The following is a 57,671-nucleotide window of genomic DNA, read 5'->3' as shown; positions in this document are numbered from 1 at the left end:
CACGTGCCATGAAAGCGCAAGGCCATCAGGTCACTTATGTCTGCGCAGACGATGCACACGGTACGGCAATCATGCTCAAAGCAGAAGCCAATGGCGTCACACCGGAGGAACAAATTGCCGCGGTGAAAGCGTCGCATGAAGCAGATTTTGCCAAATTTTTGATTAACTTTGACAATTATCACTCCACGCACTCAGAAGAAAACAAGCATTTTTCTGAGCTGATTTATCGTCGCTTGAATGATGCTGGGCATATCAGTACAAAAGATGTCGAACAATTATTTGACCCTGAAAAACAGCTATTTTTAGCCGATCGTTTTGTCAAGGGTACTTGCCCTGAATGCGCAGCGGCAGACCAATACGGCGATAACTGTGAAGTTTGCGGTACGACCTATGATGCAACGGATCTTAAAGACCCGCATTCAACGTTATCAGATGCCACGCCTATTCTAAAAACCTCCAAGCACTACTTCTTTAATTTGCCTGAATTTGAGCAATTCTTAAAAGATTGGACGCGTAGTGACAATCGCTTGCAAACATCGGTCGCCAATAAACTACAAGAATGGTTTGAAGCAGGTCTGGCAACGTGGGACATTTCCCGTGATGCGCCCTACTTTGGTTTTCAGATTCCAAATACCCCAAGCGATGAGCCAGACAAATATTTTTATGTATGGCTAGATGCGCCAGTCGGTTACATGGCGAGTTTCAAAAACCTATGCGATAAGCGCGCAGGTACAGACGAGGCGCTTGATTTCGACCGTTATTGGATGCAAGAAAACGAGCATAAAACCGAGGTGTATCACTTCATCGGTAAAGACATCGTTTATTTCCATGCGCTATTTTGGCCTGCTATGCTTGCTGGTAGTGAGTTCCGTACACCAACGGGTGTTTTTGCTCATGGCTTCTTGATGGTCAATGGCGAAAAAATGAGTAAGTCACGCGGTACTTTTATTAAAGCCGAAACGTATGCTGATCACTTACATCCTGAATACCTGCGTTATTATTTTGCTAGTAAATTGTCTGATAAAGTCGAAGATATCAACCTTGATTTAGAAGATTTCATGCAAAAGGTTAACTCTGACTTGGTTGGTAAAGTGGTCAATATCGCTAGCCGCAGTGCTGGATTCTTGGTCAAAAAGTACGACGGCATGCTCACAGAAGTCTGCGCTGAGCCAAGTTTATTAGAAGATATTACCAAAACGGGCGATGAGATTGCTGCCGCTTACGAGAACCGTGAGTTTTCGCGTGCCATGCGTTTGATTATGCAATGTGCTGATAAAGCCAATGAATATATCGATGAGAAAAAACCATGGGCACTTGCTAAGGTTGAAGGCGCAGAGCAAGAAGTTCAAGATGTTTGCTCGGTCGCGATTAATATCTTCCGTCAATTGATGGTCTACCTTGCGCCAGTATTGCCTGAGCTAACCGCCAATGCCAAAGCGTTTTTGAACATTGACGACTTAAGCTTTGCCAGCCGTAATGAGTGGCTACTGGGGCACAAGATCAATAAGTTCAAGCCTTTGATGCAGCGTATAGAAGAAAAAGACGTTGCCGCGATGGTTGAGGCCTCAAAAGAATCTTTGGCTCAAGCTGCTGCTCCTGTGGCTAGCAAAGCCGTTGCTAAAAAAGATAATAAGCCAGCAAAAGAAGCTGCTACTGATATAGATGCTGAGACAAATACTGAGCAAACTGACTATATCGGCATCGAAGACTTTGCCAAAGTTGAGATGAAAGTCGCTCACGTTCTAGCCTGCAATCATGTCGAAGGCGCAGATAAGCTTTTACAATTTACCTTGGACGTTGGCGAAGACAAACCGCGCAATGTGTTTAGCGGCATCCGTAAGTTCTATGAGCCTGAGCAATTGCTAGATAAAAAGGTCATTTGCGTGACCAATCTTGCCCCGCGTAAGATGAAGTTTGGTGTCTCAGAAGGTATGGTGCTATCAACTGGCAATCCAAAAACTCAGCTGACAGTGGTTACTTTACCTGACAACTGCGTGATTGGCGATGTGCTTGCTTAATAGTTAGGCTTACTCAACAAACAAAAAAGATGTCCAGCTGGGCATCTTTTTTATTGTCCCAAAACTATCGCTGGTCAATCGCCAAAATCAGTGCTTATATAGAAGATAATATCGATGAATATTGATTCAGTACGTTCTTTACAGAGGTAATGACAAACGCGTTTTAATTTCTTATTGCCATAAGTTACATTACTGTCATAATATGGACGTAATGATCAATGGATTGATTACTTTGATGTTAGCCCGTTATCTCAGCATGCACATAACATTGACTCGGGTAACCTGCACTCTCTAACCTATGAGCCCCAATAAAATGACCTTTGCTACTACTTTACGCTTCAGCCTATTCGGTGCTGCTATGAGCGCCGCGCTTGGATTAATTGGCTGCTCAAACACGACCGACACTGCTGCAACGACAGATACAAGTGCCGCCGCAGATTCTGACAAGCCTGCCAAGACATTAGCCATCACTCAAATCGTCGAACATCCTTCGTTAGATGCGATGCGTCGCGGCATTATTGATGAGTTGGCAGATAATGGCTATGTTGAAGGCCAAAATCTAACCATTAATTTTCAAAGTGCTCAAGGCAATACAGCGACAGCAGGTCAGATTGCGAAGCAGTTTGCAGGAGACAATCCAGATGCCATCGTGGCAATCTCGACGCCATCAGCTCAGTCTATCGTTGCGTCAACTAAGACGATTCCGGTTATTTATACGGCTATTTCAGACCCTGTCGCGGCAAAGCTCATTAATGAGAACAATACGCCTATCCAATCTAATGTGACAGGACTGTCTAGTGAGCTACCTATCGAGCCGCAACTGGACAATATTCAAAAAATTGCGCCTAATGCAAAAACCATTGGCTATGTTTATAGTCCAGGTGAGGTCAATTCGGTGGTGGTACTCAATCAACTAAAAAAAGCTGCGCCTGCGCGTGGGCTTAAGATATTAGACGTAACCGCCAATCGCCCAACGGATGTGGCGATGGCGACTCGTAGCCTTGCTGGTCGTGTTGATGTGATTTATACCTCACTAGATAATAATGTGGTATCCGCCTTTGAAGCGATGGCAGGTGCTGCCAATGAGCTTGATATTCCTGTCATTGCCTCAGACGAGTTCAGTGTGCGACGTGGTGCAACTGCGGCACTTGGTGTCAATGATTATGACTTTGGTCGTACCACAGGCAAAATGGTGTATCGTGTTTTAAATGGCGAAGCAGTTAGTAGCGTTAAGCCTGAAGTGATGAATACTTTAACCTTATATGCAAGCCCGAAACATGCGGCTGAGCAAGGCTTCAGCCTGACTGATGAGCTGCTAAAAAATGCCATTAATATCGACAAACAAGCGCAGAGTGCGGATAAATAATACGGATAAATAATACGGATAAATAATACGGATAAATAGTTTTGACAAGTAGCACTGAAAAATAACATTTAGCCTTCTATATAGATGGCTCGCTTTACCCTTTATCCATCTATACCTTTTATCTATAAATTAAATAATGTACGGACACATTATTATTTTCAGGAGTGAGACCCATGTTGTATCAAAATCGTTTTGGTCATTTTAACTTTAGTAAAGCACTATTATTAGGTGGCGTTTGTACTGCCATCTTGACTGGCTGTAATCAATCAGCACAAGATACCAGCACCACTGATACAGCTGCGACTGGCGATGCAGCCACGGCTATGAAGACTGTCGCAATCACAGCTATCGTCGAACATCCAGCGCTTGATGACGTCCGTAAGGGCGTTATCGACGAGCTTAATGAAGCAGGCTTTAAGGATGGTGAAAATTTAAAGGTTAATTTCCAAAGCGCACAGGGTAACACTGCCACTGCTGGACAGATTGCTAAGCAATTCGTCGCAGACAATTCAGACGTTATCGTTGCGATTGGTACTCCATCAGCGCAGTCAGTAGCTGCTGCTACTAGCAGTATCCCTTTAGTATTCTCAGCAGTCACTGACCCAGTTGCCGCCAAACTAGTGACCAAACTAGATGGCTCTGGCACCAATGTCACTGGCGGCTCTGATGCCCTGCCTTATGAGCCACAAATTGAATTGATGCGTCAAATCATCCCGAGCCTGAAGAATGTCGGCTATGTTTATAGCCCAGGCGAAGTCAACTCAACGATTATCTTGAAAAACTTAAAAGAAAAACTGACACCACTAGGTATCAATGTACTCGAAGCGCCTGCCCAGCGTAGTACTGATATTGCGATGGCAGCACGTAGCCTCGAAGGTAAGGTCGATATGATCTATACCTCAACCGATAATAACGTCGTATCGGCTTACGAATCACTATATCAAGTCGCTAAAGAGAGCAAAATCCCACTGATTGCGTCTGACACTAGCTCAGTTGAGCGTGGTGCCGTTGCTGCATTGGGCGTGAATTACTACGAGCTTGGTCGCGAAACAGGCAAAATCGTGGTACGTATTTTAAATGGTGAAAAAGCAGGCGCTATTCCTGTCTACACCCCGCAAATGTTGGATCTATACGTTAGTCCAAAGCATGCCAAAGAAGAAGGCATTACTTTGTCACAAGCGGTTATCGATAAAGCAAAAGAAGTGGTAGAATAACGCACTTTTATAGCTAGCTCATTACAGCTATCATAAGGTAGATATCGAGTTTGATGGATTTGGTGTCAGCCGTCATCTACCTTTATGCGATGAGGCTAAATGTTTAACATCAGAAACCCAGCTATGAATCAGTAGGCTGGGCTTCTTATTTAAACCACATTGATTAAATATAAAGTATTTGCGTCATTTCTAAATTTGCCCTTTTTTTAATCAAAGCTTTGAACCTAGGTAGCTTATGATAGCTGTTGATCGTGACATGTTTTGGTTTACCCTAACCGCAGATTGTTTAATCTGTTAAATTCACCGCTTAGTCGTTTAGCTAAAATTGACGTATAGATGAGACAGCGCTGATCTATATCACGCACTCATTCTATGAATCGATATTAGAACGTTAGTTGCTAAACGCTTGGTTATGACTTACTGATCTCTTATGTCTTTAATTGCTTTTTTTGGTGCACTTGAAAGCGGTCTGATTTATGGCCTAGTAGCACTTGGTGTGCTGATCTCATTTCGCACCCTCGACTTCCCCGACTTGACCGCTGACGGTAGTTTTCCACTAGGTGGCGCTGTCGCTGGTATTTCTATCATCGCTGGTGTCAACCCATGGCTTGCCTGTGCTTTTGGTATGTTGGCAGGTTCAGTCGCTGGTATTGTTACGGCATGGCTACACGTCAAACTTGGCATCCTGCAACTACTTGCCAGTATCTTGGTGATGGTCGCACTATATTCTATCAATTTACGGATTATGGGTGCGCCGAACTTGCCATTATTGGGTGAAACCACGGTCTTTAGCACCTTGGTCACTGATGGCAACGGTTATTGGATGCGCTGTCTAATTATTGGTGTCGTGGTGATAGCTGCCATGTTATTTTTAAACTGGTTCTATAGTACCGAAACGGGTCTTTCGATGCGGGCGACGGGTTCCAACCTCCGCATGGCACAGGCGCAAGGCATCAATACCTCATGGATGACCATCATTGGTATGGCGATTTCTAATGGTTTGATTGCTCTAGCAGGTGCATTGTTTGTGCAGACTCAAGGTGGCGCAGATATCTCGATCGGTATTGGTACCATTGTCATCGGTTTGGCAGCGGTCATCATCGGTGAAACCATCATTCCTGCCAAGCGAATTTGGCTGATTACCTTTGCCGTGGTCGTCGGTGCGGTGCTGTACAAGCTATTTATTCAGGTGGCGCTATCGAGCGATACGCTCCGTAGTATTGGTTTTGGTCCGCAAGATTTAAACTTGATTACAGCGCTACTCGTCGTATTTGCCTTGGTATTGCCAAAAGCTAAAAATAAATTTTTAAGTCGTAAAGTTCGGGCTTAATGTCAATGTGCAACCATAAGGAATAATTATTATGATGCAAGCTACAGATTTGCGGTTGACCTTTAATCCTGGAACGCCCATTGAAAACCCTGCCCTACGCGGTATCAATCTCAACATCGCTGATGGTGAATTTGTCACTGTCATCGGTACCAATGGCGCGGGTAAATCAACCTTTTTAAATGCGGTCAGTGGTACCACGCGCGTCGATAGCGGTTCAATCTTATTAAATGGTATCGATGTCACCAAAAAGACCGCGCACCAACGCGCCCATTGGGTGGCTCGTGTCTTCCAAGACCCGATGGCGGGGACTTGTGAAGCATTAACCATCGAAGAAAACATGGCGCTGGCTTATAAGCGCGGCGGCAAACGTGGTTTGAGCTTTGCACTCAACCAAAATAACCGTGATTTATTTCGCGAAAAATTATCAGTATTAAAATTGGGGCTAGAAAATCGTCTGACCGACCGTATGGGTCTGTTATCCGGTGGTCAACGTCAAGCTGTTAGCCTATTGATGGCTTCATTGCAACCTTCCAAAATTTTATTGCTTGATGAGCATACTGCTGCCCTCGACCCTAAGACTGCTGCTTTCGTTTTAGAATTGACCGATAAAATTGTAACGGACAATCAGCTTACAACGATGATGGTTACCCACTCGATGCAGCAGGCATTGGCGCATGGCACCAGAACAGTGATGTTACATCAAGGACAAGTGGTATTAGATGTGGCTGGCGATAAACGTCAAGGCATGACTGTACATGACTTACTTGATATGTTTGAGCAAACTCGCGGCGAAAAAGTCGAAGATGATAGCTTGATATTGAGTTAAATAACTTAGCAAAATTCTTCAACTCTTGAAAAAATAGAACGTCTGTTTAATATCAGGCGTTTTTTTATGACTGCTTTAATTGATACGACTGTCTTAATTTTTAAGCATCAAGCAATACTAACTTTTGAATCAACTCACTGACATGTTGTGACTGCATTTTTTTCATCACTTGTGAGCGATGCACCTCTACCGTGCGGACCGATATATCTAAATGGTTGGCGATATTTTTATTCAGATTGCCTTGCAGTAACTCATTGGCGACCTGCTTTTCTTTATCGGTCAGCTGCGCATAAAGATTTTTAATATCATAAAGCGTGGCGCGTTTTAGAGTGAGGTCTTGCGCACGCGCAAGCGCTTCTTGTAGCCGGCGGCTATTAATCGGTTTTTCCAGATAGTCAGCCGCACCTTGCTTCAGCATATTGACAGCATCAGCAATCTCGCCATTTCCCGTTAGCGCTATCAATGCCATAGGGCTGTCCTGTTGACTAAGGTGCACTTGTAGCGCTTGACCACTCATCTCTGGCATCATCAAATCACTCACAATCACTGCTGGACGATAGATATTGACTTGCTGTAAAAATATCAGAGCACTTGCCCACACTTGGGTCGATAGCCCTAAGCTGCTAATCAAAAAATCACAGGACATGCGCACACTTTCTTCGTCGTCAATGATATGAATGATAAGCGATTCTGGCGTAATGCCTGATAAATCGTCAGACAGATGACTGCTTTCATCTTGCCAGCACGTAGGCTCATTTGAGAGTTGATTAGACGTCATATGTGACCTTATGGCTAAATACATTATTGATATTCATTAGAGTTTTTCGTCATTATTCGCTAAAGATAATGACAGATAAAAAGATATTTGTGCGCCCACCGTGTTTGACAGCTGATAGTTAGCATTGGTTTGTAGCAGTTGGATTTTACCGTTTAAGCTACGTTTAAAGCGGTGCTGCTCGCTGCTCATTACTTGGTAAACTTGCTCAATTTCATGCTCGACATCAATATTGTTTAGCTGCATCATACCGCCCAGCGACTTGCATAAGCGCTGACATATCATCAGTCCTAATCCTAGACCGTCTGTTTTCGTAGACTGGGTAGCATATTGACTGGGTAGGCTCTCTGGTAGGTGCTGCCTATTCAGCTGAGTTTGATCAAAGCCGCCAGCGTCATCGCTTAGATGCAATACCAACCATTGCTTATTATTATACCTCTCTGCCTGACAGCGTAGCATGATATTGGTCGCCCCTTGCTGTGCAGCATTGGTCATGCTATTTATCAGTAACTGATCTAATAATAAATTTGGCAAGGTTAAATGCTGATAATCACTTGCCAGCCAAAAATTGACACCTACTGCTTGCTCACCCAATAATAAGATGCACTGTTGATAGATAGCTGCGATATCGACACGAGTTTCATTCGCTTGCGACCGTCCAGCCCAGCGGCGGATATTAGTCACCACAGCAGCGACGCGTTCTGTTTCATTGACAATCTGCTGTAGAGCATTCTCTGTTGCCGCATTGTCAAGTGGCGTTATGTCGATAGCATTTTTAGACAACCTTGCATGTTGACTGCGTATCAATAATCCTTGCGCATAATTTTGAATGGTTGCCAGCGGCTGATTGATTTCATGAGCGATAGCACCGCTCATCTCACCGATGACCGCAAAGCGCTCTGATTGGTGTAACTGCTGATCATAATCACGGATTAGTCTATTTTGCCGCACTATCTTTTTTTGCCGCCGCCATGCCAGCCAGCTCATCCAAGCATAATTTACTGTCGATATCAGGACAACCAAAATAATCACAGCCATCCATAATCGATGCGCCTTTATCCAGTCGATCATATGCGCGCTCAGCTGCTTTTGGGCGGGATGGCGATTCATCTCATAAAGGATGCGCTCAGCATCGCTACTTGATTCTGCTGGTAACCAGCGCTGCTCTAATTGACGCTTGCCAAATAGATGTTGATTGATCTGGCGCACCAAAGCATCTGGCGCTTGCTCGGTCGCTGCCAGTGTCCAATTTGGATATATTTTCGTTGAAGAGTGGCAGCTGGATACAGTGGCGACTGGATGAATGAGACGGTATTGCTTGTCATTGATTTGACCGCGCCTTGCCATATCCTCCATCAAACAAAGCGGCGTAATGGCAGCGTCTACTTTGCCACTAGCCAAGGCATGCAAAGTGCGCTCTATCGGATAACCGACAAACTGTGTTTGATAGTGATTTGGCGTAATACCATTTTTCTGTAATAAATGTGCGCCCAATAAATAACCGCCAAATGCGTCAGTGTCGACGGCAGCAATATGACGTTGCTCCAAATCCTGCAAACGATAAATATCACTGTCGGCAGCGACCCATAAAGCACTGGCGACCTCTTCCATCGCACTCGGCTGTTTTAATGGCGTATATTCATTTAGCTTATTAAATTCATTGGCGAGGGTGACTGTCGTCGATAGCTGATTTTGCGATTGTTGCCCATTAATACCCTCAGCATCAAATCCTTGATTGCTAAAAATTTTATCACGAGAACTTTTATCACGAGCGTTTTGCGCATTGCTATTTAATTGAGCCGTCTCTGTTTGTAAGGTAGCCAGCCAGCGCCATCTGATAGTATTCATTTTTATAAACTGCACTTGCGGGCCAAGCACTAGCGCAAACTGCTGTGCTTCTATTTGCTGTTGCCAATTTTCCAGCGCCAAAGGTACCAATATCACGGTGTCATCTGATAACTGATCATTAAGCTCGTCAAGCCACGGCTGCCAGCGATTTTGTGCGGCTGTCTCGCCTTGCGGTGCCAGCACACCCAAATAGTAAGTCTGGGCGGTGGCATTAGATAGCGGCAACCAAGCAGCCCATGCTACCACGGTAATAAAACAAGCCTTTAAGATAGTCCAAATTTTAGACTTTTTATGCATACACCTAGCCTTATATTTGACCTACCAAACGTACATTATAATTAAAAACCTTAATCATAATGTGGTTTTCCACAATATCACAATATTACCCGCTACCCTATACTAGATGACAGTCGTGTAACTTTTAATTCGCTGAGCTTAAGTCACAAATATTCGATTTCAATTTTGATTTCAATAAGAATGATTAATACACCTCATGAAATATGGGTGATGAATTATAAGCTTGGTAAAAATATCTTATGGAGGGCGGGCTTATGAAAAAATGGCCACTGATTATAATAATAGCAGCCATCATCGGGCTGGTGGTTGCCTTTATTATTGGGAAATTACTGCCAAATATGCGCACCAGCAGTAACGATATCGAGGTCAATATCACTGATCCTGCTCTCATCAAGCAGGGCGAATATATCGCTCGCACTGCTGACTGTATTGCGTGTCATACCACGCTCGATGGCGAGACTTATGCAGGCGGTCTGCCTATGCTAACGCCACTTGGGGCAATTTACTCGACCAATATCACACCCGATCAAGAAACTGGCATCGGCAACTACAGTTTCGCCGACTTTAAAAATGCCGTTAAGCATGGGGTACGCAGTGATAATAAAGCCTTATATCCTGCTATGCCGTATCCCTCTTACCAGCTCATGCCAGAAGAAGACTTAGCCGCGATGTACGCCTTCTTTATGTCCGATGTCACAGCCGTCAAGCAAGCCAATCTAAAAAGCGAGCTACCTCCGATAGCAAACTGGCGCTGGCCCTTGGCATACTGGCAGGTCTTATTTGATCGCAAGCGTGACTTTGTCCCTGAGACAGACGACGCACTATTGACTCGTGGTCAATACTTAGTCGAAGGTCCTGGGCACTGCGGCTCTTGTCATACTGGGCGCGGTATTGGCTTTCAAGAAATCGCTCTAAGTAATGCAGATTCTAACAAGTATTTGAGCGGTGCCATCATCGATGGTTGGCGCGCCAAAAGTATCCGCGGTGAGCATCGCGGACTTGGCACTTGGACGGTTGCAGAATTAAATGACTTCTTCAAAACTGGTCGTACTGATACCACTGCTGCCTTTGGTGCCATGGCCGAAGTGGTTGAGCATAGCACCCAGTATATGACCGACTACGACATCAACGCCATGTCATCTTATCTAAAAACATTAACGCCAGCACCAAACAAAGAAGCCACACTGCCTGCGAAAAAAGACATCACTACGCAAAAATTACTAGATGGTGACTATGATTCGCGCGGTTCGATTTTGTACGCCGAATATTGCCAAATTTGTCACCGTGTCGATGGTAAAGGAGTCGCGCGTATTTTCCCAGCGCTTGATGGCAATAGTGCGGTTTATTCTAACAATGCCGATTCGGTCTTACAGATTACCTTGAGCGGTGGTCGTATGCCTGAAACTCCACATGACCGTATGGCATTTACTATGCCTGAATTCAGCAATCTTAGCGATGCAGATGTGGCAGAAGTGGTCAATTATGTCCGCAATAGCTGGACCAACCAAGCGCCTGAAATCGATGTCAATGACGTGGTAAAAATGCGGGCTTTCCTCGCCAAAAAACCAAAAACCAGTACGGATATTGCTCCAGACTTAAGTATTGACGCGCAAACAAAAGGAGCAAAATAATGAAAAAATCTCCACTCAACTTGCCTACTATTGCTCGCGTTATCTCTCAAAAAATGACCATAGGCAACTTAACCACCGCTATCCTTACTGCTTCAGCGCTTAGTATCGCCGCTATCAGTAGTGGTTGCTCGCAGCCCGAGCCTATCGAGCAGAATGCACCTGAGTACGGCTTAGTCACCACTGATGATGCCAACGAAGATATCGGCACTTATGTGCTGCCGCAAGATACGGCTATCTTGGATGAACCAAATGCTGATGAGATATTTTATGGTAAACGCTTATTAAACGAAACTAAGCGCTTACTGCCAGAGCATGTGGGCGCGCAAATGAACTGTAACAGCTGCCATATTTCACAAGGTAAAATTCCACTGGGTGATCCGTACATCAATAGTTATAACTTCTATCCGCGCGTGATGCCACGATCTGGTAAGGAAGTTGATTTAACCAAACGTATTAATGGCTGCTTCCAGCGCTCAATGAATGGCAAACCGTTGAAACCTGAATCCCCTGAAATGCTGGCAATGTTGGCTTATATGAAGTGGCTATCGCAAAACACCCCAAAAGAGCAAAAAGTCGATATCCAAAATACGGGTAAAGTGGATGAATCATTAACCCCAGACCCTGTCCGCGGCGAACAAATTTATAAAGCTCAATGTGCAACTTGTCATGGTGATAATGGCGAAGGCATCAAAGACAGTCGCGGCGATATCGTGTTCCCGCCACTGTGGGGCGATGAATCCTTTAATATCGGTGCTGGTATGGCACGTACTTACAAGGCGGCAGCCTTTGTAAAATACAACATGCCCATGGGTATTCAGACCAAAGGCTTATGGGGTCACGGAAATGTGCTGAGCGATCAAGATGCCGTCGATGTGGCGCACTTCTTTACTCATCAGCCGCGCCCTGACTTTGCTGGTAAGGTCAATGATTGGCCAAATGGTAAAAAACCTAAAGACGCGCGTTACTGATATCTTAAGAAGACGGTATTTATAAAGACTTTACTTAAGAGGACTTCACTTAGCAGACATCATTCTATGCTCGCTTGTGAGTGAGCATTGACACGATAAACCTTTAAGAAAATGCATTTTTCTTAAAGGTTTTTTTGTTATCTATCAAACCCGCGAAAGAGGACGCCATCCGACATTAGGGTGGCGGTGAATTTCGCATCATTTTCAATGTTTAAATTACATAATATGCGCCTGAATCCAGTATAATAATTAATTATTGTAATACTTATAACTCACCACGAGCATTTATGAAAATCAACAAAGCGTATAAATTTAGGCTTGAGCCTAATACGGAGCAAGAGGTTATTTTAAATAATCTTGTCGGCTCTGCACGTTTTGTTTGGAATCAAATGCTGGCAATCTCATTTGAGATGTTTGCTAAAGATGAGTTTATTAATGCCACCAATCTGGTTAATAAAATTATAGATTTAAAAAGTAATCCTGATTTTAACTTCCTAAAAAGCAGCTCAAACGCTGTGTCTTTACAACAAAAAGTACGCGATCTGGCATCGGCTTGGTCGCGGTTCTTTGATCCTAAAGTACATGCCAGATTAAAAGACAATAAAAAGAAACCTCGCAAACCCAAGTTCTTTAAACTGGCTGACGGCACAGAAATCCAGCTACGCTCGTTGATGCCAAGATTTAAGCGCAAATCCGATGGCTGCGACTCAATTCGCTTGGTTCAGTTTGATAAATATTGCCGTGTTGAAGGTAATCGAGTAAAACTGCCTAATGGCATTGGCCTGGTGAAGTTTAGGAAGTCGCAAGACATCATTGGTACAATTAAAAATGTCACCATCAGCAAGAAATCAGGGCACTGGTACGTGTCTTTTGGTACGGAGCGAGAACTGGATGAGAACCCTCGTCACCCTGCCACAAGCGCCATTGGCTTGGACATGGGTATCAGCAAACTACTCACCACTTCAAACGGTCAGTACATCAAACCGAAAAACAGTTTTAAAACCAATCAACTCAAACTTGCCAAATTGCAACGAGGGTTAGCAAAGAAAGTAAAATTCAGTGAAAACTGGAAAAAGCAAAACCGCAAGATTCAAAAGCTACACAGCCACATTGCTAATATTCGCCATGACTACTTGCATAAAGTCACCACCCGCATCAGCAAAAACCACGCCATGATTGCTTGTGAGGATTTAAAGGTCGCTAATATGTCGAAATCAGCCAGCGGGTCGGTGGAGAACAAAGGTCGTCATGTTAAAGCCAAGTCGGGATTAAACAAATCAATCCTAGATCAAGGCTGGGGCATGATGGTTAATATGCTTGAGTACAAACAGCAATGGCGCGGTGGGTTACTGATCAAGGTAAACCCACACTACACCAGTCAAACCTGTTCTCAATGTCAGCATATTGCTAAAGAGAATAGACAAACTCAGTCTAAATTTGAGTGCGTCAAATGTAGGTATGTTGCGAACGCTGATTTTAATGCGGCTCGTAATATATTAGCGGCAGGACATGCCGTTTTGTCTGCGGAGGGAGGATGCAGTAAGGGTCGCCCGTTGAAACAGAAAACAAGCGACCTTCGTGAGAAAGTCGCCTAAGAGCATCTGCTTTTAGAATCCCCCACTTGAGCTTGGCGAAAGTGGTGGGAGTATGTCAAAGTTAATGCTTCTACAAACTTCTCGCTCGTCACTATATAGTTGCTGTATATCAAAGTTCGCTACCGCCATTTACTATGAGGTCTGTCATGCGCAAAATTCCTGTCTACTCCCACCCTGCTGCCGGTTGGCCTGCGCTGATTTCCTCTACTCGTAAGCTGATGGATTATCAGACTTTTTTACGGGGTAGCGTAAGTGTGCTAAAAAGCAACCAACCTAAAGGCGGATTCGACTGTCCGGGCTGCGCTTGGCCTGACCACAAATCACATAAAGCCATCGACGTCTGTGAAAATGGTATCAAAGTCATTGCTAGTGAGACCATGACAAAAAAAGCCGATGCGCAGTTTTTTGCGCGACATAGCGTCACTGAATTACAAGGCTGGTCGGGCTATGAGCTTGAGCATAGTGGTCGTTTATCAGAGCCTGTATATTATGATGCCGCGCAAGACCGCTACTTACCAATCTCTTGGGAAGCTGCTTATCAATGTATCGCTGAGCAGTTAGGACAGCTTGATTCGCCAGATGAGGCGCTATTTTATACCTCAGGCCGTGTGACCAACGAGCCCGCCTTTATGTATCAGCTGTTTGTGCGCTGTTTTGGCACCAATAATTTACCAGATTGCTCCAATATGTGTCACGAACCAACGTCGGTAATGCTCGGTAGACAGTTGGGTATTGGCAAAGCGACCGTGAAATTGGAAGACTTTGAGCAAGCCAAACTGATATTGATGTTTGGACAAAATCCTGCGACCAATCATCCACGCATGCTTGAAATGCTTGCTCATGCTCACGAGCAAGGCTGTCGAATCCTCTCAATCAACCCTATGCGCGAACAAGGCTTACGTAAATTTAGAAATCCGCAAAAGCCCACGCATATGGCAGCTGGTCAAAGTGATGAGATGGTCGATGAGGTCATTCAAATTCAGATCGGCGGCGATGCAGCACTCTTGACCGGTATCGCTAAGTGGCTGACTAAAAACAATAAAATCGATCAAAGCTTTATCGATGAGCATACGTCAGGATATGAGGCACTCGACGCATGGCTCCGCCAACAATCATGGCCGGATGTGGAACGTGGGTCTGGTATCAGTAAAGAGGAAATCATTAATATAGCAAAACTGGTAGCGGCGAGTCCTGCGACCATTTGCACGTGGGGTATGGGCATCACTCAGCACGTCCAAGGCGATGATAATGTAGCGATGATTACCAACCTATTATTATTGATGGGGATGATTGGTATTGATGGCGCAGGCGCGTCTCCCGTTCGTGGTCACTCTAACGTACAGGGCGACCGTACCATGGGCATCCATGAGCGCCCTGCACAAAAGCTACTAGACAGCCTTGAGCGTGTGTTTGAACGTCCGATGCCGCAAGAAAATGGCTTTGATGTGGTCTCTGGTGCGAAAGCATTGATTACCGGTAAGCTAAAAGTATTTATGAGTATGGGCGGTAATTATGCCGTGGCAGCACCTGATACTAGTGCGATTCAACAAGCTTTAACCACCACTCAGCTCAATATTTTTGTCGGTACTAAACTTAATGAAACTATGCTGTATCCGGGCGCGAATAATCTTATTCTGCCTTGCTTAGGTCGTACCGAACGTATTATTACTGCCAAAGGTGAGCAATTTGCCACTATCGAAGATTCCATGTGTCAGATTGTACCCACTCGAGGCAACCTGAAACCTGTCAGCGATACGTTGAAGTCTGAAGCACAAATTGTGGCAGATATCGCCACTCATGTGCTTGGTGCTGATTCGTCCATTCCTTGGCAAGCAATGAGTGAAGACTTTGACATCGTTCGTGATTATATCGCCCAAGCGATTGACGGTTTTGAAGACTTTAATCAGCGTATTCGCGAAACCGAGCGTGGCTTTCATTTGTACCATTCTGCGCGGCATCGTGTGTGGAATACTGACAGTGGCAAAGCGCAATTTGAAGTACCACAATACCCTATCACCTACGTCGCAGCACAAATGGCAGAGACCTCTTTAGCCTTTCACCATGACAAAAAACCCAATGATAATACTAATAGTGCGCCAAACAATGAACAAAAAATTTGGCAATTGACCAGTGTCCGTAGCCATGACCAATTTAATACCATGATTTTCGGATTTGAAGATCGCTATCGCCAAACCACTCGCCGTGATGTGTTGTTTATGCACCCAGATGAAATGACTCGTTTGGGTTGGCAAGCAGGTGACCGAGTAATGGTATCTCGCCATGCCAGCTCAAATGGTTCAAATAACACAGACGGTACCGCTCAGCCACGCACGCTAGGGCCGTTAGTATTGACTGAGATGGATATCGCCGCTAACGCTGTCGCAACTTATTATCCTGAATGTAATGATTTATTTGATTTAGACACGCATGCACCAGACTCTCACATACCAGCGTATAAATCGACGACCGTTGTTTTGCAACGCGTTGAGGCAAATGCTGTTACGACCGATCATGCATAGTCAGCAACGGGCGAATCATTGAATGATGCATATATTTAAAGGAGATGATAATTTTGGTAATGACCATACGATATAACGAGGTATTATGATTGCCCAAAGTGATACTGAAACTGACGCAAAATATAGCGATAATTTTTCGGTAAACACCCTAACAGATAAGACGTCAGAAACTATAGAGTCATCTGCAACGCCGCTTGCACGTAATCATTGGGCGCAAAAGCATCATTATCCGACAGATAAGTATAACTCTAACAACATTATTGAGACCCGTGTTGCTAAGACTAATATTGCACAGACCCATATGCAGCAAATCAGTATCGACTGCCAATCAGCGAGCTTAGCAGTGGAAGCTGCGGTTGCTATCGTTATCAATGGTATTCACTATGCGGTACTGATGGCAAGCCCTCACCAGCTAGAGTATTTAGCCGTCGGCTTTTTGTCTAGCGAAGGCTTAATTCAGCATAGTCATGAGCTGCTTGATTGGGAAGTTACCCAACTGAATGATATTGCAGATTATCAAAATCTCACGCAAGATTCATTTATAAAGGAACGATTTATAAGAGATGCTACGGATGAAATTTTTGAATCTGCAGCATTTGAACAAAGCTTATCGTCACTGCAAGATTATGACATTTATGTGGTGGAGCTAGTACTAAACCAGCGTTGCCATCAGCGTATCCAAGCGCAAAAACGTCAGCTAGCAGGGCGTACAGGTTGTGGTATATGCGGCATCACAGGGCTAACACAAGCACTGCCTGACTTGAGTATCTATCGTCAAAACAGACAAAAGGCAGATACACCAAGTCTTGACTGTCTATTAGCAATACGCCAGCAAGTCGATGCGATGCAGCATACTCACCAATTGACTGGTGCCGTACACGCCGCTGCGACGATGTATAATCAGCAGCTATACCTATTCGAAGATGTAGGACGCCATAATGCGCTTGATAAGCTGATCGGTTGGCAACTGCGCAATAAAATAGAGATTAGCTGCGTCCTTATGACCTCGCGCCTATCGATTGAACTGATACAAAAATCGATTCGTGGGCGCATCCCTTGGCTAGTCGGTATGTCTGCACCTACCAGTACCGCAGTGCGTGTCGCTGAGCGTTATGGCTTAGGATTAGCGGGTTTTTTGCGTGATAACAGAGTCACTTACTATTCAAATTATTCAGACCTATAAAGTTTTATGCTCGACTCTCTCATTAAGCGCACTTATTCATAAACTCTCATTTGCAGCGCTTTAATGACAGACATATAACGCTGATTTTTCGATAATAAACGGTCTCCTTTTTAGCTCAAACAAGACCTTTTTAAAACACTATCTATTCCCTATCTCGTTTTATCAAACACACAACGAAATAATAAAGATATTATTTCGTTGTGTGTTTGATAATTATGATGTTTTTTGACGAACCATTCCTAATTTTAAGCTTGATAATAGCTTAATTTGACCTCTTAATACTTTGAATAGCCATTAATTTATGGTCAAATAAGGAGAATTGAGTAGATAATTCGCATTTAGCTAAAAAATAACTTGTAATTTAAATTATATTTGCTAATATAGGCGTCCTTGATTGGCTGGGTGGCAGAGTGGTCATGCAGCGGACTGCAACTCCGTTAACGCCGGTTCGATTCCGACCTCAGCCTCCAATTATTTAGGTTAAAATTTTATTCATATTATATTAATTTTAGCTTGCTTTATTAATATAAATGCTTATAATAGCGACCACTATCTAACAAGTAGAAAGCTTACTTTTAGATAATACAAGTTTTGCCCGGGTGGTGAAATTGGTAGACACAAGGGATTTAAAATCCCTCGCTAGTAATAGCGTGCCGGTTCAAGTCCGGCTCCGGGTACCATTATATTAAAAGGCTTCCAAGCAATTGGAAGCCTTTTTCTTATTGTGCATTTTCTCTTATTAAACTAATTTTTTTCCACTATTTAGACAATTTACTAGTAATGAACTGCTAGCTTTACTGTTAAACGTCCTTCTCACGTTTAGGGTAATAAGCTATATCAATTGTATATAATCAATAGTTAGCCACATCCTATTATCCCATTCTGAAAAGGCAAACCTTGTGTCGTAATAAAAAATAGATAGAACGATCCTAACATGATAAAAAAAGCAGCCACTTTCATAGTACTTAACGGCCTATTGGTGACACTAGCCAGCGCAAGCATTAATTTGGAATCCGTGAGCATAAATAAACACAGTGCCTGCATAAAGATAGCCTTTAATAATTGCTCATAGATTAAAGGACCGCGAGTTTGTTCAACAAACAGCAGAATCGATATATCTACGATGATCATAGTGAAAAAGGCATGTTTAACAGAGCTATTTAAATACGCATTTCCATTGTGTCGTTGGTAAACTTTGAGTCGCCTGGCTCTTTTCCTTTTTATATAACTCGTGGTAGGTTGAATAGTCATCGGGTTGGTTGCGTTAAAATACCAAATGGTTTCCCACCTTCCTTTAGTCATGTCTGGCATGATGTCTTCTGCTTGAAAATGTTGCAACTCCTGACTGGCAGGTGACCACCAATATCCTGTCTGCGGACAAGGCTGATTTGCCTCACAACGTGAAGATTCCAGTACTACACTACTGCCACCACCACTATCCGCGATACGCTCAACGAGCATCCAAGTAACAGGAGCTCTACCGACAGCGTGTGTCGTATCAGGGTCATAACCGACATTAGCTTCATTTGCTAACATGCCATCCAATAGCACTTGAGCACTGGCATCTGCTCGATTTGGTACATAAATGCCAGCGACAGGGACGACTTCATCTACCTTAACGCTATATTGTTGGTTGAGACTATAGATAGGCCATGATTCAGGCGCATTGAGCGCTCCTCTTGATTCAATGCTATAATTTTCTATTAAGTCGTATAAACACCAACCAAAATAACTGGTTATTCCCATGTTAAAAGCGCATAAGCTTGCCTCTCTTTCCCATTTTTCATAATCAAGTTGTTGCTGCTCAGGCATCCAATCGATATCATAATCCATACTGATAGCCCGAAAATCACTCTCAACATTACCGCCATATCTTATTGCCGCTAGATCCCCTTTTAACAGCTCTTGATAACCAACATTTAAGCTGTCTAGAGTATCACGCAGGTTTGGCAATACCCGTTCGCCCCAGACGATATCAGGCTGTCTATTGATAGGACGTGTACGGTAATCAAACGGTAAATCATTGACAAACAGCTCAAGCGCCTGCTCAGCAGCGTCTAGCATATTCGCAAAAGCATCGCGCATCTCTTTAAAATAAGCGGGTGAGCTGTAGCGTTCTAATAAGTAAATCTCTTGCGGTCTGATGATGTAGTTGTTCATTTTTAGCGGTTCTCATACTGCTTAATAGAGGTTGGCTGATAAGTTTTTATCTAAGCAATCACCAGCATCACATACAGTATCGAGCTAATAAACCATGTCGCATTCACAGCAATACCTGAATACCATTTCCGCTTAACGGTTTGATTTTGGTTTGCAAAAGCTGCTTGGCGCTCTGCTGTGACAGGCAAGATGTTATATGGGTTGTTTTGACCATCCCACATAAGCCGACGCTGAACTTCCGGATGTAGTGCAGGATTAGCGCTCGACTGGTATATATTACCCTCGGCTAAATCTAAGTAGCTAACCGTACAAGCGCGCAACCAACCCATAAAAGTCACCTCGTGGCGTAGTCCTGTTAAGCCTTTGTTTTTCTTCTCTTGAGCAATATCAGCACAGGCAAAGAGTGAGGTACTGATGTCTGTCGGACAGGCATGAGCATATCGTGGGTCAAGCGGTAACTCGTCAGCGGGACGTTCCATATAGGTACGGATAAACGTCCATTGGTCATAAGGGTTAAGCTGCATGTCTTCAAAGTTAATAGATAAGCTTGGTTCTCCTGTTGATTCATCGATGACATGCAGATTCAGTACTTCATACACCAAACCTTCATTACGCCTTATGGAGGCTGTGATATCTTTATAATTAATCAGATGAAAGATAGGGGCTTGCTTACCGTTATGTTCGTAGTAAGCAATCTGCTGGGTATTTTTTAGTAGTAGAATTTTATGGTATCGAGATTGCTTTCTTTTTAGTTGCTTTAGAGTTAAATATGGTGAAAAGCCAAGCATTGTTAGGAATATTATAAGCATAATAATTGGAAATAAAACTATTAGCTCAAACTCTTCAATAAAAAAATATTTAAGAACTACATATAAAAATAAAAATAAAAACTGTCCAAACAACCATGCACCACAATATGACGCTAAAAGCCATACATTTTGAATAGAGTTAATGATAGGATGAAATAGCAGATAGTCTGGATTCACATCATGAATAAGTGTACTTATTCTATCAATACTGGCTTTTTTTTCTTGGAAATTACCAATCTCTCCTTCATAAGGGCGACTGAGTATTTTACCGACAGGAGGTATAGGAGGAACAGGTAAGATCATAGTTATACAATATGTAGTTAGCAATTTTTGCTAGCTATTATAAGCCACCACTGCCCATACAAATAAGCCAACGTTGATGAGTATGATACATACCCATCTGACATTAACCTCCCAATTTCTACCTTCAAACGCTAGTTTGGCTTCATAAGTTATGGGCTGTATTGGATACGGGTTATCTTGACCGTCCCATGTGAGTAGCTTTTGCACGTCGGGATGCAAGATGGCGCGTTTGGTACATTGGTAATGATTAGCCTGAAATAGATTACCTAAGGCTATTATTGAGCCTATTATAAAGACCATGATTTGACCACCGCCAGAATGATCACTAGGCAGTATGCTGTTTTTACGATAGATAATATCAGCACAAGCAAACAGTGATTTACTAGTGTCAGCTGGGTAAGCTTCGCAGAACTCAGGATTTATCGGTAAGTCATCGGCTTCATTTTCCATATAGGTACGGATAAATGCCCATTGTACACGCGGGTTGACTCTATAATCTTCTAGCTTTAGATGATGGGTGATATCGCCTGTCTCAGGATCAGCGACATACAGATTAAGCGGTGTGTAGGCTCGATTATATGGGTCTTGATGTAAGTCTGGATGCACATCTTTATAGTCGACTATCTTAAGCGCATAAGGCTGTCTAAAATTCCATAATGGACGGTAATAATAAGCTATTTTCTGTTCTTTTTTTAAAAAGTAGTACTGGGTACGAATGAAGCGCTTTCTGATGAGTTGATAGAGAAATAAAATTAGTGGCGTACCAAATACAACAATCCATAAGAAGCTGAATACTATATCAAAAATACTAAATTCACCATCTATAAAGACAACCTCTCCAATATCTTGAAGAAAATAATTACCTAACCAAAATGAAGAAAAATAAACCCAGCCAACAGCAAAATAAAACACCCAGAAGTATGCGGGTAGGAAGGTTAAGTAATCAGGATTAACATCATGAATTTCTTTGTTAAGATGTTCAATCTCTTCAGTGCTCTTTAATAAGCTTTTGTCTATACTGGCGGTATAAGGACGGTCAATAGGATTGTGAAGCTTACTAAGGTGGGTAGCGAAATCATCGCGTAGTTGCATGTTATTATCCCTAATTACTTTTATCTAAGCAATCACATACAGTAATAAAAAGGTAGCCAATGATTTATTAAGACAACCACCCCAAACCAATCACATACCAGAGTTTATCGACCATGCTCGGATAGTCACCATGTGGTCTTGCCGCGCCTATCATGTCTATAATAAATGCACCGATAAACAGCATGATAATAGTAGCAATAATAATACCTACACTGTAAACAATGGTCTTCCAAATAGGCTGGTTATTCTGTTCAAGGTTGCCCTCTGGTAAATGTTTGTTTAAATCATAAGGGTCATTGGGATCAATCTGACATTCCGCTTCAATAGCTTTGCTAAACTGATGGCGGTAGCTGGTCAGCATTGAGATCACACGGCCAACATAACGCAGAGCTAATAAAGGTAGAATAACTATTGTCACTGGGTAAAACCTAAAAGTTCGTTCAGGGTACTCCATGTTTTCGTGAGAGTAATGTACTACGTTCAATATCAAACGCTTAAATGACATCAGCGGGGTTTCACGTTTCTTATGTATGGGATAGATGTAACGTATGGCCTCTTTGACTTCTTTTAGTTGCTGATCGTCACCTTCCATATAACGACGGATAAACTCAAAATAACTGATTAAACTTTTATCAAAGACATTGTTTTGAAAGGCAAGTGCAAACATACCCGTAATGGTTTCGCCGTTTTTATCAAAGGTCACGGCTCTGATGTCTCTATCTTCATTGATATAGGCAATAAAAAAAGTTAAGTCATCCCAGTTATATACTTCTACTTTACGATTGTATTGACGGACATAGACCTTACGGGTTTTACGATTAAAACGGATGGGATAATGCCATGTGGTAAATAGTTCGGTTGAGAGCACATTGATTAATGGAGCGAAGAATAGAATCATAGAAAAAGCGAGAATAAGACCAATACTAAGAAATACGATGTCAAAATCTATTGTGGATTTTACAATCAGATAGAGGATACCATTACTCACAGATAGCCCCACAAACCCTAAACATAATCCCCATCCTACCGCATCACCACGTCGTCTTTCATTGCGCCCTGTAGTCTCAAGATAAGTCGAGTTAAACTGTACCACCGTTTGTTGAGGGTGCAATGGCACATCATAGTTTTTATATTTATCCAAAGGCACTGTCTCATGGATGCCTTTAACGTCTACAAGCTTCTGCCCTACCGCTTGATAACCTGGGGTCAAAAATGGCGGTTTCTTTGTCAGTCGAAACCGCCCTTCCATGTCTACAACGAATCCACTCATTTTTAGTTGTCCTTAATGTCGTGGCAGTTTGAGCAGACTCTTATCAAGTACAAACCTCATTCCTGATCATTAATTGTGCTAAGCATCTTAAAAAGATTATGAGTGGCGTTAGCTTTTAAATTATTGTAATTCACAAGAACCAATTCATCCAAGTCCTCTGTCGTTGGCTCACTATCTACATTTATCAAACCTTGTATGCCAACATTAACTGACACATCGCTATGCTCTGATACAAACTGTATAAGTTGCTGTCTAAGCTGTTCTTGACGCTCGTTTCTGGTGATAATAAGTAGCTCACCACCTGAAATTTCTAATATAAGCTCATCACCTTCAACTCTTAAATCGCCAAAGTATCGATCTGTCCCTCCTTCATACTCACTGATCGGAATGTCATCAGGATTGGTTGCAAAGTTTTCAAAATATAGCTTGTTCTGCTCTTCTTCAAGCGCTTCGAGATACTCTAATCTCAACTCTTCTGCGGTCTTGGACGTATTATCAGCATAAGAAGTGTCAGCTGCCATAGCAAGTTGCGACTGACTAACTCCTATCGTAAATAGTAGGGACACACACAGCCACATTTTAAATAAGGTCTTTGGAATTGAATGATTTACCATATGTAAAACTCATTTATTATAAGTTGATTGATAAAATATTGATTAACTTAATCGTCTAACTGATTGGTCTCGTTGAAATACCAGATAGTTTGCCATTCAAGTCGCTTCATCTTTGGCATGATGTCGCCTGCTTTGAAGTGTTTGACATCTTTACTTGATGGTGACCACCAGTAGCCTGTGAATGGACAAGGTTTACCCGACTCACAACGTAAACGTTTTGGCTCGACATTATGGTTACCGCCGCCAGTATCCGCGATACGCTCAACCAACATCCAAGTGACTGGTGCATCACCAACCGCTTGCATGGTTTCAGGATCATAACCGACGTAAGCTTCATTTGCTAACATGCCATCCAATAACACTTGAGCACTGGCATCTGCTCTACTAGGTACATAAATACCTGCGACAGGGACGACTTCATCTAACTCAACGCTATATTTTGGATTAAGACGATAAATAGGCCACGATTCGGGTGGGTTAAGTGGTCCTCGCGATTCAGTAGTATAGCGTTCAATTAAACTACCAATTTTCCAGCCAAAATAACTGGTTATTTCTAAGTTAAAAGCGCGCGTGCTTGCCTCTCTCCGCCATTTTTCATAATCAAGTTGTTGCTGCTCAGGCATCCAATCGATATCATAATCCATACTGATAGCCCGAAAATCACTCTCAACATTACCGCCATATCTTATTGCCGCTAGATCCCCTTTTAACAGCTCTTGATAACCAACATTTAAGCTGTCTAGAGTATCACGCAGGTTTGGCAATACCCGTTCGCCCCAGACGATATCAGGCTGTCTATTGATAGGACGTGTACGGTAATCAAACGGTAAATCATTGACAAACAGCTCAAGCGCCTGCTCAGCAGCTTCTAACATAGTTGCAAAGGCATCGCGCATCTCTTTAAAATAAGCGGGTGAGCTGTAGCGTTCTAATAAATAGATTTCTTGAGGTCTTATTATATAGTTTTCCATTGTTTGCTCACTTATACCAGTTTTGTTTGAGGGTTGGCACGCCAACCATATCTGTATTTTCTAAACCCTTTAGATCACTACCATAGCCCCATCCTGTTTTTCTGCGTGGTTTTACTCTGCTTTTAATTAATTGTGCTGGATCAAGTACAATTTGTTTGCCACCACCCTCTAACACATACATAGCACCGCGTCCATTAGCCGTTTGGATTTGACCTTTACTATTTTCAAGTATTTGACTGGCGGCTTTACCTTCCCAAACTTTCATACCACCTTTAGGAACAATGTAATGGACGACTTCTCCATTACTATTCCAGCTTGCCCATACTGCAAAACGTCTGCGCCAATCTTCTCGTTTTTTAAGTTTCAAATACTCCGAAGCTCGCATCCAACATATACTATTATCATTACTAGTAGGGTCAACAACGCGATATAAACTCGTCCCCTGTTTTAGTTCTACTGCCTTCATATCATGAAATGTGTTAAACTTTTTCCATAATGGTCCTTTACCTTTATCAGAAATATTGGGATAACCTTTAGGTATTTTGGGACATTCTTCTACTTTAGGATATTTAATTCTTCTGGTCACATCTACCCATTTAGGCGAACTGATTTTTATAAGTTGCACCTCACCATCAGTATGGACTTTTCTAAAATTCGCAACGTTTGTCAAGTTGGTTACTGCTTTATAGCCTCCTTCAGCATCTAAACGTATTGCTAGCCGCTCTAAAAAGTCTTGCACAGGCGCTAAAAATTCACCAAGACGTCTGTTAGCACGATTTCGTATGTCTACTACTACTTTAAGTATATCAGCTGCTTTTTTACCTATACCTGAGCTGCCATACTTTTGTACAAATTCAACAGTCTCCTTTAGATAGCCAATATGCTCGTCAAATACTGTTAAAATCTGCGTCTTATTGACTTTAGCTTTTAAACTCCTTAGTTGCTTAGCTGACCACCTGTATACGTTCCCAGAGGCTTCTTTGCGTATTAGCTTTTTTACGGCAGGACGTCCTAAAAACTTATTAAGCTCTTTTATACCTTGCTCAATAGCTGGTTCAACTGCTTTATATATCAGGCTACCTGAAAATTTGCCAGCTTTAGATAAAGGTCTCATCATGAAGCGTCTAATAGGGGCAAGTAGTACTTTAAATATTCCTTTAAATAGCGATCCTAAAACTGGAAACAGACCGATCAAGGTCAAAATTAGACCCACCCATGCCCAAGGATTACTGTCATCTTCATTTATTTTTTTACAGTTAGCGCAGATATCTCGAACATCACAAATCTGGTCTACCAACGGAATCATAGAAACGACAGTACCAGTAACGACTTGAGCAGTAGATGGTTCCGTTGCAAAATCACCTTGTATGACTACCCAAAGCCAATCGGCAATATCATTTGCTGTTTCTTTACCCTTTTGCACAGCGCCATTAACAGGTACCATAAACCATGCAAGCGCATTTGAAAGTTCTTCTTTTTTCGGTAAAAAGCTCATAGTTGCACCTTCTATTATTTAATAAAGCTTTTAGCAGCTTCTAAAACTTTAAGAAATGAATCAGGAGTAGCGTCTTCAAAATCTTTTTCTTCATATTCAACACGGTTAGCCTGCTCAGGCACATTTTCATGATGTGCTTCACCTTTTCTATCGAGTCTTCCTTTAATAACTTGTCCGCTATCAAAAAATATCTTGTAGCCAACATCAGGTATACCTTCACCATCAACTCCTAAAAGCTTAAGACCAATCCAATTTTTCATTTCTGCCGACGGCAAGAAGGGTAATTCAGTTTTAACTCCACCCCCACTGCCCCAATCCACCTTACTTGCCTTATAGCCCACCTGACTTGGCGTGATAAACGTCACATTACCACCCGATATCTCAATGCCACTACCTGCGGCTTTCAGCGTTAGCGTATCAGGCGCGATAATCTCAATACTATCTCGGCTATGGAGTCGCAGTACTTGCTCGCTATCTAAACGCATCTCGTTCTGATGTGCTTGTATGGTCACATCGCCATGAGCAGCGGTATGGGTTTGGGCTTTATTACTGTAGTAATGGATATCGCCCGCTACTAGCTGATTCATTTGCGTTTGACTGTGATGATGAGTATTGTCTGTCGCGTGGCTATGCGTGCTTTGGGTACTGGTATGCTGGCTGTGTTGTCCACTTAGCATCGCGAGATGACGCTGAGAGTCGATCAGTAGATTAGGTTGTTGCCATTGTCCTGACTCGCTTAAACTTGAGTCATTGGTATCTTCGCTAAATTGGGCAAAAGGTGTTTGCGCATCTTCTTTACTACTGCTTTGCTTGTTATTGCTGCTGCTTTCTAATCCCACGGGCTGATGGATGTCAGCTAGCTGAGCGTAAGCTTGTTGATGTTGGTCAGCAGTTTGCAGTTTGCTATGACTGTCATGACTCATGTGGCTATTCGATGCACTGTTAATATTGTGGCTACTGATATGAATACCTGTACTGCCTTGCACATTGGCGGCGGCTTGGGTCTCGATGCTGATGCCTTTGCCCCGTGCTTGACCGCGAGTATGGTCGGTATGCTGGTATAGATGACCAATGGTTAGGCTAGACTGGAAGCTGCTGCTATAAACATTAATCTGTGGGCTGTCAGGATGGGCGTCAAACATTAGCTGGTTATAGCCGTTGATAAGGCTGTCTTTGGTCGCCTCGCCTGTTCGACTGCTATCGATACTTTGAGTCTTGATACCGTCTATGGGATAAGCATGGCTTTGGTTGATAAACCAAGCTGGACTGGTGGCATCAATGCTACCTGAGTCACTGACGATACTGTTGTGCTGAGCATCAGAATTGCCTTGGCCATTATGGGTGCTACCAATGATGATGGGATGAGTGATGTCGCCACCGATAAAGTCGATAAGTACGTGTTGCCCATGGCGTAGCGGATGGGTTTGTCCCATGTGATCAGCGACTAAGTGGCTGGCAATGGGTATCCAATGCGCGCTGTCGCCGCCTTCGCTTTGCCAGTGGTATCTAATATGGGCACGGTGGTTACGGTCATGAGTGATAGCGCTGCTGTCTGTGTCTATGATGCTGGCGCTCATAAGTCCTGTTAGACTCGGATGCGGTTGCCCAAGTGTAGCAAGCTGCTCTCCATAAGGAATATGGTGATGGTGCGGAAATGGCAGGTAGCAGGCGCTGATGTGATGCACGTTATTGTCGTTGATCTCCCAATATGGTTTGATAGCTATTTGAAATCAACACTGATATAGCAGTTGCTGTATCTTGAGATAACTTATTGCCGCTTAATTGGCCAAACAACTTGCCGTATTTACTTTCGTTCTTTCCAATGAACTCTGATAGCACAGTGAACGAAGCTTGTATATCTCCTTTCAATGAGTCATAAAGTCTGTCAGTGTTGACGCTCTTTTGTTCTTGTTGTTTGATTAAAGAGATTAGGTCAGGCTGCAAATTACATAGGGTATTAATAATCCAGTCACCCACCTGTATATCAGTATTGGTACTGTTATTACCCATTCCACAAGCTCAATACTATTCTATCGATACATCTCAAATAAAGAAGAAACTACTGAATAATAAAATAGTTATCAATAATTGAATAGTTAGAATAATGAGTAAAATCCTTTTCCTATCTATAATTTCATTGACTAGCTCTATGTGTCTTATATCTGTTTTTCTATATTCTTTTTTTAAAATTTTTTTTCTCATCTGAATACCAGCGTAAGCTCCCAAATTATAGAGAAGCAGAAAAGATATGCGCAGATAATCGTTCATTTTAAAAACTTTAGTAGTGCTACTTGTAAAGTTGTTGAAAAACTCCTTATCTTTAATAACTTCGTATTGTAAAGCTAGGCTTAGTAAAGGAGCTACTGCGAACATTAGATATACAACCGGTACTGCATAAATCTCACTATCTGATTTGCTATCAATAAAAAATAACCAGTAAACAAATAGAAATGTGAAGAATACAAATGATAATAAGTGTAGGATTGATTTTTTTTTCACAATTTAATTCCTAGTATTTTCATAAACAATATTACCTGCTATCTCTCCTAAACTGCCCCCAAGTAACCCACCCCCAAAACCCCCAATCACTGCACTGAGACCTACAATGACGACACCTCCTATACCTCCTGTTCCTACAGTAAAACCTACAATTATAGCGCCAACTACCGCACCTTGTGCAGCTCCATATTCAGCGCCTATTACAGATCCTGATAGCTTTAATGGCTCAATGGCTACAGCTTTATGAAGTTTATCTGAGTTTTTAGATTTGTATGCGTCATGAATCTCTTTACTACCTTTAAATGCGTTGTATCCAACAACTAGATTACCACCAAGTTTCAAAGTCTTTGTTACTTTTCCATTTTTCTCCATATTATTTACGTAAGCATCCAAGCCTCCATTAAATGATGTCGATCTTTTCATTTCGGACTTGATCGACTTACTCAATTTATCAGTTCTTACCCCTTGATCCCATTTTAAAAACCGTAATGATAATTTATTGTTCAAAGCTTTATATATTTTTGCGTTGTCCGTTCTAAATTGAGAGAAATGTTTTGAATTACCAGATTTCGTACCTTGTGCTTCATTATAGTTACTCACTAGTGTTCCAAAATTCTTTAATGTATCTTTATTAGTTTGACTTGAGAATGTTATTACAGCACTAGAACCATCTGCAAAATAGTCAAGAAGGGTTTTATCACTATCCTTATTATCATTTGTTATTTCAGTTGGCACAGGGTTTGAAGATACGCCAACAAAATCAGCATCAGATAAAGTACTTGTGGTCAAATCTGACAAATAAACAAAAAGCTCTGGATTAAAACCTTTCTCTCTCTTCATTTTTTCAATTTTATTTTTGGCATCTTTTGCATATTTTTTCATCTTTTGAAGTTCAGTATTACTGCTATGAGATGAGTTGGATAAAATCACAACGTCACCAGGTTGTAAAGTAAGAACAGGCGTACCGATTAAATGTGGATTATTAGCTCGAAAGATGTTCTCTTCTAATTTGGTTGGTGTGTATTTATAAGCTCTTGTTAAAAAACTTTCAATAGATTCTTGTTTTTTAACTAAATACCAAGCAACTTCAGTATTATCTACACCTACTATTTTATTATTCTTCGGGTCTCTTTTGAGTGATGCTGGCGTTGTTTTGAGCTTATATCTACTAGCTCGCCCTTCCTTAGATAGTGGATTTGCCGTAATATCTTTTATAGGCTTACCTTTTATATCTTTGATGTAATATCTGACTTCTTCGACACCACGGTTAGAGAGATTATGTTTTTCAGATAGACCATTGTTACTGAACCTTCTATTTTTACCTAATGAATGTGGCTTACTACTTGTGGGTTTTGCCGAAAGACTCTTATAAGTGACTGTAACATCATATCTAATTAAGCTAATATCGACCATGTCTGATACTTCTAATTTAAGTTTTGTATAATATTTAGCCATATCTAGTCTTCTCCCTCTACATCCACTTCATCATCCTCTACTGCTTCCTCCACTTCATGAACAATCACATGCAACTCATAGTCCTTCGATTCTTCATCAACTAATAGTTTTAACTTACCTTCATAGTCAGTAATATGAATTTCTGTCGAACCATCAGGTTTAATAAGCATACATTTGGTAAAAGCAAGCGGGTTATCATCTTGGTCATGTACTATATAGCGTAGATAATAGTCTAAGTTTTCAGGTAGTTTGGCTGTCGGTAAGTGTACAGCAGGAGATCCTGCTCCACCCCCACTACCCCAATCCACTTTACTGGCCTTATAGCCCACCTGACTTGGTGTGATAAACGTCACATTACCACCCGATATCTCGATGCCACTGCCCGCCGCTTTTAGGGTTAGCGTATCAGGCGCGATAATCTCAATACTGTCTCGACTATGAATACGTAGGACTTGCTCACTATCAAGTCGCATTTGCGCTTGGTGCGCTTGTATAGTCACATCACCATGAGCGGCGGTATGGGTTTGGGCTTTGTTTGAATAGTAGTGAATGTCTCCTGCCACCAGCTGATTCATTTGCGTCTGGCTGTGATGATGAGTATTGTCTGTCGCGTGGCTATGTGTATTCTTGGTGCTGGTATGCTGACTGTGTTGTCCGCTTAGCATCGCGAGATGACGCTGAGAGTCGATCAGTAGATTAGGTTGTTGCCATTGTCCTGACTCGCTTAAACTTGAGTCATTGGTATCTTCGCTAAATTGGGCAAAAGGTGTTTGCGCATCTTCTTTACTACTGCTTTGCTTGTTATTGCTGCTGCTTTCTAATCCCACGGGCTGATGGATGTCAGCTAGCTGAGCGTAAGCTTTTTGGTGCTGGTCAGCAGTTTGCAGTTTGCTATGACTGTCATGACCCATGTGGCTATTCGATGCATTATTCATATTGTGACTGCTAATATGAATACCGCTGCTGCCTTGTATAGTACTAGCTGCTTGGGTTTCGATGCTAATACCGCGTCCTCTAGCTTTACCACGTGTATGGTCGGTTTGCTGATACAGATGTCCAATGGTCAGGCTAGACTGGAAGCTGCTGCTATAGACATTAATTTGCGGACTGTCAGGATGGGCATCAAACATTAGCTGATTGTAGCCATTAATGAGGCTGTCTTTGGTCGCCTCTCCGCTGCGACTGCTATCGATGCTTTGAGTTTTGATACCGTCTATAGGATGAGCATGGCTTTGATTGATAAACCATGCGGGGCTAGTGGCGTCTATGTGGTCAGAATCGCTAGTCAGACTATTGTGCTGAGCATCAGAATTACCCTGGCCGTTATGGGTGCTACCGATGATGATAGGATGAGTAATGTCGCCACCGATGAAGTCGATAAGGACGTGCTGTCCATGACGCAAAGGATGGGTCTGTCCCATGTGGTCAGCGACGAGGTGACTGGCGATGGGTATCCAATGCGCGCTGTCACTATTGTTATCCTGCCCATCTTCTTCTTGCTGCCAGTGATATCTAATATGGGCACGATGGTTACGGTCATGAGTAATGGCGCTGCTGTCTGTATCAATAATACTGGCACTCATCAGACCTGTCAGGCTCGGATGCGGTTGTCCAAGTTTGTCCAGCTGTTCCCCATAGGGAATATGGTGATGGTGCGGAAATGGCAGGTAGCAGGCGCTGATATGATGGACGTTATTATCATTGTCGTCATCATTATCATGGTTCGTATTGGACTGCAAGGTAATAGGATCAAAGGGTGCTGCCCCCAACCAATCCGTAGGAATATGATTATTAATGTGCTGATGAATAGACACTAAACTGATGGGATCGGTTAAATAAGGGTTGCCATCGATATAGTGGCTACTTGGCAAACTCAGATGACGGATATTACCAGTGAGGCTGCCTAGATTGGCACGCTGCTGCTGGTTCTGCTGGTAGCGGGTGGCGAGCTTATCGAGACTGTCATCATCAAAACGGCTATGACTGTGCATAAAGCGCTGATGCGTGCTGTTTGATGAGTCGATAGGTTGCTCGCTACTGCTACTGCCAGTATAGATACTCATCAAGCGACTGTCATAACGATGTAAGTCGCTTTGCTGAGTATGCTGCGCAATACGGGGACGAATGGCAGTGATGCGGTCTTGTCTATCAGCAAGGTTGGCAGGGTTTTGACTGAGGATGCTTTGGATATCATTGACATCAGGACGCAATTCTTCTCCATCACTAGGTAGTAAGATTAGAGTGTGCTTGTCGATGTCGTGACGGTAATAGCCTGTGATGCCATAGAGAGCAAGGTATTGGGTTAGATAAGCAAGATCGGTTTGGTTGTATTGGACGCTGTGCTGAATATGATAGTTGCTGTCATCACTGAGGCGCTCGTCAATCTCAACGTTCATATCGTATGGACTGATAATATCGGTAATTAGCTCACTGAGACTGAGATGATGATGACGGCGATTATGACTGTTCAGGCGTAATTGACCTAAGTTAGGTTCACAGATGATGCGGTAGGCGGCCATACCACTGTTACTACCGAGAGCAACGACTTCGGTGATGATACCGTGACGGGTTTGGCTTGGCAGTAGCGTGTCGCCCGTATGCCAATGTATCGAGAGACTTTGCCCTAGCCATTGCTTTATATCCAGTCCTGCCCGTGGATGCAGTAGAGTAATGCTAATACGGTAGCCGCAATAGAGGGCGAGCTGGCGCTGCTGATAAGACTGCTGTCGTTGATCTTGATGATAAGGGCTTGGGTAGGAAGTAGGCACTGGCATAAGCGCGGGCTTACTCCAAACGCTGTCGGGCAAAGGCATGCCAAGTAAGCTTTCAATCAAGTCAGCCTGTTGAATGAGACTGGTAGCAATATCAAGATGGGCACTACTCAGTTGCACATGCCGCTTTGTTTGAGTCCATACCATGGTAAGCCCTTTTTTATCAGTCCAAAGGTGGAAAGTTTAATATTGCAAGATTATAATTTGTGCACAGATTGCCCGTTAACTAAGTATTCATTTGTCGTTGATTCAATTAATAGCCATCGTCAGATGAATCACGTTTGGGTTTGATTCCAATCATGTCAGAGAGTATCGCTAACTGATCTTCGTTTTTGATGATATGAGTGAGCCATTGGTCGAGCGGCATATCCGCCCAATCAATCGCCCGACCGAGTAAAAACGTCACCGGGCTGTGCGGCTCATTGGTCGAAAAATAATCTTGAATTTGACCTAATAGTTTAAGCGCTTGCTGACGATTGCTTTGATGATCTCGGTTACTAGGATTAAAACTGGTTGAGCTAATATTTTTTGTGCTAGCAGCTTGTCCACTACTATCAGACATTGCACTTTCACCAATACTGTCCATAGTATCGGCTACGCTTTCTTGAGCAGAAACACTACTAGTATCAGAATATTCTGGTATCAACGGTCGCAAATGTTGGGTCAGGGCAACCAATAAATCCGTGACTGGTGCGAAGACTGGCGCATCCATGCCCATCAAATCATTTAACTGATCAGTCAGGGCCTGCCACTGCTCAGTAACTTTTTTAAGATTACTCATCAGTGCTTGTTGCCAAGTCTCACTACTGGTCTTGATGGCGTGGTTATAGTCACTTAGCGTTAATTGATTGGACGTTTCGCTATCGGGATTTTGCTGACGCTGCTTATCATGATCACGCGCGGTTAGATAGTAATTGTAGTTATATTTTTCTGTCTTTGTATCAGAAAGTGATAGCTGCTTAATATCATCGGATAGCGCTTTGACGAACCATGACAACAGCCCTGCTCTGATGTCCATACTGTCTTCTTCACCATCTAGCGGCGGATACATAGTGAGCCAATACTCGTCATTGAGTGTCTGTAGCAGACTTAACCCCTGACTAATACCTGCTAAATGGTCGGTGTGACTCAACGCATCGACATACCAAAGTGCCAGCTTCATATCTTTACTAGTATGGCTGAGCAAATCGGCACATTGGTTTTTGACAAAATCCCAGTCAGCCACTTTTAGTTCAGTGACCCAATTGCCTTGTGCCAGTAATGGGTCATCTTCTTGACGAGCAGCAACGATGGCATTAATACGTGGATCGAATATTAAGTCTTCACCGACCCCATGACGACTGCCTTCAATCGGCGCAATAAGAGTGTCAATATTATTTACTAAAGAGTTATCGTTACTCATTATAATGACTCCTCTTTAATAGCCTTTTTAGTAGGTTTTTTGCTGGCGACTTTTTTCACTGTCGGCTTTTTAGCTGAAAGGGGTTTTCTTGGTGGTTCTTTAACTTGATCCTCAACTTGATATTCAGTTTCATCTTCGCTGTGTTGCGCCATTTGATTGAGCGCCACAACGGCATCAGTATCCAGACGGTAGGCAAAATTATCGTCCGCATCGACGAATACGGTAATTTTCTTTAACACACTTTGACTGTCATCATGAGCCAGTAGCTGACCCGCCATCTGCGGCAGCAAGGTATGACTGATAATCGCATCGGCGTTACGTGCACCAGAATCGACCTCATGACAACGCGATAAAATCAGCTCAATCACCTCATCATCAATGACACAAGGCACATCATAATTGTTATGAATACGGCCAGTGATTTTGTCCAGCTTAAGGCGAATAATTTCTGCGAGCGCATCATCCGTTAATGGATAATAAGGAATGACCGTTAAACGACCCAAAAACGCGGGCTTAAAGGCTTTATACAAATGCGGATTAATGACTTGTTTTAGGCTATCACTGTCTGGCAGGCTAAAGTCAGTAACACTCGGATCTGTATTGATACATGCCTGCATAATCGCAGACGAACCAACATTACTTGTCAATAAAATAAGCGTGTTTTTGAAATCAATTAAACGCCCTTCGCTGTCTTCCATCACCCCTTTATCAAAGACCTGATAAAACAAATCCAATACGTCTGGATGGGCTTTTTCTACTTCATCAAGTAAGAGTACGCTATAAGGACGACGGCGAATCGCTTCGGTTAATACACCACCTTCACCATAGCCAACATAACCTGGAGGCGAGCCTTTTAACGAAGCAACGCTATGGGCTTCTTGATACTCTGACAGGTTAATCGTAATAAGGTTACGCTCACCGCCGTACAGCACCTCTGATAGCGCCAGCGCGGTTTCGGTCTTGCCTACACCACTTGGCCCGACGAGCATAAACACACCTTGCGGACGATTGGGATCATCTAAGCGGGCTTTTGCGGTATGAATCCGCTTGACGATAGCGGCCACCGAATGATCTTGGCCGATGACCCGGGCTTGCAAGGTATCAGCCAAACCCAAGATATGGTCTTTTTCATTACCTGCCATATCATTCAGCGGTATTCCAGTCCAATCTGAGATGATCTGCTTGATGACCTGACGATCCAATACGGGATGAATAAGGCGCTGCGTCTCTTGTACTTGTTTTAACGATTGCTCGATACTTTGATATTCAGCTTGTTTGTCTAAGCGCTCTTTTGCACTAAGCGCATCAGAACCATCTGTCTTGTCATTCAACTGCTGATTCAAGGAATCAAGCTGATCATTAAGCTCGCGCTGTTCGTGCCAACGACTGGTCATATCAGCAATGCTTTGCTGATTGGTTTGGCGCTGCTCATCTAATACGGCAATTTTTTGGCTGACTTTTTCTTTTTCGTCCACACCGCCGATACGCTCGAGCTGCTGACTGAGATTATTGATATGCTGCTCTAACTGCACCCCTTTGGCGTTTAATCTGTCAAGTTGATTGGGTATGGCGGTCTTGGATAAGCTCACCCGTGCCGCCGCCGTGTCTAATACACTGACCGCTTTATCAGGCAGCTGCCTATCGCTGATATAACGTGCGGATAACTCAACCGCCGCTTGTAGCGCATCGTCATCGATTAATATACCAAAATGATTCTGCATCTTGGCACTTAGACCACGAATCATCGCTACTGCTGTCTCTATATCAGGCTCATCGACTTTGACGACTTGGAAGCGACGTGACAATGCTGCGTCTTTTTCGAAGTACTTTTTATATTCTGACCATGTCGTCGCCGCAATGGTTCTGAGCTCACCACGAGCCAGCGCAGGCTTCAGTAAGTTCGCCGCGTCATTTTGACCCGCTTGCCCACCAGCACCAATCAAAGTATGCGCTTCATCAATGAATAATATAATAGGCTGTAGCGAGGCTTGTACTTCTTCAATGACTTGCTTGAGACGGTTCTCAAACTCCCCTTTGACGCTTGCCCCTGCTTGCAGCAAGCCCATGTCAAGACTACGTATCGTCACATCTTTGAGCTGATCAGGCACTTGACCGGCGACTATCTTTTGCGCCAATCCTTCTACCACTGCTGTTTTACCTACCCCTGCCTCACCCGTCAAAATAGGGTTATTTTGGCGGCGACGAATCAAAATATCGATCAACTGATGAATTTCAAACTCACGGCCAATGACAGGGTCTATTTGCTCTGAACTGGCTTTAGCAGTCAAGTCATAAGTATATTTATCCAACGCAGGGGTTGGCTTAGCTTCAGTTTTCTTAGTGTCTAAAGATTCTTGATTGTTAGCATCATTGTCTGCACTATTCGCACCATCATCAGCACCCTTATTGACGCCTTTACTATTGGTAATTTTATTACTGCTTGATCCACTGCCCTCAGTACTACCGAGACATTGACGCTCATAATCATCTTTTAGGGTAAAGCGGTCGATATACTGTAGTGGCTCAGGAAGAGTTTTGAGTAGCGACTGATAACGCTCATACGCCAATAGCACGAGCAATATATGACCAGAGCGAATTTCTAGCGGGCTATTTTTATCAGCACTTTGATTATATTGGCTACTGGCTAGCTCCCACGCATCTTCTAGTAACGCCATCAAACCTTGACTAAATACTGGCGTTGAGCCTGTTGCCTGACCAAAGGTGTTTAGCAAATCAGTTATATCTGCTAGTAATGACTGCTGATGAATCTTATTAAATTTAAGTATTTGAGCCACATCATTGTGCGGCGTGGCAATCAGTTCATGCAATAGATGGACAGTATCGACTTCACGATGCCCATTATTAATACAAAGCCTAGCTGCCTGCTGCAAACACTGTCGACAGCTTGGGCTTAAGCGGGTAATCACAGCTTTTAACTGGCTCATAATCTTTTCCTTTAACATTCTTATTAGACTTAATACCAAACCCAAAAAGTAAGATTAGCTGTGTCAAACTCGCTTAGCCTACAAGACGTAGTACTTTCACTCGTTTTCCTTGCCACTCTAATTTCTGTGAATGGTATAAAATTATTTTTATTAAACAGCAATATAAAATTGATGCATGGCTCTTCATAATAGGTAAAATCTGTCTATTAACCATGAAATACTTACTGAATCGGCAGCGCATAGCGAGTGTCATCATGATGCTGCGTCGCAGGCTGCGATATCAAAAACCCACCCTGACCCAAACCACCAAAACTGCTCTCTGATAATGACAACGGGGTGATGTATTGCTTGTCTAACTCGAGTTGCATCTCGACCGCCAAGCAAACACCGCACCATTTACGGATAAAATCAATAATGACTTGATACATATCCCCTGCTGGTAACAGTCTTAAATAGCGTTTGGCATCCAACTGATGAAACACAATTCTAATCTTGCTATCAAACTGTACGACGCGCGCACCGCAAAATGCGGACAACCCAAGGGCAGCATGCTGACCACCAAGTGCTGTCTGTTCACTGGCTGGTAGATCAAACCACTCCGGTACGAATTGCTCGACACTGACGGTGCTATCTAAAAAATGCGACAGTACATGTGACAACTGATCGGCTGTCAGGCGTCCTGGGGCGATCATGCCAGCATAAGCAATCAAGCTATCGATGGCGGTTAGCTTCTTCGGCTGACGCGCCAATGCCCGCAAGCTCAGTAGATAGTTGTCTTTTTTATTATTTATCTCATACTGTAATGGCAAGTTATAAAACCAACTCGCTTGCACGTACAAATCCGTCAATCGATGGTTAAATAAATCTAAAAATGCTGGTGCCGCTTTATCTTTTGCATGATTGACTCGCGAGGCTAGATGGTCGGTATACATCGCTGGCAAGGCTGACAACGGGCCAGTTAATCCAATAATTGCGGGGCAAACCTCTATCCGTCTGATTTTTAATGAACTAGCCTTTACTTGACCATCCTTTAATGAGCTGCCACTGTCTTCCATATTATCCTGAGCAATGAGCGCCATCGACTCAATTTCAGCTTGCGGATAGGCCAATGACAACGAGGCACGGTAACGTACCTCAATAGGTGTATACCCCATACTGACTTCATGCCGAACCAAACGTAGTGCTTGTAATAACTCATAAGATTGCGGCGCCGCCATTAAAGCCGTTAAATAAGAGGACTGAGACCGCTGCGTGGCTGACATCTGTATATCTCCTCTTTGGTTACGGCATCACTGATGGCCAACTCGACGAAGCTATTTAAGCTAGCGTGATAGCCAAACACATGCGCCAATAAATGGGCAAACTGGCGGATACTCACTCCAGCAAAATTCTTTTGGTTGATTTGAATATTGATCAGTGTACCGCGCACAAAACCAGGCTGTGGCAAGCGCTGAATACGTCGAGCTTCGATACTGGTTTCGACAGACACAATACCTTCGACCAACAGTTTGTTAGAAGCAGACTGGGTAATGTCGTATAGCGATAAATACTCTTTCATCAGCTCCGCATCTTGGGCGGCAAGCGATAAAAAATTCAGACTAATCAGCGATATCAAGCGCCAACGTTCCTCACCTGTATAGTCGAAGCGTGCCGTTCTGGTCGGCTGCTTTAGCAACGATAAGCTGCTAAAGCCAGTCATCCCTTCGCTAAACAAATCGCCACGGCTTTGACCGAATACCACTTGAGCCGGCAAATCTCTATTGGTACACAATAAAGACGCACTCATGCTCACCGCACCTGATAAATCTTCGCGATTTTTTTCTACAAACATAATCTGATATTCAAAACCCTGTTTGAACTCAGCCATATCCTTATCACGTTTGATATGGTAATAACGACCATCATCTTGCTGCTCATAATGATTGAGCGCATAAAATGGATGATATTCACGTTGTATCAAACGATTGTCACTTTGCTTGGACTCTATGACTTTATTAACCTCATAGATTTCATGTTGAAACAGCGCACGAGTATCGGGCACTAAATCGTAATAGATCGAACGATGGGTCACTTGAATAGGCTTGGCAGCCGCCTTGAATAAATTGACAACGGGCGTACAAAACAGCTTGATACTGCTGGCACTGAGCTGCTGCAAGTTTTTTAGGCGGATGGTATTTTTTTTATCAAATCTAAAGTAACAGCGAATCTCAAAGCCATTGCTATCGATCTTTAAATTTGGACAAACCTTACCAAGATTAAGGCGCAAGAAATTGAATTTTTCAGGGAAATAGAAGTATTCCTTTAATAAGGCAGAGGCAGCATTACTCACTCGATGACTCGGAAGAATTTGCTGCTCAGGATCGAAGCCTATAATCTCAAACGGACTACCCGTAATCTTATTGACCTGCCTACCATGCAGATGCGTTTGCTTGACATCACACCCTAGTAAATCCCATAGACTAGTACCCTGACTGGCGTCCTCGTCTATATACAAATCTAACGAGTGGTTTAATAAGGCTTGATAGTCAAAGCTTGAATTAAGCCCCTTAAATTTGATACTGATACAGCCATTCAGCAGTCCATGCTGATTGTCATACACCTCTTGACGAGTTTCAAAGTCGACGCTATCTATCTGTAGCGGCAGCAAGGTCACATCTTGGGTTGACTGAAACTGGCAAGGCGTGCCATTTATTTTTTGGCTGGCGAAAGGGCTGTTTTTAGGGACTAAGACTGCCTCGCTCATCGCATTGCCCTGTACGCCTAGATTAAACTGTGCAATAGAGACCGATGGAAAAGGTTTGAGATAATCGGGATAAACGACTTCTAATAGAGATTCGGTAAAATCAGCGTATGAATCGTCCAATTTTTTATTGATGCGCGCACTGATGAGCGAAAAAGCCTGTATCAACCGCTCTATATGCGGATCATCGACGGTATCGTGCCCCATCAACAACCGATTGGCTATTTTGGGATATTTTTTGGCAAATTCTTTTGACTGTTTATTAAACAGGCTAAGCTCATGCTCAAAGTAAGGAAGTAAACTGTCCATGACGCCTCAATATATTGATCGCTGCTAACTGTATAAATTGAGCGGTAGTAGTAGTTATTTCATTAATGGGATAATGATTATTTTATTAAGTAACGCTGAGAGCTTGGCTCAAAGAACGCATCGAAGCTGACCAGCTCTTGTGCTGGATAAACCTTTAATAATGCTTCAATAGAAAAACACAGTTGATTGACATCAACAGCGCCAATATCTAGCGATACGCGAACGTTTTTTAGCCGGGTATCTTGTTGCTCGACTGTTTGGGCTATTTGGCGACAGATATAATCACAGTCAGTAGGATTGGCACTGCTGAGTCCCACAAAATCTAATATGCCAAAATTCAATATCGATGAGCGCACGTGTTGATAGGCCTGAAGCTTACTTGACACCACACAACGCGTATTTAATAAAGCTTCAAGGTCTCGTGCGACCGAAGACTTTAGCTCATCGATATTAAGACGACGAACCACGAGCTCATGCGACAAATGACGGGGCTGATCATCAAATAACTGCTCGAACAAATTTGGACGAAAGCCAATTTCTTTGTTAGAGGCGTTAGTGGCGTAATTCATTGATATAATCATTCCTATTTAACAAACAAAAAAGAAAGGCCTAGATATAAACCTTTCTTTTTCGGTACGACACAATAGATGACACCTGATACAACCTAAATTAGGCGGTATAAGTAGCAGTGTTGTTGGCTAGTGACCATTTTTTAGTCACAGCGCCTTTAGCAGTACCATCGATATCTTGCTGGGTGTAAGTCCACTCAACAGCAGCATATTTGATACCGACTTTTTCGATTGGTACGCCTTCAGAACGTACCGTTGGCTCGACACTTGCGATCAGCGCATGCTTAAGTTTTACTTCAAGATATTTAACGCGTTTGTCACCGTTGGCACGATAAAAATCAATTTGAATCTCATCAAAAGTATAACCAGCAGAACACGCTTCCCATAGTTTAGGACTGGTTGAGTCCAAATCTTTCATAAACGTCATGTCAGCATGCTCACAACGCTCAGAAGTATGGCCACCAACGCTACTTGCTGTCGCTGATTTTGGCTGACGGATCAAGTGATCCCAAGTATTTACTTCAAGCCAACCTTTATGCTCGCTATCACGAGACTCGCCATCAATTTTATATTTACCGCGGAACTGAATATAAATATCTTTCATATCACATACCTTTTTTTAAAATTTAAATTTCACGTTAGTTTTTAATAAACGATCAGCTGTTGCTAGATTGCGGCAGTTGAGTGACCAGACGCAGAGAAACAGACAGTTCGTCAAGTTGAAAGTGTGGTCTCAAAAAGACCACGGACTTGTAGACACCAGGCTTACCCGGCACTTCTACAACTTGTACAGAAGCTTCGCGCAGCGGGTACTGGGCTTTTGCTTCTTGTGAGGCGCCGTCATCTAGCAAGACATAACGAGAAATCCAGTCATTTAAAAACGACTCAACATTACCAGGTGCTAAGAAGCTACCTACCTTATCGCGCATCATTGCTTTTAGGTAATGGGCAATACGTGACACCGCCATAATGTATTGGATCTGCGTCGATAGCGCAGCATTGGCGTTGGCATCATCGTTTTGATAAGTTTTGGCTTTTTGCACCGACTGCGCCCCAAAAAAGGCAGCGTAATTGGTATTTTTGCAATGGACTAACGGGATAAAACCTAAGTCGCTTAACTCTTTTTCTCGGCGATCGGTGATAGAGATTTCCGTTGGACACTTAAGTGCCAAATCCCCTTCGTCAGTCTTAAAGGTATGAACAGGTAACCCTTCAACCAAGCCACCACCCTCAACGCCGCGAATGGCAGCACACCAGCGATAGTCAGAGAAAGCAGCCGTCAAGCGTGAAGCGAACGCATAAGCCGCGTTCACCCATAGATAATCGTCATGATTATTACCAGAGACTTCTTCCGTAAAATTAAATCCTTCAACCACCGTGCCATCTTTAGGATCGTAAGGCAGACGACCTAAAAAGCTAGGCACGGTTAACGCAACATATCGCGCATCTTCTGACTGTCTGAACGCGCGCCAGCGGATATATTCAGCGGTTTCAAATATCTTTGACAAATCTCGCGGGCGACCAATGTCGGTAAAGGAGTCGAGACCAAACATTTCAGCGGAAGCCGCCGACACAAAAGGTGCATGAGAAGCGGCCGCAACATGAGACAATTGCTCAAGCAGATACATGTCTGAGTTTTGGCGAGTAAATTCAAAGTCACCAACGATAGCGGCATAAGGTTCACCACCGAAGCTACCGAACTCTTCTTCGTATATTTTCTTAAACAGCGTGCTTTGATCAAAATCAATTGACGATTGAAAATCTTTAGTCAGTTCGCGCTTCGTAGTATTCATCATACGAATCTTTAGCATGGATTCCGACGGAGTCTGGCTACATAAATAATGCAAGCCACGCCAGCTGGACTCTAGCTTTTGAAACTCGGGCGCGTGCATGACAGTGGTCAGCTGCTTGGAGATCAACGCGTCAATTTGGGCAATACGCGCGTCAATCGATGCGGCCAAATTATCTGACAACGTTACGGTTCCTTGCATGACTTCATTGGCAAGCTCTGCAATTTGCGACTTGGCACGATTTTTTTCGTCATCAGACTTGGCAACGTTACTTTTATTGACGATTTCTTCGAGTAAGTCGTAACTGTCATTATTTAACGCATCAGGTGCTAGATTTTGCTGGGCTTGGGCACTCATCGTTTAATCCTCACCATCGGTTTGATTTTGTTCCGCCATTTTTTTGACTTGCTCAGTGTTCTTAAGCACGTCATCTAATAGGTCTTCAAGTTTTTCGTTGGCCGATATTTTATTGCGTAAATCTGCTAAGCGATCTCGTGCTTGTACCAATTGCTTTAGTGGCTCAATTTGATCAGCAACCGCTTCAGGACGAAAATCGTTGATACTATTGAATGCCAAATCAACTGCGAATTCGCCGCCTTTATCACTTAAGTCATTGCTTACTCGAAAGGTCGCACGCGGTGCTAGACCTGACATCACCTCATCAAAGGTATCTAAATCTACTTCGACAAATTTTTTGTCTTTAAAGCGTGGTTGTTCAAGGGTTGAATCTCCTGAAAACTCTCCCAAAACGCCGACCACAAAAGGAATTTCCTTGGTTTCGATCGCATCGCCTACTTCAACGTCATAAGTCAGATGCACCCGAGGCGCACGTACTTTTGCGAGTTTCTTTTGTACACTGTCTTGCTTTGCCATAATAAGTTACCTCAGCAATGTCTAGTTTGAACGCAATATACTGAATGGATCAGTCGATTTGGCGTTACTTTTTTTGGTAGGTGAAGGTTTAGTAACAGGCTTAACTTTTGGTGGTCGTGGCGGTTTTTTTACGGCTGGTTTTTTCATAGGCTTCGATGCTTTTTTTACAGACACGTGGGGCTGAGGTTTTGATTTAGTACCTGATCTACCGCTTCTAGGCTTGACGACTGGCGCTGGTGGTTTCGGCAAAGACTCATCGTAATTGAAACCATAGATATCACCATATATTTTACTTAAAGCGTACTGATACTCCTTCAAAAACGCTGCGTCCACTTCATCAGTGAGATAATCTGATTGCAGTTGGCTTTGGGAGACGATAGCGCTGCTATTTAGTAGTATTTTTTTTAGCTTAGCAGTGCTTTGACCCAAATCAATGGCTTCACTGGCTGCGTAAACAGCATAAGCATGATAGCCATTGTTAGAATAAATCTGCGCCAAAATCTCCCATGCTAGCGAGTCATTAGGATTACGAGATACTCTTTGATTCAAATCCGCGACCAGTTGATGCAGTTGCGGTGATTTTGCATCAGCATTTTTGAGTGCCGAAAATTGATTTATGATGCTAGAACCGGGGTCTTTTTCTTGTATGACAAGTTCACTATGGGCGGTAGTCATTGCTGAACCCATGATGAACAGACCTGTCAAAAACGCTTTGGATAGCGTAAAACTGACTCTAATATTGCTTCTGATACTGGTCATTGTAAGTCGGTGCTCGCCATTATTGGTGTGAGATAAATACATGTGCCTGCTCAAAATTATTTTAATTAGACGCGTTAACTAAAGTGGTGATATTGGTGAGCGTTTCATTCAGTGTTGCCTTATCACTACTATTCATCAAACTATTATCGTGATAAGCATCAATATTACTTTCCATCACTTTAACTGCTGAAAGCATGGCAAGCTGACGTGCATCAAGTCTTTCATTATCAACGCTTAGAGCCTCATTAGCCGCTCTCAATGCCCGTGCATAGCGTTTTGCGTCGTAGTTATTTTTGGCAATAGTCATCCACGCTTCACTGCTAAGTTGATTGCCGTTTGACAAATAGGCAAGCGAAGGCTCACTCAACTGCTTCACTATCGGTTTGCTGACCGTGGTTTGTACATTTTTCTGAGCAGTGGTGCCACAACCCGCTGTCAATAAAGACGCGCTAAGTAAGACTGATAGCAGACCTGCGGTGGCAAGTTTAGTACGATAAATAGGATTCATAACAACAGGATCATCACTAAAAATATAAAAGGATAGATTTTTTAAAAGAAATAAATATAACTAAAGTTCATTAATCATAAAAAATCAATGAGGTTGATTATACATATACTTGACAATATTTCAATAAACTCTATACTTTTCTTAATAAATAATTTAGTAAATCACCCATTCAAGCCATTTTCTTGGTATAAAATACGCAGTAACGGTACCCTTCTTATGCCTTCTAAGACCAATCGTCTACATAATATTACCGTTCATACTGCTAATCCAACGATAAACACCTTTTACCCTGTTTCGTTTTGCGGTGCAAGCGGCATTAATCAATCTGACAATATTGACATACTAGTGTTTAGTTATAATTTTATCGAATCGAACGCTTGTTTATCATTAATCAATGCTCCGATATGCTTAACCACGTTTTCCGCTGATCGTACCGCTAGCTGTCGTACTGGGCTGATACGCGGCATCCGTTATCAGCAATCTGATGGCGCGATGCACTTTTATACTTTAGAAGTTGTTAGCCCCGATTGGCAGTTGGCACAGTCGATACATACCCGCAGTTTTATCAATCAATCGACGCTCGATATTGTTACCCTCATCCTTAGTGATTACGATTTAAATTGGCAAATATCTGAGTCTCTTTTGTCATCAGATGATGAATCATCCGCACGTTTATCGGCACCTTTATCCATGCGTATACAGTCGGATGTCAGCGACTATGAATTTGTTACCGGTCTGCTCGCTGATATTGGTATATCGACTTTATGGGTGTCAGGGAATTCCGTTGATGAGCTTGGCACGTGGTGGTTGGTTGATGGTTTAGACACAGGCGAGCTCATACCGCTGACCTATAGTTATGCTCAGTCATCCGTACAATCAGGTCAAGATAGTGTCAATACGCTACAAATGAGGTCGCAGCAACTTGGCAGTGATAGGGTAATAGTACGAGCAGATGGGTTGGCGGCAGATACCATTTATGAAGGTCAAGCAGTAGATGAGTCACTGCTTGCGATAGATGACACGACGGTATTAATTGGTGCACCCTCTCGCGTGAACAGCGAGGACGCCGCTACTTATATAGCAGAGCAATGGATATCTGCCAATCGCTGTCAGCGCGAAACTTATCAAGCGACGGGTGCCCTGCGTGGTCTGAGCGTCAGTAGTCCAGTGAGTATCAATAACCTACCCTCTATTGGTAGCTTATCCACGCATTGTATCGCGGTTACCTTAATCGGTATTGAGCCTGACAACGATAGCGTGTCATACCATCATCAAGTATTTATCAAACAGTGGTTACAGCGCACTGCTCAGCATATGCACTGTCATGCAATGAATCACAATCACTTTTCAATACCCGATCATGGCTTTGACATCGCTCGTGATACTGGGGTTTGGGTATCAGCGACGTTACTTGACGCTGCTATTCCTTATTGCCCTTATCCCAGTTCTTTATCCTTTGCCAGTAGCACTTACACGGGTCTCGCCCAAGCTCGTACTGGTGACACAGGTTTATCAGCTTCCCCCAGCTATGACTCAAGTGTCAGCACTGACAATCTACAGCAAACTATTACTACGTCTGTCTGGTCAGGTATCAGCCCTCATGATGATGGCACCACCCCGCCCCTGCGCTCATTGCAGCTGTCATCGGGTAGCACTCATGGTTGGCAGTTTGCGCCAAGGCTGGGACAGTCGGTACTGCTTAATTACTGGTATGGCGATATTGACAGTCCTGTAATTAGCAGGTCGCTTTATGACGGTATCGGTATGGGCGATATCGATGACAAAGACATCACCACTCGTGATGCAGGCTTATCTAATCGACATAACTTACAAGGCGGCGCGTCCCCTAGGTGGCATGGTGGTGGTTTGGGTCATTCGCAAATTAATGAAGATGATACTCACAGTGGATGGATCTCTGGTATTGCTCAATATGGGCTGACGTCTGATTCTGAAGTGACCCTAAGCTTTGATGATACGCCCAACCAGATAGGAATGCAGTGGTCGGTGAATACAGGATCACGTGCCAATGCTGAGACACCAACCATCACTTCTAGCGCCACCTTTGCCCCTGATGAGCACGTGCTTGAGCTTGGCGTACTGCGTCATCGTTATAGTAATCATCAATCATCAACCAGTGGTCAAGGGATTAATCTGGCAAGCGATCATGGCTTGCAAATCACTGGTGATACCGGTGTACTGCTATCCACCTTTGATATCAGACATAGTCAAAGCGAGCACGAGTCTGCTTGGGTCAATGATGCAGGACAGCGGCAATTAGGCTTAGGAGCTGAGCTGAGTGAGACCTTTCAAGAGACCAAGCAGGCACATTTGCAATCCACGACAGCCATGCAGACCGCCAATCAATCGATAAAAGCGTTTAAAACCAGCGCACAAATCATCGATGAGACATTAAATACGGAAGTATTGGGCGCAGCCGATGTCATGTTAGTCAGCAAAGACAGTATCTTAGCGGCAGCCAGCAATACGCTATGGACGGCGAAAACAATAGTCAGGCAATCAGGTGCTACCCAGTCGGATGTGGTGGCGGGTAATTATACGCTGACGGCAAATACGATTGACTCACTCTCAGGCGTAGGTGGTCAAGCCGATCTGTCAGGACTGCATATCAGTGCCAATAGAGAGCCACTGGCAATACAGGCACAGGGCGGTGAGTTGCAATTGCACTCTCAGCAAGGTATGACGATTGGTAGTGAGTCAGGACAGGTAAATGTGTCGAGTCCTAAGCGGATTAAGCTGCAAACCTCAGCAGGAGCATCCATTACGATTGATGACAGCGGGATTAAGCTGGTGTGTCCGGGGATGATTAAGATCAAAGCGGTGAAGAAAGGGCTGGTTGCGGGGGCGAACATTACACCAACACTGCCCTCGCTAGGTGGCTCAGAGGTTAAGTCTTATCTGACTTATGTTGCTAAGGACATGTTCGGTGAACCTATCGCTAATACTGAGTATCTATTATTTATGGAAGACGGTACGGTCAAAAGTGGTAAGACAAATGCGCAAGGTCGTACTGAGCAAGTAATCACTGATACCCCTGAAGAAGTCGGTATACATATCGTTGGTGACGAACACGAAGGGTTTGCATTAAGCTTTGAGGATGATGAGTAATGGGAAAAATAGCAGACGGCAGACCAAGAAGAAAAACTAGAGAGTTATCATTGTGGATTTTAAGACAAAATCTGAGCGGTGGAGGTGCGATTCCTATTAAAAAAGGAGAGGTATATATAGGTGATGATAATTTAAACAAAAGCTATGAAGTGCCTGCTAATGGTAAAATTAAAATACGCTTAAAAGAATGGGACGATATAGATAATATTAGCGTTGTAGATTTGCCTAATCAAAAAACCATTAAACTCAAAAGTTCAAGAAGCTCGAAGCCACATCTTAGAGACAGTAATAGTTATGGAACTGCTACTTATGATCGTATAGTTTTAGATGATGTCGCAGTACCGATGCGAGTTAACTTCTATGCTTTAGTAAAAGAAAATAAAAGTGGTACATCGACAGCATCAAGTATTGTCAATGGCTTAGAATATCAAATAGACTACGCGTCTAAAAAAGTAACTGGAAAAACGGCTCCTGTAGCAGAGCTAGGTTCTAATCTGTCATTTACTAAAGAGATACCATTAATACGCTCTACAGCATATCGGATATATTTTTTGGATAAAAATAGAAGACTCTATGACCCGCAATTAAAAGGAGAAAAACAAAAGCCTCTTATTTTGACTATAAAGTCGGATGAAAAGATAAGCAGTCCATTTATCAAAGGCTACCAGCTACAAACCTTTCTACAGTTCAAAGTAAAAGCTAAAAGTAGTAGTAATATTCCTAATGATGTAAAAGTCCAGCTAATTGATTATAAAAAAACAGTGGTCAAAACACTAAAGGTCGATCCTAAAACAGGTTTAACTGAGAAAATAAGTGCTGACTATAAAAGAACAGTACAAGTTTTAGTATCTGGTAATCCAGTAACAGCTAGGCTTGATGTTAAAGATTCACAAGGAGATGTTGTTCCATCACCTTGTGACTATCTTAGAACACTTACTATACCAACAATTAAGATACCTACAGCAGTAAACAAACCTAATCATGAAGCTATTTTAGCTGCCAATACCCGACTTCCTATCGTTTATGATCTTGAAAGTAGAGAGTTGTCTGTATTTAAAAGTAATGACTACAAAAACCTTGTTAAAAACCTAAGCAATGTCGATAAACTAATGGCAAAAGTGCACATGCATAGATCCCAAGTAGCAGACGCGCTCAAAGCTAGGGATGCTAGTATGCTAAAAACTGCAGAAGATGCAATGATAAAAGCAGAAGCAGACGCTCAAGATGAAATTGAGCAGGATTTTTCGACCATTGCTGATATGAAAGAAATATTCTTAGTCAAGACAGCCGTTGCCAGTGCGGACTCAAATGGAACCACTATTGAACGACGCTATGTGAGAAGAGATTATTTCGAAGATACAATCCAGCCAACACGTATCAATCAATCACAGACAGACATTCCTACTCCTGAAGGCGACCCTCCGCCACCAGACGAACCAAGTCTGCTATATGATCCAGCAGGCTTTGCTAAAGAAGCGCTTGCTGATAGGATTAAAGAGATATCTGCTTCAATTGAAGGTGAGATAGGTACTGAGGGGCAAAAAGACTTAAATGTTCTAGACTATCTACTACCTTCAGCGAATGAGATTAGTGGTCTCATTATTAAGTCTGATAAATACCAAGTAGATGGCGAGGCACAATGGCTACGAATGGTAGGTAGCGCTGGTGCCAACGGCTCAGCTAGTTGGAATCTTGAAGATAAGATAGGTATTGAAGGCGGCTTTAATGCAAATGGTAAGCTTATTCTATGTGAGGCGAGCATCTCTCCTATAATGGCGCTACCTTCATTAGAAGGGTGGCACTTAAAAGCCACTTTTGAAGATGGTATCAAAATAGATTTAGGCTCACTACGCTTGATAGTTTCTTGTGAGATTAGTGGATTTGCAGGCGTCAATATCGGGATAGAAGGTGCTGGTAGTATAAAAATAAAAGACGGTGCACAAAAACTGGTCTCAGCCGCTCGTGATCCTAGGCAAACAATGATGAGTGCTTGGGATGCAAATAAAAACATGCCTGCTCTTAGCCTAGACTATAAAGGTATTAGTCATCCAACTAGTGATGATGAGATAGAGCAGTTACAAGAGAAGCATAACGTAAAAGGGTCTGCAGCTATCTCTGCATTTATCGGTGTAGAAGGAGGAATAGAGCCAAAGGGTGGTATAGAGTGGCTACCGCCAGAAGAAGAGGATTTTGTATCCTTTGCATCGATATCGGCAACTGTTGCAGGTAGCTACGGTATCGGAGGCTCTTTAGACTTTTATGTTTTCCTCGACGCTCGAGCAGGCAAATTTAAAATCAGAGCCAAAGCCGCTGCTTGCTTTGGGGCAGGAGGCAAGCTTGGATTCTTATTTGAGGTGGATGGCGGTCAGATCGAATCGTTTCTTAGGTGGACATTCTATCAGCTGGTCAATGCAGGCTTTCGTAAAGTCGTCCATATCCTAGAAGAGGCTTTTATCGCATTGACCCAGTTTTCTGTCATTTATTTAGGAAGTAACTCTAGTGTTTCTAAATCCCTAATAAATATTGGAACAAGATTCAGAGCTTTTTCTAATGCCTTAGATACTGATTCAAAGCGGCATGATCTAGCTATTGAGATTATGAAGGGTGAGAAAAAGCAAATGCTATTATGCGCTACGCCCAATGGTAAAGGCATACTAATTTATAATATCAGTCGCCATGGATGGTATAGTCATGCACTTAGCTGGCCTGACTTTGACTTTAGTATTTTTAAGGGCTTAAGTATAAAACTGCTTACTGAACGCAAAAAAGCCATTATAAAGATATTTACTACAGTGACCACTTATCCTGAGTGGGACAATGTACTACAGCACATGAACAGGGACGGAGTGAAAGACTATCATTTGCAAGGTTTGAGTAGTCGCTCTAATAAAAGCTTTCGTCAAGAAAATGAAGCACACGTTCTACGGTTTTTAAGTTATGGTCTTAATAATATAGACACGCCCTTGCTCACACTATTAAATGATATCAAAGCAGATAAAATCACTGAAAAAAATGATACTGGCAATACCTTTATAGATCAATATCTCAACATGCTAGGTGGACTCATTAAAAATTACTATCCTAAAGGCGAGCGTGTAGTCCTTAATACTGATCCTGCTTATGAGAAGTATCGTATGTTGGCTAAAGTCGATTATGTTAGTCCTAGATTTTATACAGCTAAAAACCCACAGCACTTTGATGCTAACATCTTAAATCCAAGGGATAAACCAGCTGATGGCATCTACCATGCTTAAGGGTTATTCAAGGTTAAGGACTATTTCGGTAAGAGGATATTAATAACACGATTAACTTATCGCTTGCTGGCTATTAGCGACACAGCGAGCTGAGGTAAAAGCATTCTGATTAGCATCTTGTGCTTCCTCTATCAACGGTGGATTAGGCAAGCGTTTTATTCGCATTAGAGTAATTGACCCATTGGCTTGTATGTTTTGTGCCGAACCCCATTCAGCGTTTACTGAGCGCAAAACTTTTTCAGTACCCGTGTCAGGGCCTTGGGGATTATGCTCAGGGCTGTTGGCATAGTAATCCTCGCTATACCAGTCATTCATCCATTCATTATTTTGATTGGTCATGTCATACAGACCCAAAGGATTAGGAGGATATAGTCCTACAATAGGTATAGCTAAATTAGTATTATATTTTCTTGAGAGTGCTGACTTCTCATCAAACGTCCATATATTGTGTCCACCATTTATTTTACCGTTATCGGTTGGAAATAATATATATTTACCGCGATTGCGTGCGGCATATTCCCACTGCGCTTCGGTTGGTAGACTCATTGGAACCTCTAACTGTTGACCAAGCCATTGACAGTAGTGCTGTGCCGTTTGCCAGTTTACACCAGCAGCAGCATTAGATTGACGTAGCTCTATCGTAGTATCTTGCATACCAATTTTTTTTTGTTTAGTCGCCATACTATAGATATCAAAGTCACTATAAGTCGTTTTATAAGCATTCATACTAAAACTCTCAAGCGTCACCTTGTGCAGTGGTTTATTGTCACTTTCACTCCTGATAGGACCACCATCATTGATAGTCACTTTAGAACCGAAGTCGCCCATCTCATAGCTACCGCCTTCAATAAAGCGCATGTTCGCTTTTTGCTGCGTTAAGAAGTCATCTAGCTGCTGCTGTTCATCTGCCGTTAGATTGCTACGGGTTTGGGGGATACCATTACTATCAACCGAAGTCGCAGGATCTTTAGCACAGGCAGTCATAGTAAATAGCGGCAAAATAGACAAAAATAAAAATAAAGGCTTAAGCGTCATAATAAGCTACAGTGATATTTTGTTGTGAATTTAGAGGATTATACTAATAATTTGCATGGATTGTCTAAGTGGAAATATTAAACTACTGTCGAGATAGATTGGGTTAATAAAAAGGATCAAAAACATCAGCCCAAATTATAATATCTGGTGTCATACCATCATCAAGTATTTATCAAGCAGTGGTTACAGCGCACTGCTCAGCATATGCACTGTCATGCAATGAATCACAATCACTTTTCAATACCCGATCATGGCTTTGACATCGCTCGTGATACTGGGGTTTGGGTATCAGCGACGTTACTTGACGCTGCTATTCCTTATTGCCCTTATCCCAGTTCTTTATCCTTTGCCAGTAGCACTTACACGGGTCTCGCCCAAGCTCGTACTGGTGACACAGGTTTATCAGCTTCCCCCAGCTATGACTCAAGTGTCAGCACTGACAATCTACAGCAAACTATTACTACGTCTGTCTGGTCAGGTATCAGCCCTCATGATGATGGCACCACCCCGCCCCTGCGCTCATTGCAGCTGTCATCGGGTAGCACTCATGGTTGGCAGTTTGCGCCAAGGCTGGGACAGTCGGTACTGCTTAATTACTGGTATGGCGATATTGACAGTCCTGTAATTAGCAGGTCGCTTTATGACGGTATCGGTATGGGCGATATCGATGACAAAGACATCACCACTCGTGATGCAGGCTTATCTAATCGACATAACTTACAAGGCGGCGCGTCCCCTAGGTGGCATGGTGGTGGTTTGGGTCATTCGCAAATTAATGAAGATGATACTCACAGTGGATGGATCTCTGGTATTGCTCAATATGGGCTGACGTCTGATTCTGAAGTGACCCTAAGCTTTGATGATACGCCCAACCAGATAGGAATGCAGTGGTCGGTGAATACAGGATCACGTGCCAATGCTGAGACACCAACCATCACTTCTAGCGCCACCTTTGCCCCTGATGAGCACGTGCTTGAGCTTGGCGTACTGCGTCATCGTTATAGTAATCATCAATCATCAACCAGTGGTCAAGGGATTAATCTGGCAAGCGATCATGGCTTGCAAATCACTGGTGATACCGGTGTACTGCTATCCACCTTTGATATCAGACATAGTCAAAGCGAGCACGAGTCTGCTTGGGTCAATGATGCAGGACAGCGGCAATTAGGCTTAGGAGCTGAGCTGAGTGAGACCTTTCAAGAGACCAAGCAGGCACATTTGCAATCCACGACAGCCATGCAGACCGCCAATCAATCGATAAAAGCGTTTAAAACCAGCGCACAAATCATCGATGAGACGCTAAATACGGAAGTATTGGGCGCTGCTGATGTGATGCTGGTCAGTAAAGACAGTATCTTAGCGTCAGCAAGTAATACCCTATGGACGGCGAAAACAATCGTCAGACAATCAGGCAGCACCCAGTCGGATGTGGTGGCATGCAATTATACGCTGACGGCAAATACGATTGACTCGCTCTCTGGGGTTGGTGGTCAAGTTGATCTATCAGGCTTACATATCAGCGCCAATAGAGAGCCACTGGCGGTACAGGCACAAGGCGGTGAGTTGCAATTGCACTCTCAGCAAGGTATGACGATTGGTAGCGCGTCAGGACAGGTGAATGTGTCGAGTCCTAAGCGGATCAAGCTGCAAACGTCAGCAGGAGCGTCGATTACGATCGATGACAGCGGGATTAAGCTGGTGTGTCCGGGGACGATTAAGATCAAAGCGGTGAAGAAGGGTTTGGTGGGTGGGGCAAGAGCTAATTATTCATTACCGATGATGCCTGAAACTGTTCCACTGTTTAGTAATAAGCTAGATGTTTATGATTTGTTTTATCAGCACAATTTTGAAGATATCGAGTTCCAGATGCTACGACCTGATGGGCAACTGATAGAAGGTGCATTAGATGAGCATGGACGTACCGCACCAGTTATTAGTGATAAAGAAGAAGAGGTTGAAGCCTATGTGGGCTTTAGAGATACCGACTGGGGCGTATCGTATATTTCTGAAGAGGAAGATGTGAATGATTTAGCTTTAGAGCAGGCTGACGACCTAGACTTAAACAAAGTCTTTGAAGCAATTGTAAAAGAGGAAGGCTTCTACAATCACATGTATCTTGATAGCGCCGAACCTAAAAGCCTTGTAACCGTAGGCTATGGCAAAATGCTGTCGTCTGCGGATGAAGCGACAAAATATCCTTTTTATATCGGAAATGTATCAGCAACCGATGTTCAAATAAAACAAGCGTGGCGTATAGTTTACAATTCGGTTCACGGTAGAAACAATAGTCGAGCATCTTATTTTGAATCTTTGACAACAATTCGTATGACAGAAGAAGATGCAAAAGCAATAACACTCGCTCATATTCAGGGTAATCTCGATTCTGCTCGAGAAGCATTTTCAGAGTTTGATAATTATCCAGTCCCAGCTCAAGAAGCTATTTTAGATATGGCTTATAACTTAGGGATATCTAGCACAGGTATTTCGAAATTTCCTAGTTTTAATAGACATCTTAAGAATAAAGATTTCGCATCTGCTGCTACTGAATCAAATAGACCACAACTTCGTAATTCTAGAAATGTGCACGTAAGAGAGCTTTTATTGCTAGCCGATCAACAACAGAAATTGAGACAGTAAATGAAACCTTTTTTAATTTTGGTTGCCTCATCGTTTGTACTAGCTTTTGGATCAGGATGTATGAAAATACTACCTGATAGTATTGAGCCTATTCCTAATACTTTTACAAGCATAGAAGATTCTTTATCTTCAAATTTAGATAGTGGCAATTCAATCGAAAATACTTCTATTTATAATATTAATGAACTTACGGCAGGATTCATAAAACCAATAAAAAAAGATAATCAATTAACTTTTATTGACAAGTTCATTGATGGCGAATTCAAAGATATTGATTATTTAGACCGAAAGATTGAAATCAGCAATTGTAACGATCTAATAACCTATGATCTAAGAGAGACATCAAACATTGCAAATAGTGATCGAAATATATTATTAACAAGAAAAAGAGCTTGTATTCTAATCAAAGATATCACTAATGACTCAAATATTATTGCATTGAATGACAAATATAAAAATAGCAAATTTATACCTATAGCAGATAAGCATTTAAAAAAAATAGTAGATAGTATTCCTTCTAGAATTTCTGAAAATCGAAACGTCGACTGTTCTATTGATCAGTACGACAATGTTGCTTGTGTGGACGAATACGAGCCTAAAGAGTATTCCATGTATATTAATCAAGTAGCTATTCATAATAATAAAAACTACTACTTCATCACGGTCAATACCTCAGTACCAACTTACTATTACTTGACAACCATTGACGGTGATAAAGTAGATAGTCAGTGGATTTACTATTAATAATCTGATAGTAGTGCTACTGATTTAAAAAATTTATCCACTATAGATTTACTAATTAATTTTCTATAAAAAATCGCAGGAGTCTAATGCGTGAGTAATACTAAAATTATAAAATTCAGAATAAAGTTTGTAGATTTGTATAAAATGCCACTGGAAGGCTTGTACCATATAGTAACGATAAATGGACGAACCGCTTGTTCAGGAACGTCTATAGCTGGAGGATATACGGTATGGATAACCAGACCAGCAGGTACACTCGTTAATATATCTATAAAAGATCCTCGTAATGGTTCAATGGTAAGTATCATAAAAGACCTTATCGTACCTATTAGGGAAATGACATTCGAAGCGCAAGCTCCTTTTGCAAAGCACAAATTTAAACTTAAAATGTTCGAAGGGTCTGCAGGAGACTATTTAAGAAAAACTCACGAAGTTGAAGCTGAAGAAACTTTATCCTCTATTGCCAAAATATATGGAGTAAAGTGGCAGCAAATAGCCCAACTTAATAATTTAAAAGAGCCTTACAAAATACGACCAAAGGACTTTTTAAAATTACCACCCACAAAAGCAAGGCAAAAAACCTCCACAGATTCAAGTCCCCAAAATAGTTCTAAAGATGGTGACTTATCACTAAAAAATGAACATACCGTAGGAAAAAATGAAACCCTTTCAGGTATATCAGCAAGAAGTGGAGTATCGGTTGCAGATTTAAAACGACTCAATGGCATAACAGACCCTAAGAAACTAAAATCTGGGCAGACGATTAAGCTGCGTGATATTAGTTCAGCCCGCCCTTCTACTGCTGAACCGACAGCGAAGCCCTCGACTCCTCCAAATTCATCTAGTAACTCTAATTCTAATAGCCCTAATAATGAAGAAAAAGGACTGATCGATAGAGGGCAAGAAGCCCTTAAAGAAGCAGCTGACAGTCTTAAAGAAGGGTTTGAAGATTTCAATGATGCCGTTAGTGGTACTAAAGAGGGAGAATCAGCAGATAGTCCTCGTTCTTTTCCAAGTAAGCCAACCCAAAGAAAGAACAATGAAGAATCAGATAACTCTGACTCTGCTAATTCATCACAATCTAAGCAACCATCAAACCCTATTAAAACACAAGCAAGTGAAGATAGAGGTCAGACTGGAACGCCGAAGTTTGATGTGACCACGGATGGTTGCCCAAGATGTCAAACACTGACTCTTGATGAGCTGCATTTTATATTTTCACAGGACCCTGATACAGCGAAAAAATTAAAGATATGTATTGATGCCTTTAATAGTGTAAATTCAAATTTTCTGATGGATAACTGTTTAAATAAAGCTTTTTTCTTTGCTCACATAATGGAAGAAGTCGGAAATAAATTTAATATAAAAAATGGAGAAAGTTTAAATTATAGTTGGGAAAATCTGTATAGAACTGCAACTATTACGAGTAATGGCAAAAAACTTTTGAAAAGCCCATTTAAAGCTTTTAGGGGTAATGAATCTTTATCTAAAATTTATGGAAGATATAATGGAAAACCTGCAAACCAAGAGATGATAGCAAATATCGCGTATGCAAACCGCTTAGGTAATGGGAATGTAGAGTCTGGTGATGGATGGAAGTATAGAGGTAGAGGAATTATACAGATTACTGGAAGAGACAAATATGATCCAATAAATGTAGCTATTAGAGAAAGAGTTCCAGACTTTAATAGAGAAATTACTGCTATCAATATAAATGATATTGAAGAGGGAACAGTGGCTTCTATGGCTTACTGGTATAACAATAAAATTTATAAGATTGCTAATAAAGGCCCGACAGTATCAAATTTTGAAGAGACGGTTGATATTGTTAATGAAAATACTCCATCTCGAAAAGATAGAATAGATCACTTTAAAAAATGCTTAAAGGTGTTCCGGTAACCCTCCCAAACCTAAGACACCTAACAAATAGAATTAAGCTGCTTGATTGAGTTTCTGTATGGGCGTAAAACC

40 protein-coding genes and 2 tRNA genes (1 of these 42 running past the window's edge) are annotated in these 57,671 nt (G+C 42.5%); 17 read left to right on the top strand and 25 right to left on the bottom strand.

Going from position 1 to position 57,671, the window contains the following annotated elements:
• From metG to JMX95_RS00190, 5 genes are all read left to right on the top strand, one after another.
• Positions 1 to 2,018: the 3' portion of a methionine--tRNA ligase gene (gene metG / locus JMX95_RS00210; protein WP_201553654.1), read on the top strand. The gene continues 94 nt to the left of window position 1, outside the view; 2,018 of the gene's 2,112 nt are visible here — the last part of the coding sequence; its start codon lies off the left edge, out of view; the stop codon is at positions 2,016 to 2,018.
• 313 nt (positions 2,019 to 2,331) lie between these two features.
• On the top strand, positions 2,332 to 3,384 hold the full coding sequence (locus tag JMX95_RS00205; protein WP_193009397.1) for an ABC transporter substrate-binding protein: 1,053 nt from the start codon (positions 2,332 to 2,334) through the stop codon (positions 3,382 to 3,384).
• A 173-nt stretch (positions 3,385 to 3,557) separates the two neighbouring features.
• The gene (locus JMX95_RS00200; RefSeq protein ID WP_087815043.1) at positions 3,558 to 4,598 is read left to right on the top strand and encodes an ABC transporter substrate-binding protein; all 1,041 of its coding nucleotides are present in this window, start codon (positions 3,558 to 3,560) and stop codon (positions 4,596 to 4,598) included.
• 430 nt (positions 4,599 to 5,028) lie between these two features.
• Complete coding sequence (locus JMX95_RS00195; protein ID WP_045446789.1) at positions 5,029 to 5,928, top strand: ABC transporter permease; 900 nt, start codon at positions 5,029 to 5,031, stop codon at positions 5,926 to 5,928.
• A 31-nt stretch (positions 5,929 to 5,959) separates the two neighbouring features.
• Positions 5,960 to 6,754 (top strand): ABC transporter ATP-binding protein, encoded by a 795-nt coding sequence (locus tag JMX95_RS00190; RefSeq protein ID WP_045446787.1) that lies wholly within the window; start codon positions 5,960 to 5,962, stop codon positions 6,752 to 6,754.
• Positions 6,755 to 6,854: 100 nt separating this feature from the next.
• On the opposite strand, the gene JMX95_RS00185 is transcribed toward JMX95_RS00190, so the two are convergent.
• A complete protein-coding gene (locus JMX95_RS00185; RefSeq protein WP_176393072.1) occupies positions 6,855 to 7,532 on the bottom strand; it encodes a response regulator transcription factor in 678 nt (225 codons plus the stop codon).
• A 36-nt stretch (positions 7,533 to 7,568) separates the two neighbouring features.
• Positions 7,569 to 9,674, bottom strand: coding sequence for a PhnD/SsuA/transferrin family substrate-binding protein (locus JMX95_RS00180; RefSeq protein WP_087815045.1), 2,106 nt, complete (start codon positions 9,672 to 9,674; stop codon positions 7,569 to 7,571).
• 254 nt (positions 9,675 to 9,928) lie between these two features.
• Here JMX95_RS00180 and JMX95_RS00175 point away from each other — a divergent pair, with 254 nt between their 5' ends.
• From JMX95_RS00175 to JMX95_RS00145, 7 genes are all read left to right on the top strand, one after another.
• Positions 9,929 to 11,305, top strand: a complete 1,377-nt coding sequence (locus JMX95_RS00175) for a cytochrome c (RefSeq protein ID WP_227675911.1) — start codon at positions 9,929 to 9,931, stop codon at positions 11,303 to 11,305.
• On the top strand, positions 11,305 to 12,273 hold the full coding sequence (locus JMX95_RS00170) for a c-type cytochrome (RefSeq protein ID WP_226950204.1): 969 nt from the start codon (positions 11,305 to 11,307) through the stop codon (positions 12,271 to 12,273). Before JMX95_RS00175 ends, JMX95_RS00170 begins: the two co-directional genes overlap by 1 nt.
• Before the next feature lie 287 nt (positions 12,274 to 12,560).
• Positions 12,561 to 13,868: an RNA-guided endonuclease InsQ/TnpB family protein gene (locus tag JMX95_RS00165; protein WP_087815047.1), complete on the top strand. Its 1,308-nt coding sequence runs from the start codon at positions 12,561 to 12,563 to the stop codon at positions 13,866 to 13,868.
• 146 nt (positions 13,869 to 14,014) lie between these two features.
• Positions 14,015 to 16,387, top strand: a complete 2,373-nt coding sequence (locus tag JMX95_RS00160) for an FdhF/YdeP family oxidoreductase (RefSeq protein WP_087815048.1) — start codon at positions 14,015 to 14,017, stop codon at positions 16,385 to 16,387.
• Between the two features lie 85 nt (positions 16,388 to 16,472).
• Positions 16,473 to 17,570 carry a formate dehydrogenase accessory sulfurtransferase FdhD gene (locus JMX95_RS00155; RefSeq protein ID WP_087815049.1) on the top strand — a complete coding sequence of 366 codons (1,098 nt, stop codon included), beginning with the start codon at positions 16,473 to 16,475 and terminating at the stop codon, positions 17,568 to 17,570.
• A gap of 396 nt (positions 17,571 to 17,966) precedes the next feature.
• Positions 17,967 to 18,040 (top strand) — tRNA-Cys (locus JMX95_RS00150).
• 123 nt (positions 18,041 to 18,163) lie between these two features.
• Positions 18,164 to 18,250, top strand: a tRNA-Leu gene (locus tag JMX95_RS00145).
• A 178-nt stretch (positions 18,251 to 18,428) separates the two neighbouring features.
• Here the strand turns inward: JMX95_RS00145 and JMX95_RS00140 are convergent.
• The 22 genes from JMX95_RS00140 to JMX95_RS00035 all read right to left on the bottom strand — a co-directional run bounded on the left by JMX95_RS00140 (position 18,429) and on the right by JMX95_RS00035 (position 44,904).
• A complete protein-coding gene (locus tag JMX95_RS00140) occupies positions 18,429 to 19,730 on the bottom strand; it encodes a hypothetical protein (protein ID WP_201559742.1) in 1,302 nt (433 codons plus the stop codon).
• A gap of 50 nt (positions 19,731 to 19,780) precedes the next feature.
• Complete coding sequence (locus JMX95_RS00135) at positions 19,781 to 20,842, bottom strand: hypothetical protein (protein ID WP_201559740.1); 1,062 nt, start codon at positions 20,840 to 20,842, stop codon at positions 19,781 to 19,783.
• Between the two features lie 30 nt (positions 20,843 to 20,872).
• Positions 20,873 to 21,934: a hypothetical protein gene (locus JMX95_RS00130; RefSeq protein ID WP_201553646.1), complete on the bottom strand. Its 1,062-nt coding sequence runs from the start codon at positions 21,932 to 21,934 to the stop codon at positions 20,873 to 20,875.
• 67 nt (positions 21,935 to 22,001) lie between these two features.
• Positions 22,002 to 23,204 (bottom strand): DUF6708 domain-containing protein, encoded by a 1,203-nt coding sequence (locus tag JMX95_RS00125; protein WP_201553645.1) that lies wholly within the window; start codon positions 23,202 to 23,204, stop codon positions 22,002 to 22,004.
• Between the two features lie 56 nt (positions 23,205 to 23,260).
• Complete coding sequence (locus JMX95_RS00120) at positions 23,261 to 23,818, bottom strand: hypothetical protein (RefSeq protein ID WP_201553644.1); 558 nt, start codon at positions 23,816 to 23,818, stop codon at positions 23,261 to 23,263.
• A gap of 47 nt (positions 23,819 to 23,865) precedes the next feature.
• On the bottom strand, positions 23,866 to 24,789 hold the full coding sequence (locus JMX95_RS00115; protein ID WP_201553643.1) for a hypothetical protein: 924 nt from the start codon (positions 24,787 to 24,789) through the stop codon (positions 23,866 to 23,868).
• A gap of 7 nt (positions 24,790 to 24,796) precedes the next feature.
• The gene (locus JMX95_RS00110) at positions 24,797 to 26,284 is read right to left on the bottom strand and encodes a hypothetical protein (RefSeq protein WP_201553642.1); all 1,488 of its coding nucleotides are present in this window, start codon (positions 26,282 to 26,284) and stop codon (positions 24,797 to 24,799) included.
• A 14-nt stretch (positions 26,285 to 26,298) separates the two neighbouring features.
• A complete protein-coding gene (locus tag JMX95_RS00105; RefSeq protein WP_201553641.1) occupies positions 26,299 to 27,969 on the bottom strand; it encodes a DUF2345 domain-containing protein in 1,671 nt (556 codons plus the stop codon).
• A 1-nt stretch (position 27,970) separates the two neighbouring features.
• On the bottom strand, positions 27,971 to 28,294 hold the full coding sequence (locus tag JMX95_RS00100) for a hypothetical protein (RefSeq protein ID WP_201553640.1): 324 nt from the start codon (positions 28,292 to 28,294) through the stop codon (positions 27,971 to 27,973).
• Between the two features lie 33 nt (positions 28,295 to 28,327).
• Positions 28,328 to 28,783 (bottom strand): hypothetical protein, encoded by a 456-nt coding sequence (locus JMX95_RS00095; RefSeq protein ID WP_201553639.1) that lies wholly within the window; start codon positions 28,781 to 28,783, stop codon positions 28,328 to 28,330.
• A gap of 3 nt (positions 28,784 to 28,786) precedes the next feature.
• Positions 28,787 to 30,238, bottom strand: coding sequence for a hypothetical protein (locus JMX95_RS00090; protein WP_201553638.1), 1,452 nt, complete (start codon positions 30,236 to 30,238; stop codon positions 28,787 to 28,789).
• A gap of 2 nt (positions 30,239 to 30,240) precedes the next feature.
• Positions 30,241 to 33,156 carry a type VI secretion system Vgr family protein gene (locus JMX95_RS00085; protein WP_201553637.1) on the bottom strand — a complete coding sequence of 972 codons (2,916 nt, stop codon included), beginning with the start codon at positions 33,154 to 33,156 and terminating at the stop codon, positions 30,241 to 30,243.
• 106 nt (positions 33,157 to 33,262) lie between these two features.
• A complete protein-coding gene (gene tssA / locus JMX95_RS00080; protein ID WP_193009437.1) occupies positions 33,263 to 34,411 on the bottom strand; it encodes a type VI secretion system protein TssA in 1,149 nt (382 codons plus the stop codon).
• Positions 34,411 to 37,356 (bottom strand): type VI secretion system ATPase TssH, encoded by a 2,946-nt coding sequence (gene tssH / locus JMX95_RS00075; RefSeq protein ID WP_193009438.1) that lies wholly within the window; start codon positions 37,354 to 37,356, stop codon positions 34,411 to 34,413. Before tssH ends, tssA begins: the two co-directional genes overlap by 1 nt.
• A gap of 221 nt (positions 37,357 to 37,577) precedes the next feature.
• Positions 37,578 to 38,618, bottom strand: coding sequence for a type VI secretion system baseplate subunit TssG (gene tssG, locus JMX95_RS00070; RefSeq protein ID WP_201553636.1), 1,041 nt, complete (start codon positions 38,616 to 38,618; stop codon positions 37,578 to 37,580).
• Positions 38,582 to 40,405, bottom strand: a complete 1,824-nt coding sequence (gene tssF / locus JMX95_RS00065) for a type VI secretion system baseplate subunit TssF (RefSeq protein ID WP_045448197.1) — start codon at positions 40,403 to 40,405, stop codon at positions 38,582 to 38,584. The genes tssG and tssF overlap by 37 nt, the downstream gene beginning before the upstream one ends.
• A 77-nt stretch (positions 40,406 to 40,482) precedes the next feature.
• The gene (gene tssE, locus JMX95_RS00060) at positions 40,483 to 40,974 is read right to left on the bottom strand and encodes a type VI secretion system baseplate subunit TssE (RefSeq protein ID WP_193009440.1); all 492 of its coding nucleotides are present in this window, start codon (positions 40,972 to 40,974) and stop codon (positions 40,483 to 40,485) included.
• A gap of 100 nt (positions 40,975 to 41,074) precedes the next feature.
• On the bottom strand, positions 41,075 to 41,578 hold the full coding sequence (locus tag JMX95_RS00055) for an Hcp family type VI secretion system effector (protein ID WP_025651832.1): 504 nt from the start codon (positions 41,576 to 41,578) through the stop codon (positions 41,075 to 41,077).
• A 52-nt stretch (positions 41,579 to 41,630) separates the two neighbouring features.
• Entirely contained in the window at positions 41,631 to 43,121 is a 1,491-nt protein-coding gene (tssC, locus tag JMX95_RS00050; RefSeq protein ID WP_045451930.1) for a type VI secretion system contractile sheath large subunit, read from the bottom strand.
• Positions 43,122 to 43,124: 3 nt separating this feature from the next.
• On the bottom strand, positions 43,125 to 43,637 hold the full coding sequence (tssB, locus tag JMX95_RS00045; RefSeq protein ID WP_045448203.1) for a type VI secretion system contractile sheath small subunit: 513 nt from the start codon (positions 43,635 to 43,637) through the stop codon (positions 43,125 to 43,127).
• Positions 43,638 to 43,658: 21 nt separating this feature from the next.
• Positions 43,659 to 44,438, bottom strand: a complete 780-nt coding sequence (locus JMX95_RS00040) for a tetratricopeptide repeat protein (protein WP_201559738.1) — start codon at positions 44,436 to 44,438, stop codon at positions 43,659 to 43,661.
• A 19-nt stretch (positions 44,439 to 44,457) separates the two neighbouring features.
• Positions 44,458 to 44,904 (bottom strand): hypothetical protein, encoded by a 447-nt coding sequence (locus JMX95_RS00035; protein WP_045451924.1) that lies wholly within the window; start codon positions 44,902 to 44,904, stop codon positions 44,458 to 44,460.
• A 216-nt stretch (positions 44,905 to 45,120) separates the two neighbouring features.
• Between JMX95_RS00035 and JMX95_RS00030 the strand changes: the two genes are divergently transcribed.
• Positions 45,121 to 48,030, top strand: a complete 2,910-nt coding sequence (locus tag JMX95_RS00030) for a contractile injection system protein, VgrG/Pvc8 family (protein ID WP_201559736.1) — start codon at positions 45,121 to 45,123, stop codon at positions 48,028 to 48,030.
• Positions 48,030 to 51,284, top strand: coding sequence for a hypothetical protein (locus JMX95_RS00025; RefSeq protein WP_201559733.1), 3,255 nt, complete (start codon positions 48,030 to 48,032; stop codon positions 51,282 to 51,284). The genes JMX95_RS00030 and JMX95_RS00025 overlap by 1 nt, the downstream gene beginning before the upstream one ends.
• A gap of 51 nt (positions 51,285 to 51,335) precedes the next feature.
• Here JMX95_RS00025 and JMX95_RS00020 read toward each other — a convergent pair whose 3' ends face one another.
• A complete protein-coding gene (locus JMX95_RS00020) occupies positions 51,336 to 52,319 on the bottom strand; it encodes a formylglycine-generating enzyme family protein (RefSeq protein WP_201559732.1) in 984 nt (327 codons plus the stop codon).
• Positions 52,320 to 52,466: 147 nt separating this feature from the next.
• Here JMX95_RS00020 and JMX95_RS00015 point away from each other — a divergent pair, with 147 nt between their 5' ends.
• The 3 genes from JMX95_RS00015 to JMX95_RS00005 all read left to right on the top strand — a co-directional run bounded on the left by JMX95_RS00015 (position 52,467) and on the right by JMX95_RS00005 (position 57,599).
• Positions 52,467 to 54,956 (top strand): DUF2345 domain-containing protein, encoded by a 2,490-nt coding sequence (locus JMX95_RS00015; RefSeq protein WP_201559730.1) that lies wholly within the window; start codon positions 52,467 to 52,469, stop codon positions 54,954 to 54,956.
• Complete coding sequence (locus JMX95_RS00010) at positions 54,957 to 55,700, top strand: hypothetical protein (RefSeq protein WP_201553631.1); 744 nt, start codon at positions 54,957 to 54,959, stop codon at positions 55,698 to 55,700.
• A 90-nt stretch (positions 55,701 to 55,790) separates the two neighbouring features.
• Positions 55,791 to 57,599: a LysM peptidoglycan-binding domain-containing protein gene (locus JMX95_RS00005; RefSeq protein WP_201559729.1), complete on the top strand. Its 1,809-nt coding sequence runs from the start codon at positions 55,791 to 55,793 to the stop codon at positions 57,597 to 57,599.
• The last annotated feature ends 72 nt before the right edge of the window (positions 57,600 to 57,671 follow it).

The organism is Psychrobacter sp. NC44 (assembly GCF_904846655.1).
Classification (GTDB): domain Bacteria; phylum Pseudomonadota; class Gammaproteobacteria; order Pseudomonadales; family Moraxellaceae; genus Psychrobacter.
Note: the sequence above shows the minus strand (reverse complement) of the source record. Positions and strands in the feature narration are given on the sequence as shown.

What these genes read in the sequence shown, in the direction of transcription:
- JMX95_RS00205 (WP_193009397.1), top strand. Translation starts at nt 2,332, where the DNA reads ATGACCTTTGCTACTACTTTACGCTTCAGCCTATTCGGTGCTGCTATG.
- JMX95_RS00200 (WP_087815043.1), top strand. Translation starts at nt 3,558, where the DNA reads ATGTTGTATCAAAATCGTTTTGGTCATTTTAACTTTAGTAAAGCACTA.
- JMX95_RS00195 (WP_045446789.1), top strand. Translation starts at nt 5,029, where the DNA reads ATGTCTTTAATTGCTTTTTTTGGTGCACTTGAAAGCGGTCTGATTTAT.
- JMX95_RS00190 (WP_045446787.1), top strand. Translation starts at nt 5,960, where the DNA reads ATGATGCAAGCTACAGATTTGCGGTTGACCTTTAATCCTGGAACGCCC.
- JMX95_RS00185 (WP_176393072.1), bottom strand. Translation starts at nt 7,532, where the DNA reads ATGACGTCTAATCAACTCTCAAATGAGCCTACGTGCTGGCAAGATGAA.
- JMX95_RS00180 (WP_087815045.1), bottom strand. Translation starts at nt 9,674, where the DNA reads ATGCATAAAAAGTCTAAAATTTGGACTATCTTAAAGGCTTGTTTTATT.
- JMX95_RS00175 (WP_227675911.1), top strand. Translation starts at nt 9,929, where the DNA reads ATGAAAAAATGGCCACTGATTATAATAATAGCAGCCATCATCGGGCTG.
- JMX95_RS00170 (WP_226950204.1), top strand. Translation starts at nt 11,305, where the DNA reads ATGAAAAAATCTCCACTCAACTTGCCTACTATTGCTCGCGTTATCTCT.
- JMX95_RS00165 (WP_087815047.1), top strand. Translation starts at nt 12,561, where the DNA reads ATGAAAATCAACAAAGCGTATAAATTTAGGCTTGAGCCTAATACGGAG.
- JMX95_RS00160 (WP_087815048.1), top strand. Translation starts at nt 14,015, where the DNA reads ATGCGCAAAATTCCTGTCTACTCCCACCCTGCTGCCGGTTGGCCTGCG.
- JMX95_RS00155 (WP_087815049.1), top strand. Translation starts at nt 16,473, where the DNA reads ATGATTGCCCAAAGTGATACTGAAACTGACGCAAAATATAGCGATAAT.
- JMX95_RS00140 (WP_201559742.1), bottom strand. Translation starts at nt 19,730, where the DNA reads ATGAACAACTACATCATCAGACCGCAAGAGATTTACTTATTAGAACGC.
- JMX95_RS00135 (WP_201559740.1), bottom strand. Translation starts at nt 20,842, where the DNA reads ATGATCTTACCTGTTCCTCCTATACCTCCTGTCGGTAAAATACTCAGT.
- JMX95_RS00130 (WP_201553646.1), bottom strand. Translation starts at nt 21,934, where the DNA reads ATGCAACTACGCGATGATTTCGCTACCCACCTTAGTAAGCTTCACAAT.
- JMX95_RS00125 (WP_201553645.1), bottom strand. Translation starts at nt 23,204, where the DNA reads ATGAGTGGATTCGTTGTAGACATGGAAGGGCGGTTTCGACTGACAAAG.
- JMX95_RS00120 (WP_201553644.1), bottom strand. Translation starts at nt 23,818, where the DNA reads ATGGTAAATCATTCAATTCCAAAGACCTTATTTAAAATGTGGCTGTGT.
- JMX95_RS00115 (WP_201553643.1), bottom strand. Translation starts at nt 24,789, where the DNA reads ATGGAAAACTATATAATAAGACCTCAAGAAATCTATTTATTAGAACGC.
- JMX95_RS00110 (WP_201553642.1), bottom strand. Translation starts at nt 26,284, where the DNA reads ATGAGCTTTTTACCGAAAAAAGAAGAACTTTCAAATGCGCTTGCATGG.
- JMX95_RS00100 (WP_201553640.1), bottom strand. Translation starts at nt 28,294, where the DNA reads ATGGGTAATAACAGTACCAATACTGATATACAGGTGGGTGACTGGATT.
- JMX95_RS00090 (WP_201553638.1), bottom strand. Translation starts at nt 30,238, where the DNA reads ATGGCTAAATATTATACAAAACTTAAATTAGAAGTATCAGACATGGTC.
- JMX95_RS00085 (WP_201553637.1), bottom strand. Translation starts at nt 33,156, where the DNA reads ATGGTATGGACTCAAACAAAGCGGCATGTGCAACTGAGTAGTGCCCAT.
- tssA (WP_193009437.1), bottom strand. Translation starts at nt 34,411, where the DNA reads ATGAGTAACGATAACTCTTTAGTAAATAATATTGACACTCTTATTGCG.
- tssH (WP_193009438.1), bottom strand. Translation starts at nt 37,356, where the DNA reads ATGAGCCAGTTAAAAGCTGTGATTACCCGCTTAAGCCCAAGCTGTCGA.
- tssG (WP_201553636.1), bottom strand. Translation starts at nt 38,618, where the DNA reads ATGTCAGCCACGCAGCGGTCTCAGTCCTCTTATTTAACGGCTTTAATG.
- tssF (WP_045448197.1), bottom strand. Translation starts at nt 40,405, where the DNA reads ATGGACAGTTTACTTCCTTACTTTGAGCATGAGCTTAGCCTGTTTAAT.
- tssE (WP_193009440.1), bottom strand. Translation starts at nt 40,974, where the DNA reads ATGAATTACGCCACTAACGCCTCTAACAAAGAAATTGGCTTTCGTCCA.
- JMX95_RS00055 (WP_025651832.1), bottom strand. Translation starts at nt 41,578, where the DNA reads ATGAAAGATATTTATATTCAGTTCCGCGGTAAATATAAAATTGATGGC.
- tssC (WP_045451930.1), bottom strand. Translation starts at nt 43,121, where the DNA reads ATGAGTGCCCAAGCCCAGCAAAATCTAGCACCTGATGCGTTAAATAAT.
- tssB (WP_045448203.1), bottom strand. Translation starts at nt 43,637, where the DNA reads ATGGCAAAGCAAGACAGTGTACAAAAGAAACTCGCAAAAGTACGTGCG.
- JMX95_RS00040 (WP_201559738.1), bottom strand. Translation starts at nt 44,438, where the DNA reads ATGTATTTATCTCACACCAATAATGGCGAGCACCGACTTACAATGACC.
- JMX95_RS00035 (WP_045451924.1), bottom strand. Translation starts at nt 44,904, where the DNA reads ATGAATCCTATTTATCGTACTAAACTTGCCACCGCAGGTCTGCTATCA.
- JMX95_RS00030 (WP_201559736.1), top strand. Translation starts at nt 45,121, where the DNA reads ATGCCTTCTAAGACCAATCGTCTACATAATATTACCGTTCATACTGCT.
- JMX95_RS00025 (WP_201559733.1), top strand. Translation starts at nt 48,030, where the DNA reads ATGGGAAAAATAGCAGACGGCAGACCAAGAAGAAAAACTAGAGAGTTA.
- JMX95_RS00020 (WP_201559732.1), bottom strand. Translation starts at nt 52,319, where the DNA reads ATGACGCTTAAGCCTTTATTTTTATTTTTGTCTATTTTGCCGCTATTT.
- JMX95_RS00010 (WP_201553631.1), top strand. Translation starts at nt 54,957, where the DNA reads ATGAAACCTTTTTTAATTTTGGTTGCCTCATCGTTTGTACTAGCTTTT.